This window comes from Frigidibacter sp. SD6-1 (genome assembly GCF_030143255.1).
Lineage (GTDB): Bacteria > Pseudomonadota > Alphaproteobacteria > Rhodobacterales > Rhodobacteraceae > TMP-24.
The window spans coordinates 1-45,103 of sequence record NZ_JARJNR010000015.1; the positions used below are offsets into that span (position 1 = coordinate 1).

Sequence of the window (45,103 nt, forward strand, 5' to 3'; positions counted from 1 at the left end):
CGTGCCCGATCGTGCCAACGTTAACGTGCGGTTTGTTCCGTTCAAACTTTGCCTTTGCCATAGCGCGGGAGCCTCATGGGTTATGGGGCCCGAAAGGACCCGATTTCATCTGCGCGCGCTGACTACCCACCGGGGCGCGAAAAATCAAGCGCCAGTTGGGAGGTGGAGGGCGGCGCGGCGGAGTGTGCCCCACATCCTTAATGATGGAAGGCGCGGGCGAAGCTTCCCATGGAAGAAGGACAGGGGCGCCGACAGATTGTAGGCTGGCTTCAGCAAGAGGGAGGACAAGATGAGTCTCATGGGAACGCTTGCGAAGGTCGCGATCGCTGTTCTGGTCGTGAAAGGTGTCGGCGGCTCGCTGAAAGGTGGCAATGCTCAAGCCGGTACCGGCGGCGGTTTCGGAACCGACGCCGACGGGCGTTTCGGCGGCCCGGCTTCGCCGGGGCGGCGGGCTGAACGATATTCTGGGCAAGCTTGGCGGCCCCGGCGGCGGCGGCCTTGGCGATCTTCTGGGCGGCATCCTCGGCGGCGCCGCTGCGGGACCGGCGAGCAGGGGATTTGGCGAGACCTTGAACGATGCTTTCCGCAACGGCGGCGAGCCTACCATCCAGCCCTCGCGCAGTCAGGAAGCGGCAGCGGCGCTCATGCTGAAGGCGATGATTCAGGCAGCGAAGGCAGATGGCCGGATCGACGAGGCGGAAAAGAAGCGGCTGATGGACAATCTCGGTGGAGCGACCGCCGAAGAGATGGCCTTCGTCAAACGCGAACTTGCGGCGCCGGTCGATGTCAGGGGCCTTGTGGCGCAAGTGCCAGACGGGCTTCAGGCGCAGGTCTATACGATGTCGCTCATGGCGATCGACCTCGATAGCCGGGCCGAGGGCCGCTATCTGATGGAACTCGCGAATGCGCTCGGCCTGACGCAGCGCGAGGTGACGGCGATCCACAGCCATGTCGGGGCGGCGATCGGCGCGCGCTGACGGCTTGCTGCCCGCGATGCCCTGTATGGCGTCACGGGCAGGACTGTGGCGTCAGTTGGCGGGCGCCGGTGCAGGTGCGGGCTTTGCAGGCTTCGCAGGCTGTGCTGGCTGTGCTGGCTGGACGGCCGCAAGTGCCGCCCGCGCCGCGACCGCCTCGGGCGTGAACCAGGCGCGGTTCTCGTAGAGCCATTCCTCGATCTTCAGGGCGAGATTGTCGGCCAGCGTCTGCATCTGCTCCTCGCGCGATTTCGTCAGGCCCGAGCCGATCACCGTGGAGCCCGATAGACCTTCGAACACGGTGAATTCCTTAGGTTCGGCATTGATCACCTTTGAAATCGCGTCATCCCAGACATCGACCTTGGCGACGATCACCGATTTCGGGCTGAGGACGAGCGGCACGCCCGGCACGGCCAGCGCATAGGCGGTGATGCCCGCGCCGATATGGTAAAGCTTCTCGCCCTCGTAGCGGTCGAGGCGCTTGTGCAGCGAGGCTTTCACCACCTCTTCCCACTCATCCGCCGTCGCCTTGCGCGAGGGGCCGACGGCCTGGGCATTGTCGGCAACCACGATCCCGTAGCCGAGGCGGAAATCGCCAAGCGGTTTCGCAGGTTTCGTCATGTCGGGGCCGGCGCAGGCGGCGAGCGCCGCGATGGCGGCAAGAAGGAGCGGACGCAGCAAGTTCGACATGAAGTCCCCCGGTAACTTTCCCGACGGGCATAGCCGCTTGGCCGTCGCCGGGCAATGGTGTCGCATTGACCGCGGGCGATTGCCGCCTAAGGTTAGGCGTGAAGGACGAGGTTCGATATGGCTCGACGGACGGCGGACGGCACCTCGCACCTGCCGGTGCAGGTGCCGCTTCACACCCGGCCCAAGGGTGTGTGGGAAAGCTTCACCACCGCGCGCCGCAACGTGCTGGAACTGATCCCCGAGATCGCCACCCGCCAGCCGATCGTTTCGGGGCGCACGGTGAAGCGCTGGCATATGGTGATGGACCCGGGCGCCAACCGGCGCATCCTGAAGGACCGGCTGGAGATCTATCCGAAATCCGACGTGACCAAGATGATCCTCGGCCCGGCGATCGGCCAAAGCCTTTTCATCGCCGAGGGTGCGCACTGGCTCTGGCAGCGGCGGGCGGCGGCGCCCGCCTTCTCGCCCCGCCATGTCGAGGCTCTGGCGCCGGTGATGACGGCCGCCGCCGAACGCGCTGCCGAACGGGTCTCGCGTGTTTCGGGCGGCCCGGCCGATCTGAACGCCGAGATGGTCGCGACCACCTTCGAGGTGATCGCCGATGTCACCTTTTCGGGTGACGATGCCTTCGACCGCGCCGCCGTCCACCGGGCGATCGACGGCTATATCGCCTCGACCGCGCGGGTGTCTTTCCTTGATATCGTCGGCGCGCCGCCCTGGGTGCCGCGCCCTTCGCGGCTGTTCAGCGGCGGGGCGATGCGGCAGATGAAGACGATGGCGGACCGGGCGATCGAGCATCGCCGCGGCGCCGGGGCGCGGCCGGTGCCGGACCTTCTTGACCTTCTCCTGGATGCCGCCGATCCCGAAACCGGGCGCAAGATGACGACCGAGGAGTTGCGCGACAATCTTCTCACCTTCATCGTCGCGGGGCATGAAACCACGGCGCTGACGCTTTCCTGGGCCCTCTATCTCTGTGCCTTCGACCCCGCAGTGCAGGACCGCGCCGCTGTCGAGGCGCGTGCAGCGCTTGATCGGCGGGCGGCGCGTGTGACGGACCTGCCCGCGCTGCCCTATTGCCGCCAGATCATCGACGAGACCCTGAGACTCTATCCGCCCGCGGCCTTCCTGTCGCGGACGGCAGTGGCGGCGGACGAGCTTTGTGGTCGCGAGGTGCGACCGGGCGACACGATCATGCTGCCGATCTACGCGCTGCACCGAAATCATCTGCTTTGGCCCGATCCCCACCGGTTCGCTCCGGGCCGGTTTGCGGACATCAAGGCGGTCGACCGCTTTGCCTATCTGCCCTTTGGCGGCGGGCCGCGCATCTGCATCGGCGCGTCCTTCGCGCTGCAGGAAGCCGTGATCGTGCTGGCGACGCTGCTTGCCCGCTTCCGCTTCACGCCGGTCGGGGATCGTCGGCCCGAACCCGTCCTTATTCTCACGCTTCGGCCGCAGGGCGGTGTCTGGCTTCACGTGGCGGGGCGCGGCCAATAACGCAGGCAGGTCGGTTTTTCGCGGTCTACCGTCGTTTCAAGACCGCTGCCGCAATGCAGCATGAAACTTTTGCCGATATTCGGTGCACGCACCAAATTTTGCACATTTTCCTCGCAATGCAACCATATTTCGGCTGCAGGAGGCCGCCGCACCACAGAAAGCGGCCCGGTCGCCGCGCCATGTTTTTCCTTGCGTGGCGCCGCCGCGCCGCCCGTACGATACCAAAGGTACAGATAGCCATGATCATCACGACTGCCCGTTCGGCCCGCCCGAATTCTCTGACCGTCACCCGGATGCTCGCGTTCGTCGCCAGCACCGCAATACTCGCATCTGCCGCAGAGGCCGGGACATCGGTGCAGGGCAAGGCACAACCCGACGCACAACTCTGGCTTGCCCAGGCAGTCATCTTTGGCAGCGGCGACGAGGTTGTGGACATGCTCGTGGGTCTCGCGCATATCGGTGCGCGCCTGGACGTCGGGATGGACCTCTTCAATCAGGGAAATGAAGAAGCGGCGCGCGGTCACTTCCAGGCGGTTGCAGAAACGACTTATCCGGAGTTCGCCGCGCAATTTGCCGACCGCCAGATGCCCGCGATGGCAGATGCGCTCGCCGACCTTGCCACTCTTGGCGAACCCGTTGAAATGTCTAAGAAATATCTGGAGGTTCGCAAGGCTCTGTCTGACGCTGCCATCGGGTTGGGTGCGACCTCCGATCAGCAGTTCGCCGCTCTCGCGATGGAGGTGGAGGCCGTGGCCGATGCGCTGGACAAGAGCGTTTCGGGCGGCCGTGTGACCGACCCCGTGGCCTTCCAGGGCGCTTGGGGGCTGCTTCTGGCTGCCTCGGCCAGCGCCAGCCAACTCGCGAGCGCGAGCGAGCCGTCGCTGAGGAAGTCTGGTACGAAGGCGTCCCTGCTTATCGACGACCTGGTCGTCGCCTTGCCAGAGGCAAATCCCTCCGCGCCGGTCGAACTCAGCAGCGTCACCGTGCGCGAAGTAGCCATGGAGATCAAACAGATGGCGTCGGCCGTTGCAGGTCAGCAGGGTGTCGCGACCAACTAAGGCGTGTGAGACCCCACAGAACGCCGCCTGAAACGGGGCGGCGTTCCGACGTCTGACGAGCTGGGCTGTTGGCGTTGGAAGGCCAAACGCAGACCCCAAAGAAAACACATTTTCCAGTGAAGAGAGGCAATCCGTCGATTCGACCCTGATTGATCCGTGTTGGTGGATCGGGGCGTTGAGGCGGCAAGGCGTGTCACACGCTGCTACCCGAAACACTGGAGCAAAACGCAGATGAAACAGGACGAACAGATCCGGTCCACCCGGCCGGCTGTATGGATCGCCTTCGCGCTCGCAGGTGCGGTGTCTGGACTGGGGACGACATCGGCCATCGCGGGCTCGGCCAAGGGTCTGCCGCCGCAGGGGTCCGACGAGCTGGTGCTTGCGGCCGCGACGGCAACCCAGGCGACCACCGGCGACGAGATCGTCGACCTCCTGATCGCGCTCGGTTCGATTGATGCCCGCCTGCAGGCCGGCATGACGCTTTATCAGTACAAGGATCGCAAGGGCGCGATCGAACATTTCCGCATCGCGCGGAAGGATGTCTACTCGCCGATGGCCCCGCAACTGCAGGCCAAGAACCTGCCCGCCTTCGACGAGGGCATCCGTGCGCTGGAGATGGCCAGCTCGCCCGGTCAGGTGGCAGGTGCCTATCTGAACGTGGTGCGCGGCCTGGCCATGGCTCGCAACGGCCTGGCGCCCTCGCCAAAGCAGGTCATGTCGGCGGTCGAGATGCAGACCTCGCTTGCCGCGCAGTCGCTGGGCAAGGGCCTGAAGGAAGGCCAGGTCAAGAACATGGTCCATTACCAGAACGCCTGGGGCCAGATCCTGTCCGCGCGTGCGGTCATCAGCACGCTGGAAACCTCCAGCGATCCGGCGGTGAAACCGGCCGTGACGGCGGCGGCCTCGGCACTTGACGATCTGATCATCGCCATGCCCGATCCGGTGCCGGAAGGCCCGATCGATGCGACCGAAGAGATGGCGGTCGCCGCGGTGGAGCAGATCAAGACCGCCGCCGCCGCGCTGCAGTAAGCACGGACGATCGACAAAATGTTTGACGCCGCCTGTTCGCACAGGCGGCGTTTTCCGTTCCGGCCAGGAAAAGCTGCCTCAGCCGAACCTGTTGTCGCGCGGGAAGCCGTGAGGGGGCGTCTTGCCGACGCCTGCGCGCTTGGCCAGCCAGTCGCGCATGTCCTCGGTCCGGGTATTGCCGTTCGACATCGGCCAGGACAGACCCTTGGCCAGATCGAAGGTCGTCACGTCCGACAGCCCACCGTCGAGCTCCAGCACGCCCTGACGACCGCGCGCCATATTGTACTTCTGCAGGCGGACGCCCTTGCCACGGCCCATTTCCGGAAGTTCTGAAATCGGGAAAACCAGAAGCTTGCGGTTCTTCGAGACGATCGCCACGTGATCGCCCGCGACGGGCTTGACTGCCGCCATGACCGCGCCGTCGGAAAGGTTCATCACCTGCTTGCCCGCGCGGGTCTGGGCGATCACTTCGTCCATCGCTACGACGAACCCGTCGCCCGCGTCCGAGGCGACGATCAGCTTCTCGCCCGGCCGGTAGACCAGAAGATCGACGATCTCGGCATCGTTCGGCAGATCGACCATCAGGCGGACCGGTTCCCCCATGCCGCGCGCGCCGGGCAGGTTCGCGCCCAGTAGCGTGAAGAACCGCCCGTTCGCCGCCGCAAGAAGGATGCGGTCGGTGGTCTCGGCATGAAAGAAGAACCGCCCCTCGTCGCCGTCCTTGAACTTCACCTCGGTGCCGGGCGGCTGGTGACCCTTCATCGCGCGGATCCAGCCCATCTTCGAACAGATGACGGTGATCGGCTCGCGCTCGATCATCGCCTCGATCGGCACTTCCTCGACTTCGGCGGCATCGGCGAAGGTGGTGCGGCGCGCGCCGAAGGGGCGGTCCTTGCCGAAGGTCTTCTGCACCTCGGCCAGTTCCTGGCCGATCTTCTTCCACTGACGGGCCTCGGAGGCGAGCATATCCTCCAGATCGGCGCGTTCCTTCAAAAGCGCGTCATATTCGCGGCGAAGCTCCATCTCCTCAAGCTTGCGCAACGACCGCAGGCGCATGTTGAGGATCGCCTCGGCCTGAACCTCGGTCAGCTCGCCGTCGCCGTCGACAGGCGAGACATAATCCTTCTCGGACGTGGCGCGCACATGCGTCTTGCCCCAGTCCTCGGCCATCAGCGCGCGCTTGGGGTCGGCGTCATAGCGGATGATGTCGATCACCCGGTCGAGGTTCAGGAAGGCGATGATGAAGCCTTCCAGCACCTCAAGCCGCGCGTCGATCTTCGCCATCCGGTGCTGCGCGCGGCGCTGTAGAACGTCGCGCCGATGGTCGAGGAAGGCACGCAGTACTTCCTTCAGCGAACAGACCTTGGGCGTCTTGCCGTCGATCAGCACGTTCATGTTGAGCGAGAAGCGCACTTCCAGTTCCGAATTGCGGAACAGCATGCCCATCAGCATCTCGGGATCGACATTCTTCGATTTCGGCTCCAGGACGATACGTACATCGTCGGCGCTCTCATCCCGCACGTCGGCCAGCGCCGGAACCTTCTTCAGCTGGATCACTTCGGCAAGCCGTTCGATCAGCTTCGATTTCTGCACCTGATAGGGGATCTCGGTGACAACGATCTGCCATGTACCGCGCCCCTGATCCTCGACCGACCAGCGGGCGCGGAGGCGGAAGGCGCCACGGCCGGTACGGTAGGCGTCGAGGATATTCTCGCGCGGTTCGACGATGACGCCGCCCGTCGGGAAATCGGGGCCGGGGATCAGGGCCACCAGCGCCTCGTCAGTGACCTGCCGGTCGCGGATCATCAGCTGGCAGGCGTCTATCAGCTCATGCAGGTTATGCGGCGGAATGTTGGTGGCCATGCCGACCGCGATTCCGCTCGCGCCGTTGGCCAGCAGGTTCGGGAAGGCGGCGGGCAGGACGACCGGCTCTTCCAGCGTGCCGTCGTAGTTCGGGCGGAAATCGACGGCATTCTCTGCGAGCCCCTCCATCAGGGCCTCTGACGCCGCCGTCAGCCGCGCCTCGGTGTAGCGCGAGGCGGCCGGGTTGTCGCCGTCGATATTGCCGAAGTTGCCCTGCCCGTCGACCAGCGGATAGCGCATGACGAAAGGCTGGGCGAGGCGGGCCATCGCGTCATAGATCGCCGCATCGCCATGGGGGTGATAGTTGCCCATCACATCGCCCGAAATCTTCGCCGATTTCCGGAACCCTCCGGTCGGCGACAGTTTCAGCTCGCGCATCGCATACAGGATGCGGCGGTGGACGGGCTTCAGACCGTCGCGCGCGTCCGGCAGCGCCCGGTGCATGATGGTCGAGAGGGCATAGGTCAGATAACGCTCGCCGATCGCCCGGCTCAGCGGTTCGGAGGTGGTCGCGGAAAGCGGGATATCGTCGTCGCCGGGTTCGCTCATGCCCCCCGTGTAATTCGCGCGAGCGGGGCGGTCCAGCGGGTTTTCGTGGCTCGACCGCCGCCGCCCCGGCGGTTTTCGCATCGACAGCGAGGATGTTCATGCACAGTCACGCGCGGGATGCATGAATGTGCCCGATCCTCAGCGCTGCGGCGCCCCGGAGCCATGGCACATGCGCATTTTCCTTGCCTGCCTTGCCGGATCGGTGGTTGGCTACGCGCCGGGAAAGCTGTTGGTTGCGTCGGTGGTGATATGGTCCGGTCAGGGCTGTACTGGGTTTGGTGTGCCTGTCTTGTGCTTTTTCTCGTTCCGGTCCTCATGGAGGTCGGCCCCGAACGGGCGCGTGACCCGCTGCCGCCGGCTGATCCCTTTCGCATGGCAATGGTCGCGGGGCCGCCGGACGACCGTCAGGTCGGCGGCGATCTTTGGCTGCGCACGCTGCCCGAACCGGCCGACACCCGTCTTCATGCAGAGCCGATCATGCCGCCCGCCCGCCCGGTCGAGCGCGCCGACCGGCGCGCGCTGTCGATGGCGGCGGGTTTCGGGTCGATGGGGCTTGGCATGTTTGGCGGTGGCATCAAGCTCTCGGGCGTCTTTGCGGCGCGGCGCGCGCATGGTGGTCGAGGCGCCGCGCGCCAGCCTTCGGTCTGGCCCCTCGACCGTCGCGCCCGAACTGGCGGTGCTGAGCTACGGGTCCGAGGTTGCCGTGGTCACCCGTGCGGGTGAAGGCTGGCTGAAGGTGCGCTGTCCCGAGACTGGCGCCGAGGGCTATGTGGCCGAAGTCTTTCTGGGCGATGCCATCGGCAGCGGCGGCTGACGGCGGGTTGCCTTGGCCCGCGATTGCCCCTAGCGAGGGGCAGGCGCGCGCGAGGCAGACATGACGACCATCAGATCCATTCTCATCACCGGCTGCTCCTCGGGCATCGGCCACGACGCGGCCCACGGGCTGAAGCGCGCGGGATGGCGCGTTTTCGCCACCTGCCGGAAGGAGGAGGATTGCGAGCGGCTTCGCGCCGAAGGGCTGGAAAGCTTCCGGCTCGATTACACCGACGAGGTCTCCATCGATGCGGCTCTCGAGGAGGTGCTGGCGCGCACCGGCGGCACGCTGGGCGCGGTCTTCAACAACGGCGCGTTCGCCTGCCCGGGCGCGGTGGAGGATCTACCGACCGGCGCGCTTCGCGAAATCTTCGAGACGAACCTCTTCGGCTATCACGAGCTGACCCGCCGGGTGATCCCGGTGATGCGGCGGCAGGCCTATGGGCGGATCGTCAATTGTTCCTCCGTCCTCGGCCTCGTCGGCATCCGCTGGCGCGGCGCCTATGTCGCCACCAAATTCGCGATGGAGGGTCTGACGGACGTGCTGCGGCTCGAGATGTCCGACACGCCGATCCGCGCGGTGCTGATCGAGCCGGGGCCAGTGACGTCGAGGATCAGGGTGAACGCGATCCCGCATTTCGAACGCTGGATCGACTGGCGGGCAAGTCCGCGCCGCGCCCAGTACGAGGCGGGGCTGCTGAAACGCCTCTATGAACATTCCGGCCAGCCCGACCGGTTCGAACTGCCGGCCGGGGCGGTGACGGCGAAGCTTCTGAAGGCGCTCGAGGCGCGCAATCCCAGGCCGCGCTATTATGTCACGACACCGACCTACCTGATGGGCGCGGCGCGGCGCATCCTGCCGGGCCGGGCGCTCGACTGGGTGCTCGGCAAGTCGTGAGGGGCGCCGGATTTCGATGCGAAATCCGGTCCGAAATCTCTGAAAGATTTCGGATTGCGGCCGATCCGGTGCTTGCGGATTGCAGCGGTGTCAGTGCAGGCGAAATCCCTCGGGGATCGCGTCACGCCCGTCGAGCATCAGGTCGGCCATCACCCCGGCCACTTTCGGGGCCATGCCGAAGCCGATCTTGAAGCCGCCGTTGGCGACATAATGCCCTTCGCGCCCCGGCCAGGGGCCGAGAAGGGGCGCGCGGGTCGAGGCGCGCGGCCGGACGCCGGCCCAACGGTCGATCACCGGCGCGTCGGCCAACATCGGGCAAGCGGCGCGCGCCTTGCCGATCAGCCGGTCGAGCTGATCGTCGGTCGCGCTGTCGTCCTGCCAGTCCCGTTCCGACGTCGATCCCACCGCGACCGTACCGTCGCCATGCGGCACGATATGCAGCCCGTCGATGAAGAGCTGAGGCCGTTTCGCTGCCGAACAGGCGAAGAGCGCCGCCTGTCCCTTCACGCCGGTCCCGACCGGGCGGCAGAGATCGGCCGAGAGAGCGGCGAGGCCCTGGACGCCAGTTGCCCAGAGGACTTTCCCGACCGGCTCCGGCGGTCGATCCTCAAGCCCCTGCTGTTCGATGACCTCGCCTCCCGCCTCGCGGATTGCCGCCACAAGCGCCGCCGCCGCATGGCGGGGATGCAGGCGCGCCGAGAGGGTATCGCGGACCCAGAGACCGGTCGGGCTTTGCCCCCGCCAGGAGTCCGCGCCCCGCTCCACCCGCCACTCAGCTGCGCCACGCCATAGCGTGCTGGCACTCTCCACCCGCCGTTCGGCCTGGGCGACGGCATCCGCGTCGGCAAGGGGCTGCAGGCGGCCTAGGCGCGCATAGCCCGGGTCGATCCCCGACCGCGCCTTCACCTCGGCCCAGAAGCTTTCGGCCGTCAGTAGGCTCGCAAGCTGGAACGCCTTCTTCTCGTTCCAGGCCTCCGGCACATGCGGGGCGAGCGCGCCGACAAGCCCACCCGACGATCCCGCGCCGATCCGGTCACGCTCGATCAGCCGGACCCTTGCGCCCCGGCGCGTGCATTCCCATGCGGTGGCGAGGCCGAAGATGCCGCCCCCCATCACGGTGATGTCCGCCGTTGCCAATCCTGCCGCCCTTCGCCATGGTCGCGGCCGGAAGGTCTAGGGCAGATGGCAGCGGAAAACCAGAGCGAGCGGGTCGGCTGGACTGACGATGGTGTGCCGGTCTCGGCCCTCTTCGACGATCCCTATTTCTCCAAGGCCGACGGGCTGGCAGAGACGCGGCATGTCTTCCTTGGCGGCAATCACCTGCCGGAGAGATTCCGCGACGGCTTCCGCATTGCCGAACTGGGCTTCGGCACCGGGCTCAATCTGCTCGCGACGCTCATCGCCTGGCAGGCTACCGGGGTCGCGGGGCAGCTTCATTTCACCAGCTTCGAAGCCTTCCCGATGCCCGCGGGCGACATGGCGCGCGCGCTGGGGGCCTTTCCGGAGGCGCGTGCGGTGGCCGGCCCGCTGCTGGACCACTGGGCGGCACGGCGCCGGCAGTTCGACCTTGGGCCGGTGACGGTCGAAGTGATCGTCGGCGACGCGCGCGAGTCGCTGCCGCAGTGGCGGGCGAAGGCGGACGCCTGGTTCCTCGACGGCTTTTCGCCCGCCAAGAACCCCGAGCTTTGGGGCGAGGGCCTACTGGCAGAGGTCGCCCGCCACACCGCGCCGGGCGGCACATTCGCCACCTATACCGCGGCGGGTTTCGTGCGCAGGGCCTTGCAGGCGGCGGGGTTTCAGGTAGAGCGGCGGGCGGGATACGGACGCAAGCGGCACATGTCGGTGGGCCGGTATCCGGACGGGGGCGAACGGGGCCAATGACCGAACAGAATACCCGCCTCGGCATCCTGCTGATGTCGCTCACCAGCCTGGTCTTCGCGTTGCAGGACGGGATATCGCGCCATCTAGGCACGGATTATTCGGTCTTCATGGTGGTGACGATCCGCTTCTGGGCCTTCGCGGCCTTCGTGCTTTTCCTCGCCGCGCGCCAGCCGGGCGGGATCAGGGCGGCGGTCCGGTCGCGCTATCCTTTGTTGCAGATCGCGCGCGGCGTCCTGCTGGCGCTGGAAATCTGCGTGGTCGTCGCGGCCTTCGTGCGGCTCGGACTGGTCGAGACCCATGCGATCTTCACCTGCTACCCGTTGCTTGTCGCCGCCCTCTCCGGCCCGCTTCTGGGCGAAAAGGTCGGTTGGCGGCGCTGGACGGCGATCGGCATGGGCTTTCTCGGCATCATCATCATTCTCGAACCGGGCGGGCGGGTGATCTCGCCCTATGCGCTGATCCCGCTGCTCGGCGCCTTCATGTTCGCGCTCTATGGGCTTCTGACCCGCTATGTCGCGCGGGGCGATGCGCCGTCGGTCACCTTCTTCTGGGCCGGGATCGCCGGGGCGGTGACGATCACGCCCTTCGGCCTCATGCACTGGTCGCCGATGACGCCGGGCGATTGGGTCTGGATGGCGACGCTGTGCTGTTCCTCGATCCTTGGGCATTTCCTGATGATCCGGGCGCTTGCGGTCGCCGAGGCGTCCGCCGTGCAGCCCTTCGCCTATCTGCAACTTGCCTTCATTGCCATTCTCGGTGTCACCTTTTTCGGCGAAACGCTGCGCCCGAACCTGGTCGTTGGCGCGGCCATTGTCGTTGGCGCGGGGCTCTTCACGCTGTGGCGTGAGCGGATCAGGGCGCGGCAGGAAAGGTCAGCCTGAGCGCCAACCGCTCGGCAATCAGCGCCTGCATGCGCCAGAGCATCGGGTCGTGGATGCCCGCCTCTTCCAGATGTTCGATCGTGTTCAGCACATATTCCGCCATCGTGCCGCGCATGCCGACGCAGCAAGAGAGCCGGTCGGCGATCTCGTCGTCTGACAGACCGCTGACATAGCCCGCATAGTCGCGCGGGCAGGCGAAGGCCCAGGCCGCGACCGGCCCGTTGGCGGTATGGGCGGTCACCGGATGCGGTGGCGGCGGCGGTTCGGACTGCACGAGGTCGAGAAGCTCCGCCTCGCCCACATCGTCCTTCAGCCGGATCACCATCCCCTTGCACGACCCGCCCCGGTCAAGCGACAGCATCAGGCCGGGGGCGTCGGGGTTGCCGCGATAGCGGGTGTCCGGGCCCAGGCAGAAGGCGCGGTGCCAGCCATGGACGCGGGCGGGCTCCATCCCGGCGAAATAGGGGCGGGGCTTCCAGATGAGCGATCCGATGGCGAAGAACCGTGTCGCGCCGGTCCGGCGGTGGGCCTCGAAAAGTTTCCGGGCGATCGTGGGGTAATGATCCTCCGGCACCTGCCCGCGCGCGATCGGGCCGGGGTCGGGCACGCTTTCGGGCAGCCGCCCGATCAGGTCGCGTGTAAGGCGCTGGGTCATCGGTTCATCCTTCCGCCGCCCCTTATCGGACGGGGGGCGGGGCCGGGCAATGGGGTAAACTGTGCGGCTGGGTGGGTATGCCTGTGCCCGACGATTCAGCCAGAGCGGAGGCAGCTTGACCCGTCGGTGTCGAGGTGCCCCTCGGGCCGGTGGTTGGCGATGGCGGTGCGGGCGGCCAGCGCGATCAGGCGCCGCATGGGCTCAGACCCGGAGCGTGAAGGAGATGGAGGTCGGCCGGTCATAGCCCGGATGCGCGGACCGGCCGGTCTCGGTGAAGCCCATCGCCCCGAAGGCGCGATGATTTTCCTGCAGTTCGACCCGTGTCTGCAGCCGCAGTTCCGGCAGGGCGAGCGCTTTCGCCCGCGTCGCCGCATGCCGGACGAGTTGCCGCGCCAGTCCTTGACCTCGATAGTCCTGCGCGACCGCCAGCTTGCCGAGATAGAGGTGATCGGCCTTCGGCGTCAGGATAATGGAAGCGACCGGTTGACCGAGGTCCTCCAGCACCCAGATCTCTTCGGTCGCCGCGCGCAGGGCCATCGCGTCCGCCGTCAGACGGTGGACCGAGGAGGGCGGGTCGATCCGCACGTCCATATAGGCGAATGCCGACCGGATCAGCGCCAGAACCGGCCCGAAATCCTCGTCCGGCCGCATCCGGCGCGGCGTCCGCATCCGCTTCAGCCCGTCGTCGAGCTTCACCCAGGGCAGATGTTCGTTCCAGTTCACATGCAGACTGGGTTCGAAGACCGACGGATCGTCCAGGCTTGCGGCATAGAAATGGATCTCATGCGCCCAGGCCTCGCCTTCGAAGGCCATCGGCGTGCCGCAGGTCGCGCAGAAATGCCGCCGGACGCCGGGCGAGGAGGCGTAGACCTGCGGCACGGTCCCCGTCCAGCGCCACTTGCCGTGGTTCACGCCGAAATAGCTGGTGAAGGGCGCGGAGCAGTTGCGTCGGCAGCTTTCGCAGTGGCAATGAGCCTGCCAGTTCGGCGGCCCCTCGAACCGGTAGCTGACCGCTCCGCACAGACAATGACCCGCGCCGCCGTCCATCGCCGCCTCCCCGATCTGACTGCGAGATTTGGCGACGGCCGGGCGGCGCGGTCAAGGGCTCAGACGATGTCGATGTAGTTCTGCAAGCCCGAGGTGGAGGTCAGCCCGGCGAGCAGCAGTTCGTCCTGACCGAAGTCGAACAGAACGCCGCCCGCAACCACATGTGCGAAGGTCGACACGACCTGCGACGCAGTCATGGCCACATTCCCCCAGAGCGCATCGTCGAATTGCAGCCGGTCGCCCTGTGCAGCCGAGAAATCCATGACCGTGTCGTGATAGTCGCGCGCATTGAAGATGAAGCGATCCGCATCCGCGCCGCCGACCAATCGATCAGTGCCCCACCCGCCGCCGAGCGTGTCATTGCCACGATCGCCGCTAAGATAGTCATCACCCATATTGCCGCGCAGTTTGTCCGCGCCGTAGCCGCCCGTCAGGATGTCATTTCCCAGTTTGCCATCGAGATAGTCGTTCGATTGCCCGCCGTGCAGACGGTTATCGCCGCGGTTGCCGATCAGTACATTGGCAGCGCTGTTGCCGGTGGCATTCAGATCATCGATACCCAAAAGCTCGACCTTCTGGATCCCCGCCCCCAGGGTGATGTTGCCCGAGGTGCGGAACAGGTCGCCATTCACTACGTCGAGCTTCACGTTGCCATGGTCCATATCCACCTTTGCCGAGAAGCTGGTTCCGCCGACTGTACCGCTGACGCCGACGCCCTTCGCGCCGGTCAAGCCGATCGCATAGCCCCCGGCGTTTGCGGTCGTCGTAGTTGATCCGCTCGCGCTGAAGCGCACGCCAGCCTGGCCCTCGCCGATCGAATAGAACTGGTCCTTCTCGGCATCGTTATAGGCGACGCCGGTCAGGAAGGTCTTGCTGCCGGAGGTGCCGAAATTCTCGGTGGCCATCATCGCGTTGTAGGTGGTGCCGCGAGAGGTGAACTGGCCCGTCTCCACGCCGAGGCCGAGCTCGCGGTAACCGTCGCCGAGCGTGTTGGTGCGGTGCCCGGCGCTGCGAAAGAGGCCCTCGTAGATCGAATCGATCGTTGCTTGGGTGTTCAGCGTTCCGGTCGTGCCGCGCCAGGCGATGTTCTCGCCAAGGCGCGCCCAGCTGTAACCTTCGGACGTTGCCCGGGCGCCGGGCGACGATCCGCCCGATCCGGTATGCGAAAATATGTCCGTCGCCAGCATCCATTGCGAATGTTTGGTTGCCGCGGCTTCCAGCAGCGCATTCGGGGCAAGGACCTGCTTGGCCGCGCTGCTGATCGTTCCCGCACTCAGCCCGCTGTTCAGCGATATGCCGAAGCGCGCCGCCTCGGCATCGGGAGCAAGCCGCCCGCGGTTGATCAGTTCCAGAAGATATTGCTCGGTTGCCGATAGGGTCATGTCTGTCTCCTCGGGTCATGCAGGTGGGGCCGGAGTTGCGGCCGAATTATGGCTTTCCGGTCGATTTGGCGGGCCCGCACAGCCCGGCGATTGGCGATAGTTCTGGGAGACTGCGTCGGGATGACAGGCCGCGTCGAGCCCACAATCGGCAGGTCGGTGGCGCGAGGGCGAAACGTCGCCGGAACGCGCCCTGCGCCCGGCGGAGTGCCGCCAGCGCGTACCCGTCACCGGCTTGACCGGCGGGCTTTCGCCCGCGCAAGCTGCGCGAAACGGCGGAGATCTGCAGGATGGCAGAGACGGAGGTGCGGCCGATGCAGGCGGCCGATCTGAGCGCGGTATTGGCAATGATCCGGTCGCTGGCAGCGCATCACGGCGATAGGGCTGAAGCGACCGAAGGGATGCTCATCCGTGATTCGCTGGGCGACTCGCCCTGGTGCCGGATATTGGTCGCCGGCGCACCCGGCGGTCCGGTTGGCTATGCGGCCTTCCTGCCCTTGCATCTTCTGCAATATGCGCGCCGCGGGCTCGACATGCATCACTTATATGTCGAGCCGGCCTGGCGCGGGCAGGGCGTTGGCGCTCGGCTGATCGACGCCGGGGTCGGGCTCGCCCGTTCGCTTGGCTGCTCCTACCTCTCGGTCGGGACCGCGCCGGGCAATGATGCGGCGGCGGCCTTCTATCTGAAGCGCGGATTCGAGGCGCGGCCGGTCGCGGGCGGGCGTTTTGGCCTCAGCCTCGACGCGCCCGACGGCTGATCCGTCACACCGGCAGGTCGCGCCCGTTCACGATTGCCTCCATCGTGATGCAGGAGGTGACCGTATCCAGTTCCACCTTTTCGATCAGCCGCTGATAGACCCGGTCGAAATCGTTCATGTCACGCGCCACGACCTTCAGCATGTAGTCATAGTCCCCCGCGATCCGGAAAAAGTCGATCACGTTCGCGATGGCAGAGACCTCGCGACGGAAGAGATCCAGCCACTCTTTCCCGTGATGTTTCGTGCGGATCATCATGAAGACCGTCAGCCCGAGCCCGAGCGCTTGCGGGTCGAGCCTCAGCGTCTCGCCCGTGATCAGTCCACTGTCCTTCAGCGCCTTCAATCGCCGCCAGCAGGCATTCTGCGACAGGCCGACCCTTTCGGCCAGATCGCGTTGCGACAGGCTGGCGTCCTTTTGCAAGACCCTGAGGATCGCCCGATCAATCTGATCTATTTTTTCCGGCATGTTCGATCATTTGACCCGATAATGAAGAAAACCATGCAAATAATGATAATGAAATCGCGACTAACTTCAATCATCATTGCCTTGATCCATTCCAGCGTCCGCCAGAGGCCCCGATGACCATCGCTTCCAAGACCAGCTTCTTCAGCGACTTCGCCACCAGCCTTCGGGGGCGGAACCATATCCAGCGCCTGCGCGACGGCCTGATTGGCGAAGGCGCCGAGATCGAGGGGCCGTTCGGGGCAAAGAAACTTGTTTATGCAGACTATGTCGCCTCGGGCCGCGCGCTCCGGCAGGTCGAGCGCTTCATGATGGAAGAGGTTCTGCCCTTCTATGCCAACAGCCATACCGAAGCCTCCTGGTGCGGCGAGCGGATGACGAAGATGCGCCGCGAGGCGCGTGCGCTTGTCGCGCGTGCCTGCGGCGCGGATGAAAGTTTCGCCACGGTCTTCACCGGCTCTGGTGCGACCGCCGGTCTCAACCGGCTGGTCGGTCTTCTCGGTGTGCGCGAAGCTGCGGCAGGGCCGGGGGCTGTGGTCTTCATCGGGCCTTACGAGCATCATTCGAACATCCTGCCCTGGCGCGAGAGCGGGGCTGAGGTCATCGAGATCCCCGAGGCGGAAACCGGCGGTCCCGACCTCATGGCACTGGCCATGGCGCTGTCCGCGGCTGAGAAGGGCGCGCTGAAGATCGGCGCCTTTTCGGCCGCTTCGAACGTTACCGGCATCGTGACAGACCCCGATCCGGTCACGCGCCTTCTGAAACTCTTCGGCGCGCTTGCGGTCTGGGATTATGCGGGCGGCGGGCCTTACCTGCCCATCGACATGCGGGCGGGAACGGATGCCGAGAAGGACGCCGTGGTCCTGTCGCCCCACAAGTTCATCGGCGGCCCCGGCGCCTCGGGCGTGATGATCGTCCGCCGCGCCGCCGTTGCCCGCACGACGCCCACCGCGACCGGCGGCGGCACCGTCCGCTTCGTCTCGCCCTGGGCGCATGACTACTCCGCTGATGTCGCCGTCCGCGAAGAGGCAGGCACGCCCAATGTCGTGGGCGACATCCGCGCGGGCCTCGCCTTTCTGGTCAAGGAGGCCATCGGGCAGGCCTTCATGGACGCGCGCCATGAGGAGTTGCGCCAGCGCGCGCTGAGCGTCTGGTCCGCCAACCCGAACATCGAGATCATCGGCGATCCGAATGCAGCCCGCCGCCTGCCGATCTTCTCGCTGCGCATCCGTGATCCGCGCGCTGGCGGCTATGTCCATCAGCAGCTTTTCACCCGCATGCTGTCGGACTGCCACGGCGTGCAGGCGCGTGGCGGCTGCGCCTGTGCGGGGCCCTATGCCCATCGCCTGCTCGGCATCGACGAAGCGCAGTCCGAGGCGCTGCGCGCCGCGATCCTGTCGGGCGAGGAGATGGAGAAACCGGGCTGGACGCGGCTCAACCTGTCGGCGTTGGCCGACGATGCCAAGGCAGACCTGATCATCGGCGCGGTCGATCAGCTTGCCCGCGATCCCTATCCGATGATCGAGGCCTATGCCTGCGACCGGTCCACTGCCCGCTTCAAGCCCGCGCAGGCCGCCTGAGCCCGACATATTGGGGATAACTGCCAATCTATCCCCATATCCTGTGGAACGCCGTTGACTCACGGGCCCATCCGTCCAAGGATTCCTGAGCCCAAGGGAATCAGACCGGACCCGCCCATTGCGTTTCACGCGCCTCAGACTGAACGGCTTCAAGAGCTTCGTCGATCCGACGGACTTGCTGATCCATGAAGGGTTGACAGGTGTCGTCGGCCCGAACGGCTGCGGCAAGTCGAACCTTCTGGAGGCGCTGCGCTGGGTCATGGGTGAAAACCGCCCGACCGCGATGCGCGGCGACGGGATGGAGGATGTGATCTTCGCCGGCGCCGCCACCCGGCCCGCCCGCAATTTCGCCGAAGTCGTCATCACCATCGACAATACCGAACGGCTGGCGCCCTCTGGCTTCAACGATCAGGACCAGCTGGAGATCGTCCGCCGTATTACCCGCGATGCCGGTTCCGCCTACAAGGCCAATACCAAGGATGTCCGCGCCCGCGACGTGCAGATGCTGTTTGCCGACGCCTCGACCGGCTCGCATTCGCCCGCGCTCGTCCGGCAGGGCCAGATCGCCGAACTGATCAACGCAAAGCCAAAGAACCGCCGCCGCATCCTTGAAGAGGCGGCTGGCATCTCCGGCCTTTACCAGCGCCGCCACGAGGCGGAATTGAAGCTGAACGGGACGGAGCAAAACCTGCTGCGCGTCGACGATGTGATTGAACAACTCGCCCAGCAGCTTGCGCAATTGGCGCGTCAGGCCCGTCAGGCCGCCCGCTACCGCGAGATCGGCGAGGAACTGCGCCGCGCCGAAGGCATGCTTCTCTATCGTCGCTGGCGCGAGGCCGATCAGGCGCGGCTTGCGGCCGAAACCGATCTGAAGGCGCGCACCACCGCCGCGGCGCAGGCGGAAACTGCCGCCCGCGCCGGGACGAAAGCCCGCGAAGCGGCCGAGGACCGGCTGCCGCCCCTGCGCGAGGAAGAAGCGGTCGCGGGTGCGATCCTGCAGCGCCTGATGGTCAGCCGCGACACGCTGAAGGATCAGGAAGCCCAGGCGCTCCAGATGATCGAGACGCTGAAGGGCCGGATTGAACAACTTTCCCGCGATCTCGACCGCGAGGCGGGTCTAAACCGCGACGCGGGCGAGACGATCCAGCGCCTGGAGTGGGAGCAGGGCCAGATCGCCAAGGCGACCGAGGGCCACGAGGGCCGACTGGAAGGGGCGGCGACCGAGGCGGCGGAGGCCGCGCAGGTCCTGCAGAACCGTGAAGCGACGCTTTCCGAATTGACCGAGGATGTTGCGCGCCTGTCCGCCCGCCATCAGTCGGCGCACCGGCTTCTTTCCGACAGCCGCTCCACCGTGGAGAAGAACGAAGCCGAAGCCACCCGCGCCCGGGCACAGGCGGGCGAGGCAGAGGCGGCACTGGCGCGCGCCAGCACCGACCATCAGGCGGCGGAGGCCGCCCAGGCCGGAGCAATCGCGGCGGCAGAGGCCGCCGAAGAGGCGCTGAAAGCGGCCGATGAGGCGCGTACCGAGGCCCAGGCGCGCGAAACTGACGCCCGCGCTGCGCGGTCCGAGGCGGAAGGCGAGGCCGGGGCGCTGCGCGCCGAGGTGGCGGCGCTTGCCAAGCTCGTCGAACGCGAGGCTCAGACCGGCAAGCAGATGCTCGACCGTCTGCGCGTCCAGCCCGGCTATGAAAAGGCGTTGGGCGCGGCGCTTGCCGACGATCTGCGTGCGCCGGAAGTCCAGGGAGACAAGGGCAGCGGCTGGGCGGTCCTGCCCGCCTACCGCGAGGCGCAAGCCCTGCCGCCGGGCGCGAAAGCCCTGTCCGATCTCGTGACCGTGCCCGAGGCGCTCGTTCGGCGCATCGGCCAGATCGGCCTCGTCGCGCGCGCCGACGGGCCGCGCCTGCAGGCCGCGTTGAAGCCCGGCCAGCGCCTCGTCTCGGTCGAGGGCGATGTCTGGCGCTGGGACGGGTTCCGCGCGGCGGCAGAAGATGCGCCGTCGGCGGCGGCGCTGCGGCTCCAGCAGCTCAACCGGCTTGTCGAACTGAAACGCGACCTCGAAGAGGTCGCGGCCCGCGCCGAAGGCGCCCGGCAGGCGCATGAGCATTTGACCCGCACGCTTGCCGAAGCCACTCGCGCCGATGCGGCTGCGCGCGAAGCGCGCCGCGAGGCCGACCGCCGCATGGCGGATGCGAGCCGGGCGCTCTCCCGCGCCGAGGCGGACAGGTCGATCGCGGGCGGCAAGCTGGAAAGCGCGCGCCTGGCGGTCAGCCGCCATGAGGAAGAGGCGATGGGCGCCCGGACCCGGCTGAAAGAGGCAGAGGCCGGGGTTGCGGCGCTGCCCAACCTCGACGCCGCCCGCGCGCAGGTCGAGGATGTGAAGCTGACGGTCGAGGCCGCGCGCGTCACCATGCTGACCAAGCGCTCCGCCCATGACGAACTCCGCCGCGAGGGCGAGGCGCGGCTGCGGCGCCGACAGGAGATCACCAAGGAAATCTCGGGCTGGAAACTGCGGCTTGAGAATGCCGAAAAACGCACCGCCGAACTGACCGAACGCCGCGACGCCACCGAGGCGGAGCTGAAGGCCGCCTCCTCCGCCCCCGCCGAAATCGCCGCCAAACGGGCCGAACTCAGCGATGCGATCGACAGGGCCGAGGCCCGCCGCAAGGCCGCCGCCGACCGGCTGGCCGAGGGCGAGACCGCCATGCGACAAGCGGCCGACGCGGAGCGGGAGGCCGAACGCGGAGCATCGGAGGCGCGCGAGGCCCGCGCCCGGGCAGAGGCCCGCGCCGACGCCGCGCGCGAGACGGTCACCTATGCCGCCGAGCGCATCCGCGAGGAAACCGACAATACGCCGGGCACGCTTCTGCAATCGCTGAACGCCGATCCCGAAAAGATGCCCGACGCCGAGGTGCTCGACGCCGATGTGAACCGCCTGAAACGCCAGCGCGACGCGCTGGGCGCCGTGAACCTGCGCGCCGAGGAGGATGCAAAGGAAGTCCAGGCCGAACATGACACGCTGGTCAAGGAAAAGGCCGACCTCGAGGAGGCGATCAAGAAGCTGCGCGCCGGGATCGCGGGCCTCAACCGCGAGGGCCGCGAAAGGCTGCTGACCGCCTTCGAGCAGGTGAACGAAAACTTCCGCCTGCTTTTCACCCATCTCTTCGGCGGTGGCGAGGCGAACCTCGTGCTGGTCGAATCGGACGATCCGCTGGAAGCGGGGCTCGAGATCATGTGCCAGCCGCCCGGCAAGAAGCTCGCGACTCTGTCGCTTCTCTCGGGTGGCGAACAGACCCTGACCGCGCTCGCGCTCATCTTCGCCGTCTTCCTCGCGAACCCCGCGCCGATCTGCGTGCTCGACGAGGTCGATGCGCCCTTGGACGATGCCAATGTCACGCGCTTCTGCGACCTTCTGGACGAGATGACGCGGCGCACCGACACCCGCTTCCTGATCATCACCCACCATGCGGTGACGATGAGCCGCATGGACCGGCTTTTCGGCGTGACCATGCAGGAACAGGGCGTCAGCCAGCTGGTCAGTGTCGATCTGAAGCGCGCCGAACAGCTGGTGGCATGAACCCATGACAGGGCGGAACGACAGCCTGACCGGCCGCTGGCTTGGCCGCTACGACTATCAGGGCGCAGCCGAGCCGGTGCCGTTCGAGGTCGACCTCCATGATACGGGCGGCAGCCTGACCGGCGATGTGACCGAACCGAACAGTTTCCGCCCCGATCAGGGCACGATCCTGAGTGCGGTCCTGAACGGCGACCACAACGGCCTGCGCGTCAGTTTCATCAAGCGCTATGTCGGTTTCGATCAGGGCGATCATCCCCGCTATCAGGGAGAGCTGAACCCGGCGCGTACCCGGATCGAGGGGCGTTGGCACTTCCCGAAATCGCCCGCGCAGTCGGGACGTTTCGTGATGATGCGCAAACCGCGCGCCGCCGCCGAAGAAAGGGCGAGCGAGGCGGCTGAACGACCTGAAAGCGCAACGCTTCACATCGAATAAGGTGTTTCCGTACAGCAGGTTGCCTGCGCAATCGCCGCGCGCCCGATTAATGTTCCGGTAATGTTCCGGTAACCGCGATTTAATGGTTAACGGCTAGAACGATCCATGAACAACGGATCGGAGCCCATCATGCAGGAAGCCACACTCATCGCCACGCTTTTCGCCCTTCTCGCCTTCGCCGGCGTCGAAACCGGTCATGCCCAGCCGATGAAGGTCTGCCGGGTGGGCGTGGTCTCGCAGGTGCTGGGCGGCTGCTGAAAGGTCCGGCGGGGCGACCCGCCGGATGCCTCAGTTGATCAGGCCCGCGTGCCGCATGGCGGCATCGATCTTTGCCTTGGTCGTGTCGAGGAGACCGGTCAGCGGCAGGCGCACCTCCTCGGAGCAAAGCCCCAGCCGCGACAGGCCGTATTTGGCGCCGCAGAGGCCCGGCTCGATGAAGATCGCCTCGTGCAGCGGCATCAGCCGGTCCTGATAGTCCAGCGCCTTGGCGAAATCGCCGCGCAGCGTGGCTTCCTGAAACTCGGCGCAGAGGCGCGGCGCGACGTTCGCGGTGACCGAGATGCAGCCCACCCCGCCATGGGCGTTGAAGCCAAGCGCGGTGGCATCCTCGCCCGACAGCTGGATGAAATCGCGCCCGCAAGCGGCACGCTGCTGGCTTACGCGCTCGATCTTGCCGGTGGCATCCTTGACGCCCACGATGCGCGGCAGCTTCGCCAGCTCGCCCATGGTCTCGGGCGTCATGTCGATGACCGAGCGGCCGGGGATGTTGTAGATGATGATCGGCAGCGACGATGCGTCGTGCATCGCCTTGTAGTGGGCGTAGAGGCCGCGCTGGGTGGGCTTGTTGTAATAGGGCGTCACGACGAGCGCCGCGTCGGCGCCAGCCTCTTCCGCGCCTTTGATAAGGCCGATGCCTTCCACCGTCGAATTGGACCCCGCCCCGGCGATCACCGGAATGCGCCCGGCTGCGGCCTTCACCACCTCGCGGATCACGATCACATGTTCCTCGTGGGACAGCGTCGGGCTTTCGCCCGTGGTGCCTACCGGCACCAGCCCGTGCGAGCCCTCGGCCACATGCCAGTCCACGAGTTTCTTCAGCGTGTCCAGATCCAGCTCGCCGTTCTTGAACGGCGTGACGAGGGCTGGGAAGGACCCTTTGAACATGACACGCTCCTTGAGGATGGGGCAGGACGCCCGGGATGAAAATCGCGGCGGAACCTAGCCCTATCTGCGCGCCTTGCCAAGTTTGTGTGTTGCGCGGCGCCGCCGCCGCGGTAAATTTGCCGAAACAAGAACGAAGCAGTCGACGAGGCAGCATGATCCGGGTCCTTTTCGCCACCGCGCTGGCCGCGGCCCTTGCGCTTTGCGGCGCGGCGCGCGCCGACGAGGCAGCATCGCTGCGCGCGGCCATCGCCGCAGCCGACGCCGGTGACTGGAACACGGCACTGTCCGAGGCGGGCGGCGGCGGGGCGCTCGCCGCCGATGTGATCGAATGGCGATATTTGCGCGAGCAGTCCGCCTCTTTCGCGGCCTATGTCGATTTTCTGCGCCGCCGCCCCGACTGGCCGGGCCTGAAACTTCTGCGCAAGAAGGGCGAAGCGGCGATCACCGACGGGCTGAGCCCGGTGCTGATTATCTCCTATTTCTCCGAAGAGCCACCGCAGTCCGGGCAGGGTTGCCTAGCGCTCGCCCTCGCCTTGCGGGCACAGGGCGACGGGGCGGCGGCGGCGAAAGAAGTGATCAGGGGCTGGCGCACCCTTCCGATCCGGCCCGAGGATCAGGCGACATTCCTTGCCGAGTTCGGCGAGGTGCTGGCCGATCATCATGATGGTCGGGTGGCGGCGATGCTGAAGGCAGGGCTTACCGGTGATGCCAAACGCGTGCTGCCGCTTGCCAGTGCGGGCACCCGCGCGGTCGCCGAGGCGCGGATCGCCTTGCAGGAACGCGCGAATGGCGTGGATGCGCTGATCAAGGCGGTGCCGGAACGCATGAAAGGCTCGGCCGGCCTCGCCTATGACCGGTTCCGCTGGCGGATCGGCAAGGATCTTTATGCCGATGCCGGGACGTTGATGCTGGAACGGTCGGGAAGTGCCGAGGACCTCGGCGATCCGGAAGCGTGGGCCGACTGGCGGCGCAAGCTGGCGCGGAAGGAAATGCGCGAAGGCGACCCGCGCCGCGCCTACCGGATGGCGGCGAACCATCATCTGGCGAGTGGTGACGATTACGCCGACCTCGAATGGCTGTCGGGCTATATCGCGCTCAGGAAGCTTTCCGACGCCGATACGGCGCTGAAACACTTCGCCCGCTACAGGGCCGCGGTGAACGGGCCGATCAGCCTCGCCCGCGCCGGTTACTGGCTGGGCCGCGCCTACGAGGCCGCAGGCCGCGCGGGCGACGCCCAGGCCGCCTATGCCGAGGCGGCGCGCTATCAGACCGCCTTCTACGGGCTTCTTGCGGCCGAAAAGGCGGGCCTGCCGCTGTCGGCCGCCCTTGTCGGCGGCGAGGCCTATCCCGGCTGGCAGGACGCGTCTTTCGCCGGATCGTCGGTCTTCAAGGCCGGGCGGCTGCTGATGCAGGCGGGCGAACATCAGCTGGCCGCGCGCTTCTTCCTGCATCTCGCCGAAAGCCTCTCGGGCGAGGATATCGGCCGGATCGCCGGCATGGCGCTTGAGGCGAACGAGCCCTATATCGGCGTGGTGCTGGCCAAGGCCGCCGCCGACAAGGGCGTGATCTGGCCCTCGGCCTATTTTCCGCTCGTAGGCCTCGATCACCTGAACCTGCCGGTGCCGACCGAGCTGACACTTTCGATCGCGCGCCGGGAAAGCGAGTTCAACCCCGAAGCCGTGTCGTCCGTGGGCGCGCTTGGCCTCATGCAGGTGATGCCCGAGACCGGCAAGATGATGGCGGCCAAAGTGGGCGTGGGCTTTGACCGCGGCAAGCTTGGCAGCGACTTCGATTATAACGCCACGCTCGGTTCGGCCTATCTGGCGGGGCTTGTCGAGGAGTTCGGCACCTCGCCGCTTCTGGTCGCGACCGGCTACAATGCCGGGCCGGGACGGTCGCGCAAATGGATCGCGAGCCTTGGAGATCCCCGTGCCAAGGGCGTCGATCCGGTCGACTGGATCGAGGCCATCCCCTTCCGTGAGACCCAGACCTACGTGATGCGCGTGGCCGAAAGCCTGCCGATCTATCGGGCGCGGCTGACCGGGCAGGCGGGTCCGGTGGATTTCACCGGCCTGCTGAAGGGGCGCTGGTAAAGCGGGACCGAACGGCCTAAAGCAGGGGCAAAGCCCCAGGAGGCACCATGACCAGAGACCCGCTTTTCATCGTTGCGGCCATCGCCTGCTTCGTGGTGCTGGCCATCCTGATGACCGGCATCGGCGGCTTCGCCAAGGGTGGCGACTTCAACCGCAAGCACGCCAACCGCATCATGCGCTACCGGATCATCGCCCAGGCGGCGGCGGTGGTGCTGATCCTCGCGTTCGTGCTGATCCGGGGGCGCTGATGGTCGTCCTGAACAAGATCTACACCAAGACCGGCGACAAGGGCGAAACTGCGCTCGGCAACGGCGCGCGGGTCGCGAAACATTCGGCGCGCGTCTCGGCCTATGGCACGGTCGACGAGGTGAATGCCACGGTGGGCCTTGCCCGCCTGCATGCGGCCGGGACCGAGATGGACGCAGGCCTTGCCCGCATCCAGAACGACCTTTTCGACCTCGGCGCCGACCTCTGCCGTCCCGAGATGACCAAGGACGCGGAGGCGGGCTATCCGGTCCTGCGCATGCTGCCCGGCCAGTCTGAGCGGTTGGAGCGAGAGATCGACGCGATGAACGCGCCGCTTGCCCCTCTGCGCAGCTTCATCCTGCCGGGCGGCACGCCGCTTGCCGCGTATCTGCACCTCTGCCGTACGGTCAGCCGTCGGGCCGAAAGGCTGGCGGTCGAACTGGCCGAGAGCGAAGAAGTCAATCCCGCCGCGATCACCTATCTGAACCGGCTGTCGGACTGGTTCTTCGTGGCGGCCCGGGTCGCGAACGGCGGCACGGATGTGCTCTGGGTGCCGGGCGCCCACCGCTAGACCGCTCCTCGCGCCCTTGCGTGCGCTCCTCGCGAAGAAAGGCCGCGAGCGCAGGGTGAGCGGCTCGGCTCAACCGCTGTCCGTCGCTAACAGGCCAAAACGTGGCGTCCCAGCGTCAACTCCTGTCGATTTTGCACTGTCCTAGGCGTTGCAGACTCGCTAGGAACCGGACGGGAGTTATTCAGCCGCCCGCAAGGGTGGCCTGTCTTGAGGAGATACACGCCGATGAAGGTCCTCGTGCCTGTGAAGCGCGTGATCGACTATAACGTGAAGGTCCGCGTGAAGGCGGACGGATCGGGGGTCGATCTCGCCAACGTCAAAATGTCGATGAACCCGTTCGACGAGATCGCCGTGGAAGAGGCGATCCGGCTGAAGGAAAAGGGCATCGCGACCGAGATCGTCGTGGTTTCCATCGGCGTGAAGCAGGCGCAGGAAACGCTGCGGACCGCACTTGCCATGGGAGCCGACCGCGCGATCCTGATCGAGGCTGCTGCCGACGTGCATACCGACATCGAACCGCTCGCGGTCGCGAAGCTGCTTGCGGGCGTGGTGAAGGAAGAGGCTCCGGGCATCGTTCTTTGCGGCAAGCAGGCGATCGACAATGACATGAACGCCACCGGCCAGATGCTGGCCGCACTTCTGGGCTGGGCGCAGGCAACCTTCATTTCGGAACTGGCGATCGAGGGCGACAAGGCCACAGTGACCCGCGAGGTCGATGGCGGCCTGCAGTCGATCTCGGTCAAGCTGCCGGCGATCGTCTCGGTCGACCTGCGCCTGAACGAACCGCGCTATGCCTCGCTGCCGAACATCATGAAGGCGAAGGCGAAACCCTTGGCCACCAAGACGCCCGCCGACTACGGCGTTGACGTCGCCCCCCGCCTCTCGGTCGTCAAGACGACCGAGCCCGCGGGCCGCAAGGCGGGCGTCAAGGTCGGCTCGGTCGACGAGCTGATCGCGAAACTCAAAGACGAAGCGGGGGTGATCTGAGATGGCCGTTCTTCTGATTGCCGATGTGAATGACGGGCATCTTGCAACCGACGCGGTCGCCAAGACCCTGACCGCCGTCAAGGCCCTGGGCGATGTGCATGTGCTGGTCGCGGGCACGGGCGGCGATGCCGCCGCCGCCGATGCGGCCAAGCTTGCGGGCGTCTCGAAGGTGCTGTTCGCGGACGACAAGTCGCTTTGCCACGGCATGGCGGAGCCGACCGCAGCGCTGGTCGCAGGTCTGGCGGGTGGCTACAGCCATATCGTCGGCGCGTCGACCGCCTTCAACAAGAACGTGCTGCCGCGCGTGGCAGCACTTCTGGATGTGATGGTCATCTCGGACGTGACCGCCGTGATCGACGCCGACACGTTCGAACGCCCGATCTATGCGGGTAACGCGATCCAGACGGTGAAATCCTCCGACAAGGTCAAGGTCGCCTCGATCCGCACCGCTTCGTTCGACGCGGCCGGGCAGGGCGGCTCGGCTTCGGTCGAGAAGATCGGCGCCGCTGCCGATCCGGGCCTGTCGTCCTGGGTCGAAGACCGTGTCGCGGCCTCCGACCGGCCGGAACTGACGTCGGCCAAGGTGGTGGTCTCTGGCGGCCGTGGCGTCGGCTCGAAGGAAAGCTTCGACCTGATCGAGGCGCTCGCCGACAAGCTCGGCGCAGCTGTCGGTGCCAGCCGCGCGGCGGTCGACAGCGGCTATGCCCCGAACGACTGGCAGGTCGGCCAGACCGGCAAGGTCGTGGCGCCGGATCTCTATGTCGCGGTCGGCATCTCGGGCGCGATCCAGCATCTTGCGGGGATGAAGGATTCGAAAGTCATCGTCGCGATCAACAAGGATGAAGAGGCGCCGATCTTCCAGGTCGCCGATTACGGTCTTGTCGCCGACCTCTTCGCCGCCGTGCCGGAATTGACCGGCAAGCTCTGACCGGCAAGCTCTGACCGTCAGAGCGACCCCGGACGATCAGGAGAGGCCCGCCACCGGCGGGCCTTTTCCTTTCAGCGCCCTTTCAGATGCCGGGCGATGACCGGCGTCAGCGCCTCGGTCACTTCCTCATGGACCTTTGGCCCGGGCAGTTCCGCCGCCGAGGGCGCGTCGAGCGGCGCGAAGACCATGCCGAGCGTCCCGGCCGAGCGTGCCGCCGCGCTCGGTGCGACGCGGACGAAGTCGGTGGCGAAGGGGCGGACGGTCTCAATCATCTTCTCGTCAATCAGCAGGGGCTCCGGCCCCAGCTCATCCCCCGGCCGACCGGCCGCGCGATGATCGCCGATCGCCAGAAGCACGGTCTTGGTCGTCATCTTCTGAAGGAACAGCCGCATGCGCGCCACCCAGGCCGCCTTCAGCTCGGTCTCGACCAGCCCGAACTTTTCCGGCGCCACGCGCTTCAACGTCAGGAGCATGTGACGAGTGAAGTGAAACTCGTTGAAATCGACCTCGCCGAAGATGGTCTTCATCAGCGCCGAGGCGCGCAGGAAGCGGTCGTTGCGGCGGGGATGGACGGCATAGAAGCGGTTCGACATGTTCTGCGCGCCAAGGATCTGGATCACCGCGACCCGCGCCTGATTGGCCGCGTCGATGATCGCCGGTTCGTTCAGGAAGACATCCGCGCCCGCGTTCATGTAGCCGAAATTCACCATCGGCAGGCCGAGTGCCGCCTCTGCCAGCGCCGGATAGGGGTCGCGCACATATTTTCCGTAGGTTTCCGACCCGCCAAGGAAGGCGCAATAGCGCCCCTCCAGCTTGCGCCTCGGTCCACGGAACAGAAGCTTTGACGCGCCATAGCGGCATGGAAGATAGTCGAGCGCCCCCGCGCCCGGAAATTCATAGGCCATTGATCCCACCATCAGTTCCGATTCACCCAAGGCCAAGGGTTGCACGGAAGGCATTGCCAAATGCCTAATGCGAAAGGGGCCTGCCGCCGGTAAGGCTTGCGCAGGCCGGGGCGCGGTGCATAAGGTCGCGCGGACAAGCGGGAAAGGACGGCAGATGGCGATCCAGTCGGTGGGTATCGTGGGCGCGGGCCAGATGGGCAACGGTATTGCCCATGTCTTCGCGGCGGCGGGCTACGATGTCCTGATGACCGATGTGAGCCAGGAGGCGCTCGACAAGGCCATCGCCACGATCACGAAGAACTTCGACCGCCAGATTTCCCGTGGCAAGTTGGCGGAGGCCGACAAGGTTGCTGCCCTCGGTCGCATAAGCACGACGCTCAGGCTCGCCGACCTCGGCCAGACCGATCTGGTGATCGAGGCCGCGACCGAACGCGAGATGGTCAAGCAGGCGATCTTCGAGGATCTGGTCCCGCATCTGAAGCCCGAGACGATCCTGACCTCGAACACCTCGTCCATCTCGATCACAAGGCTCGCCTCGCGCACCGACCGGCCGGAAAAGTTCATGGGGTTCCATTTCATGAACCCGGTGCCGGTGATGCAGCTTGTCGAGCTGATCCGCGGCATCGCGACGGACGAGCCGACCTACAAGGCGCTGGTCGAAGTGGTGGAGCGGCTGGGCAAGACCGCGGCAAGTGCGGAGGATTTCCCGGCCTTCATCGTCAACCGGATCCTGATGCCGATGATCAACGAGGCGGTCTATACGCTTTACGAGGGGGTCGGCTCGGTGAAGTCGATCGACCAGTCGCTGAAGCTCGGCGCCAACCATCCGATGGGGCCGCTGGAACTGGCCGATTTCATCGGGCTGGATACGTGCCTTGCGATCATGAACGTCCTGCACGAGGGGCTGGCGGACACCAAGTACCGGCCCTGTCCGCTTCTGACGAAATATGTCGAGGCGGGCTGGCTCGGCCGCAAGACCCAGCGGGGGTTCTACGACTATCGGGGAGAAGTGCCGGTGCCGACGCGGTGACCTCCGCGCGAAGGCTGGGGGCTGTCTGCCCCCAGACCCCCGAGGATATTTGATCCACAGTGAAAGCGTATCTTCATTCTGGCCGCAGTATCCCGGGGGTTCGGGGGCTGGCCCCCGATAGCCGTCACCTGCCGAGGCTAAGCGTATGTTCCCTGAGCCATGCGAGGAACCCCCGCGGGTTGCCTTCCCAGTCCTTCAGCACCGTCGCCGGGATCGGCTCGCCGATCACCGGGCGCTGCGGCTTGAAAAGCGCGCGCTTGATCTCGTGCAGCAGCAGGCCCTGCCGGATCGTGTCGGACAGTTTGTTGGCGATCAGAAAGGCGCGGCTGTTCTGGCCGGGGAAAAAGATGGGAAGGATGGTCGCACCGGTCGACCGGACGATCTTGTGGGTGAAGACGTTCCATTCGCTTTCGACCGCCGGGCCCCACCAGCCGTCCGACATCGCCACCTTGCCGGCCGGGAACAGGATCACCACGCCCCCCGCCTTCAGGTGCTTCATCGTATCGTCGCGCATGACCAGGCCAAGCTCGCGGGCGTTTTCCTCATGCGGGAAGGGCACGGGGATCATGAACTCCTCGACTTCCGGAATGCCGGTCAGCAGCGAGCGGGTGAGGATCTTGAAATCCGACCGCACGCGGTTGACCATCTCGGCCATGATCATCCCGTCGACAAGGCCCGACGGGTGGTTCGCCACGACGACGACCGGACCGGTCTTCGGGATACGCGCGATTTCCTCGGGCGGGGTCAGGATATCGATCCCCATATGGCGGATCGCCTTCGGCCAGAAGGGAGAGCCGACGGGAGCGCCGGATTTCTCGAACGACCGGATCAGGCGGATGAGCGTAACCTTGCCCGTCAGCCATTCGATGGCGCGAATCGCACCGGCCTTGAACGGGTTGGAAAAGGTGCCCGCATAGGACAGGCGCCGCATCTCGTAGCGCTTGTTCTTCGGCGCCGGGGCGGGCCGGGTTTCGGTTGCGCTCACCATGCGCGCACCCCGGTCATGGTCAACGCTCCTCGCCGAAGCGGTTGGCGACGAGTGCGCGCAGCGCTTCGAGGAGCTTTTCCGCCTCCGGACCGCTGGTCACCACGCTGATCTGGGTCCCGCGCGAGGCGGCGAGCATCAGAAGCCCCATGATCGAATCGCCTGACACGCTCATCCCGTCCTTCTCGACGGTCGCGGCGGCATCATGCGCCTCGACCACTTCGACGAATTTCGCCGAGGCGCGGGCATGAAGCCCCTTTTCGTTCACGATATCGAGGAGAATGGGGGTCATTGGCTGCCCTGCCCGGAACCGACGTAACTGTTGATGTACTTCCTGCCGGCGTCCAGCGCCGAGGCAACCGCATCCGGCACCGGCAGCGCGCGGGATTTCGCCAGCTTGATCAGCATCGGCAGGTTGGCGCCGTAGATGATCTGGCGATCTTGCGACACGCAGGCCTTGAGCGACAGGTTCGACGGCGATCCGCCGAACATGTCGGTCACCACCACCACGCCATCGCCCTCGTCGACGGCATCGGCGGCGGCCATGATCTCGGCCTGCTTTCCGGCCCGGTCGTGATCTTCCTCAATGGCAATCGCGCGGATGCCCCGCTGGGGCCCCACCACATGTTCGACGGCGGAAAGATATTCCTTCGCCAGCCCGCCATGCGCGACGATCACGATCCCGATCAAGCCCCGCCACCTGCCATTCGTCTGGGCGAACCACCCGTCCGCCGTTCCAGTTCACGATGCCTTATAGACACCTGCCAGCCAGCGGCTGCAAGCGCCTTGGCCACCCGTTCCGCCATCATCACCGACCGGTGCTGACCACCGGTGCAGCCGAAGCCGACGGCGAGGTGGCTCTTGCCCTCATCCACCTGCGCAGGCAACAGGAAAAGCAGAAGGTCGCGGGTTTTTTCAAAGAACGTTGGGTAAAGCGGGTCATTGGCCACGAAGTCCGCAACGCGGTCATCGCGCCCGTCAAGCGGGCGCAGCGCCGCCTCCCAATGCGGGTTTTTCAGGAACCGGCAGTCGAACATCATGTCGAGCCCGCGCGGCACGCCGCGCTTGTAGGAAAAGGAATGGATCGAGACCGCCAGCCGTTCCGCCGCGCCCGCATCGACCCAGCGCGCGATTTCGGCCTTCAGGTCGTGCGGCGACATGTCGGTCGTGTCGATCAGGATATCGGCGCGCGCGCGGATCGGTGTCAGCAGCTCGATCTCGCGCTCGACCGCATCCTCTGGCGTCGGGGCGAGCACGAACGGATGGCGCCTGCGCGTCTCGGAATAGCGGCGCAGAAGCTCGCTCGGGTCGCAGTCGAGGAACATCAGTTCGGCATCGACCTCGGGCCGTTCGGTCAGATCGTCGATCAGGTCGATGAGCGCCGCGACCGAGAAGTCACGGTTCCTCACATCGATGCCAAGCGCAACCGGCCGCCCGATGGGAGGGCCGTCGAAAAGCCGCGGCACGAGGCTGAGCGGCAGGTTGTCGATCGGTTCGTGGCCCAGGTCTTCCAGCGCCCGGATCGCCGTGCCCCGGCCCGCACCGGACGGGCCCGTCACCATCATCAGCCGGTGGCGGTTGTTCGCGGTCGGGGCCTGGTCCTTGCCCGTCATCTGGGCGGTCCTCCGATAGCTAGTCCAGACGTTCCGACCTCAGCACATGCAGGATGGCCGCTGGAAAATGCGCTCCCTCGATCCGATGAAGGCAAGGGATGGAGATGCCAAGATAGGTGCGGACATGGCGCGGGGGAAGGCGCTCGCGTTCATCTATCGAAAGATCGACGGTGAGTGTGACCGGTATGCGGCCTGCCGCTTCGGCTGCGAATATCCCCGCGCCGCGAATCTCGATCCGGCCGCTGATCGTTGCGGGCGCCGCGGCATGGAGGAGGCCGGAGCGGACCGACAGAAGTGTCTGGTCATCGGCGACCAGTGTGCAACCGAAGGCCATCAGCTGCAGCGCCAGCGCCGACTTGCCCGAACCGGAAGGACCTGCGATCACCACTGCCCGCCGCTGCCAGGCAACGGTCGTGGCGTGGATGATCTCAGAACGGCTGTCCGTCACACCGGCAGGCCGACGACGAAACGGGCGCCGAGCGGTTCGGACGTGATGTCGGCATCGGTGGGCCGGATGTTCTCGGCCCAGATCACGCCGCCGTGCGCCTCGACGATCTGCTTGGAGATCGCGAGGCCAAGGCCGGAATGTTCGCCGAACTGGCCGGGCGGGCGTTCGGAATAGAAACGCTTGAAGATCTTGGTCAGCGCCTGATCGGGGATGCCGGGGCCGGTATCTTCGACCACGACCAGCACGCGCCCCTCGCGCTGCCGCGCCCAGATGCGCACCGCGTCGCCTTCCGTGCAAAAGGAAATGGCATTGGTGATCAGGTTGACGAAGACCTGCGCCAGCCGCGCCTCGAGCCCGGTGATGGTGATCGGTTCGGCGGGAAGATCGGCGATGAACTCGACGCCCTTCGACCGTGCCTCCTGACCCAGATAATCGCTGAGGTTGGTCAGCATCTTCAGAAGGTTGAATGCCTCTTCCTCTTCCTTCACCAGTTCGCTGTCGAGCCGCGAGGCGTTGGAAATATCGCTGACCAGCCGGTCGAGGCGGCGGACGTCATGGTCGATCACGTCAAGAAGCTTGTCGCGCTGATCCTCCCGTTTGGCCACGCGCAGCGTGCCGACGGCGGACCGCAGTGAGGCGAGCGGGTTCTTGATCTCGTGCGCCACGTCGGCGGCGAACTGTTCGTTCGCCTCGATCCGTTCGTACAAAGCCGAAACCATCCCGCGCATCGCGCCCGAAAGCCGCCCGATCTCGTCTGGCCTTGCGGTCAGGTCGGGGATGCGAACGCGGTTGGGCGAGATCTTGCGGGCGTTCTTGTCGCGCCCGATCTCGGCCGCCGCCGCGAGGTCCGACAGCGGGTTGGCAATGGTCGAGGCCAGAACCAGCGACAGGCCGACCGAGACGATGATCGCCACGACGAACATCTGCAGCACCTGCTCGCGCTCGACCCGGACCAGCTGGTTTATCTCGCCCGCGAAAGAGGTGACGGCGGCAACGCCCACCACGCTGCCGTTCTGGCGGATCGGCGTCGCCACGGTGAAGGTCGCGTCACCCAATTCATCCTTTCCGGTATGGGCTTGGGTCGCGCCGGCCAGGGCCGCGTCAACCAGCCCCGCCGCAAGTTTCTCGGGATGGCGGGTCACGTCATGGCTGTCGCCGGGGCCGAGCAGCGCCTCGATCGTGTCCCACACGCGATTGAGGATGTCGGTGATGATGGTCGACCGATTGTCGCGCTGCAGACCGCTGATCAGCTCCTGCTCGGGTCGGGCCATGCCGACCGACGAGGTCACGAGCTGCCCGGTCGCATCGTAGATGAAAAGCTCCACGCCCTCAGGCAGCTCGATGCCGCCGGTGGTCGCCACCACGTCGATCCCGTCGCCAGTGACGAAATTCACCGGACCTGCTGTATCGAGCTGCGCCTCGAACACATCGGCGATCAGCTGCGCCTCGGCGACCAGGCCGGCTTCGCGCTGCAGGACAAGGCTGTTGCGGAACGGGTTGAGGTAAAGGACACCGGCAACCAGCACGACCATCGCCATGAGGTTGAACGTAATGATCTTGCGGGCCAACGGCGAGCGGTTGAGCGAGATGATGCCTCGCCGTTCCCGCCCTTCCCTCAGCTCGGAATCGACGACCCCTTCAGGTCCGACCCAATCCTCGCCGAGTACGACGTCTGCCCTGTCAGAGGTCCTGCCACCCACCACAAACCTCTACCTGGGGTCATTCTTCGTTGTAACGGTACCCAATCCCATAGAGGGTTTCGATCGCGCCGAAATCGTCGTCCACCATGCGCATCTTCTTGCGCAGGCGCTTGATATGGCTGTCGATCGTGCGGTCATCCACATAGACCTGATCGTCATAGGCCACATCCATCAGCTGATCGCGGCTTTTGACAAAGCCGGGGCGTTGGGCGAGCGCCTGCAGAAGCAGGAACTCGGTCACTGTCAGCGCCACATCCCGGCCTTTCCAGCTTACGGAATGGCGCAAGGGGTCCATCGTCAGATGGCCGCGCGTCATGATCTTGGTCTCTTCGGTCGTCGCGACCTCGCCGGTGGCGATCGCGTCCTGGCGGCGCAGAAGCGCGCGGATACGTTCGACCAGCAGGCGCTGCGAGAAGGGCTTCTTGACGTAGTCGTCCGCGCCCATGCGCAGACCCAGGACCTCGTCGATCTCGTCATCCTTCGAGGTCAGGAAGATCACCGGCATCGAGGTCTTCTGGCGCAGCCGCTGAAGCAGGTCCATCCCGTCCATGCGGGGCATCTTGATGTCCAGCACCGCCATGTCGGGCAGGCGTTTGTTGAACGCGTCGAGTGCCGATTGGCCGTCATTGTAGGTTTCGACCTCGAACCCTTCGGCTTCGAGCGTCATGGACACCGATGTCAGGATGTTCCTGTCATCGTCCACCAGTGCGATCCGCGACATTTCTGCCTTCCCTATTCTGCTCATGCCTTGTTTTGATCACAGTTTCCGTTTTTCGCCCCGCGGAATCAACTGGTAAGTACGAATCACCATGAAACGAGGGCCTTAGACCGTCGTGAAAGTTCGCGCGCATGACGAATTTGTCGCAGTCGGGGTGGTTTTGTTTCCGAATGTGATCACCGATTCACCTTGGTTGCGCTAAACCGCCCATGGTGGCGCTAACGCCCGCAAAGCCTTCTGGTTCAATGTGATAGGCTGGGTTATAGGCGGCCCAACGGCCAAGCCGTGACCGCCGGTTCCGATGGCCCGGGACCCCGAAGACCTGAGAAAGCAACCGATAGGCCGCGCGAGCGGCGCCAGGAGCGAGCAGATGAGCACAGGACGAGTGAACCCCGCCAACCGTCTGGAGGACCAGGGCATCACGGGGCTCGGCCATGTCTATTACAACCTTCGCGAACCGGCGCTGATCGAGGCAGCGCTTGGCCGCAAGGAAGGCACGCTGGGCAAGGGCGGTTCGTTCCTTGTCACGACCGGCAAGCACACCGGACGTTCGCCCAAGGACAAGTTCGTGGTCCGCACCCCGTCGGTCGAAGACACGATCTGGTGGGACAACAACAAACCGATGGACCCCGCCGCCTTCGACCGTCTGTACGAGGATATGGTCGCGCACATGCAGGGGCGCGACTTTTTCGTCCAGGACCTGTTCGCCGGCGCCGACCCCGAGCATCGGCTCGATGTGCGGGTGGTAGCGGAACTTGCCTGGCACGGGCTTTTCATCCGCCACCTGTTGCGCCGTCCCTCGGTCGAGGAGCTGGATGAATTCGCGCCCGAATTCACCATCATCAACTGCCCGTCGTTCAAGGCCGATCCGGCCCGCCATGGCTGCCGGTCGGAAACGGTGATCGCGCTCAACTTCGACCGGAAGCTGATCTTGATCGCCAACACCCAATATGCGGGCGAGAACAAGAAGTCGGTGTTCACGCTTCTCAACTACATCCTGCCCGGCAAGGGCGTGATGGCGATGCATTGCTCGGCCAACCATGCGATCGGCAACGAGGCGGAAACGGCCGTCTTCTTCGGCCTCTCGGGCACCGGCAAGACCACTCTATCGGCCGATCCCTCGCGCACGCTGATCGGTGACGATGAACATGGCTGGTCCGACAAGGGCACCTTCAACTTCGAAGGCGGCTGCTATGCCAAGACCATCAACCTCTCCCGCGAGGCCGAGCCCGAGATCCATGCCACGACCGAGAAATTCGGCACGGTGGTCGAGAACATGATCTTCGATCCAGAGACCTTCGATCTGGATTTCGAGGATAATTCGATCACCGACAACATGCGCTGCGCCTATCCTCTGGACTATATTTCCAACGCGTCGGAGAGTTCGCGCGGCGGTCATCCGAAGAACGTGATCATGCTGACCTGCGACGCCTATGGCGTCCTGCCGCCCATCGCGCGGCTGACGCCCGCGCAGGCGATGTATCATTTCCTGTCCGGCTTCACCTCGAAGACGCCGGGCACCGAGGTGGGCGTGACCGAGCCGATCCCGACCTTCTCGACCTGCTTCGGCGCCCCCTTCATGCCGCGCCGGCCCGAGGTCTACGGGCGGCTGTTGCAGGACAAGATCGCCAAGCATGGCGCGACCTGCTGGCTCGTCAACACCGGCTGGACCGGCGGCGCCTATGGTACCGGCAAGCGCATGCCGATCAGGGCGACGCGCGCGCTTCTGACGGCGGCGCTTGACGGATCGCTGAATGGCGTGTCCTTCCGCAAGGATCAAAATTTCGGCTTCGAAGTGCCGGTCGCGGTACCGGGGGTGGATGCGATGTTGCTAGACCCGCGCGCGACCTGGGCCGACAAGGCGGCCTATGACGCGCAGGCCAGGAAGCTTGTCCAGATGTTTTCGGACAATTTCGCCCAGTATGTGCCCTACATCGATGCCGATGTGAAAGCCGCGGCGATCGGCTGAGGCTGATTTCGTCCGGGCTGCGCCCGGCCGACCCGCGCGAGGGGGCAGCGCCCCCTCGCGCTCCCCCCCGTGCGAGGGGGCGCTGCCCCCTCGCGCTCCCCCGGAGTATTTTCGGACAGAAAGTGAGCAGGTCTAGAAAAGGGCCTGTCTTGTCAGGTTCGCGCCGGTCACGGCGAGAAGGATCAGCGTCCAGCGGCGGAACCTCTCTTGGTCGAGCCGGTCCTGGATCGCGAGGCCGAGCCGGTTGCCGAGAAGGGCGGGAATGACGAGGAGGGCCGAGACGGGCAGGGTTTCGGCGTTCAGCACGCCCGAGGTCAGGTGCGCGGCGCAGAGGGCTGCCGATCCGATCAGGAAGACGACGCCCTGGACACGCATCATCTCCTGCTTTTCCGTCCTGAGCGACAGGAGGAGGACGATCAGCGGTGGCCCCCAGATGCCGGAGATGCCGCCGTAAAGCCCGCCGATCACCCCGAGCGCGAGTTCGGCCCGGGCGCGATGCTCGACCTTCAGCGCCATCGGGCGGCCGGAGAGCTGCCAGAGCGCGAAGGCGAGGATCGGCAGGCCAAGCGCGGCCTCCATCGGAGCCTTGGGGATGAAGGTCACGAATTGCGCCGAGAGGAAGAGAAAGACGAGGACGGCGGCGATATGCAGGCGAAAGGCACGGGCGCTCTCGATGGCCGCGCGGCGTCCCTGCCGGAAGGCCTGCGTCAGGTTGGTGACGAAGGTCGGCAGGATCAGGAAGGCGAGCGCCACCGGCGGCGGCAGGAAGGCGGTGAAGGCCGACATCATGATCATCGGCATCGCAAAGCCGATCGCGCCCTTCACGAAGCCCGCGAACAGCGTGACGGCCAGGGCCAGTGCGATCTGGTAATGCTCGAACCCGGTCATCGTCCCTTCCTGGGTGGGTCTTAGCGGCTTTTCGCGGCAAGAGGGAAAGGAAATCTTCCGCGACACAAAAGCTCGCGAGGTGACAACGTTGCGAATTATTATTGCGCTGCGAATGCGAAATAGCTAGGACAGTGCAGATGCAGAAACGGAGCCTACCCATGGCGCATGACGGGGTTCAGATGCCGACGACCGCCCTTCTTCCCGATCTTCTCGACCTGACCGCGGCGGCGCTGCCCGAGGTCGAGGCGCTTCTTGCGCAGGCGCAGGCCGGGGTGAGGGCGCGGGTCAGCCGCGAAGGCAAGGTTTCGGCGGCGCTGCTGGAAGAACACCAGTTCGCGGCTCATGCACTCTCGTGGCTGGCGACCTATGTCGAGGCGCTGAGGCAGATGCGCGCCTGGGCGGGACGTGTCAGCGAGGCGGGCGGCTTCGGCGAGATGGAGGCGCTTCTTCTCCAGATCGGGTCCGGCGAATATCTGGCCCAGATCGCGGGCGGTATTCCGATGAGCCAGGGCGAGGTTGCGCGGCTTGCCGACATGGGTGTCAGCTGGACACCCGGCGCGGCGGCGGCGCGGCTGATTGCCGAAGGCAACGGCCCAGAGGCACGGGCGCGGCTTGTCAGGCTCATGCGCGACAATCATGGCCGCGCGACCTTCGGGGCCTCTGGTCTGGACGAGGATCTCGAGATGATCCGCGACCAGTTCCGCCGCTTCGCCGACGAGCGGGTTGTGCCCTTCGCGCATGACTGGCACTTGCGCGACGAGTTGATCCCCATGGGGATCATCGAGGAGCTTGCGGGCCTTGGGGTCTTTGGCCTGACGATTCCCGAGGAGTTTGGCGGGCTTGGCCTGTCCAAGGCATCGATGGTCGTGGTCAGCGAGGAACTGTCGCGCGGCTATATCGGGGTGGGTTCGCTTGGCACGCGCAGCGAGATCGCGGCCGAGCTGATCCTGTGCGGCGGCACACCCGAGCAGAAGGCCGCGTGGCTGCCGAAGCTTGCCTCCGGCGAGATCCTGCCTACCGCTGTTTTCACCGAACCGAACACCGGGTCCGATCTCGGATCCTTGCGTACCCGCGCGGTGAAGGATGGCGATGACTGGAAGGTCACCGGCAACAAGACCTGGATCACCCATGCGGCGCGCACCCATGTGATGACGCTTCTGGCGCGGACCGATCCCGACACGACCGATTATCGCGGCCTGTCGATGTTCCTGGCCGAAAAGACGCCGGGCACCGACGAAAACCCCTTCCCGACGCCCGGCATGACCGGTGGCGAGATCGAGGTTCTGGGCTATCGCGGCATGAAGGAATACGAACTTGGCTTCGACGGGTTCCATGTCAAGGGCGGGAACCTTCTGGGCGGCGTGCCCGGTCAGGGCTTCAAGCAGCTGATGCAGACGTTCGAGAGCGCCCGCATCCAGACCGCCGCACGGGCGATCGGCGTTGCACAGTCGGCGCTGGAAGCGGGCATGAAATATGCCGAGGACCGCAAGCAGTTCGGCAAGGCGCTGATCGAATTTCCCCGCGTTGCGGGCAAGCTGGCCATGATGGCGGTCGAGATCATGATCGCCCGGCAGCTGACCTATTTCTCTGCCTGGCAGAAGGATCATGACAAGCGCTGCGACCTGGAGGCCGGGATGGCCAAGCTTCTGGGCGCGCGCGTCGCCTGGGCGGCGGCGGACAATGCGCTGCAGATCCACGGCGGCAACGGCTTCGCGCTGGAATATCAGATCAGCCGCATCCTGTGCGACGCGCGCATCCTGAATATCTTCGAAGGTGCTGCCGAGATTCAGGCCCAGGTGATCGCGCGGCGGCTTCTGGACTGAGGCGCAAAAATCTTCGAAGATTTTTGCCAAGATTTTTTGAAAAATCTTGGGCGTCGCGCCGGATCAGCCGACGGCATCCACCGTGCCGCCGCGTGACGGACGCTGTACCCCCAGTCTCGGGTGCAGCCGCCCGGCGATCAGATGCGCCGCGCCCATCGCCGCGCCGCAGGCGGCAAAGATCGCGGCGGTTGGCGCGACCGCCAGCACCGCCCAGGCCGCGCCGGGGGTGAGGATCGAAGAGACATCGCGGAAGCTGGAATAGACTGCGGACATCTCGGTCCGCTCGGACGGTTTGACCGACATCAGGAAGGGCAGGCCGCCGACCACATCAAGCATGACGAGGAAGATCGAGGCCCCCATGCAGGCGGCGACCGTCAGCCAGGGCAGGGGCGACAGGAGCGCGGCGGCGAGGAAGAGCCCGCCGCAGAGGCCGAAGGCGGTGCGGACGGAGAGGCGCACCGAGGCGCGGCGGGCAAGCCGCAGCATCAGGGGCGAGATGAAGAGAAGCGCGTTAGAGATGGAAAGCGCGATGCCGCCCACCGTGTCGCCAAGCCCCGCCTCGATACAGAAATAGGGCAGGTACACCACATAGACCCACCAGCCGCAGGAGCGGATCACGGCAAAGAGCCATCCTGCGATCAGCCGGGGCTGGGCGAAGAAACGGGCAAGATAGGCGAGAGGGTTGACCGCCGGACCCTTCGCACGGGCGATCTGCTTGCCGTTGCCGAGCCTCAAGATCCAGAAGGCCGTCAGCAGCGCCAGTGCGAAGCCGCCTGCCATCAGGAAGGGCAGCGGGCGCCAGTAGCCGTAGAGCCAGACGCCCAGCATCGGCCCGACCGCCCAGGGGGTGGCGGCATAGACCATCTGCATTGACTGGCCGCGACCCAGTTCCGCCCGGTCGACGTAATCGAGCACATAGGCGTTGAAACAGACGAAGGTCGTGGCCGTAGCCATCGCATTGACGAGAAGCGCGAGCGGCACGGTGACGGAGGTATCGGCGAGCGCCAGCGTCATGCCCGCGAGATAGAGGCAGGCCCCCGCCGTATACATCCAGCGGCGTGGCAGGCGGCGGGTGAACCAGGGCACCATCAGCCCCCACAGAAGCGAGATGATCCCGGCGAAGAAATAGATGCGCGAGGCGCCGAGCGTGCCGCCCATCGCCTCGTGCACCGCAAGCGGCATGACGGAGATGAGCGTGCCGCGCACCGCGGCCTCGAGACCTGCGAGCAGGGCGAAATGCTGTATCTTCGGCTTCGGCGGATGCTTCAGCGCGAGCGGGACGTAACGCAGGGCCATGGGTCAGTGATGGTTCGCCAAGGACTGCCGGTCTGCGCCAAGCGCGACAGAAACCGCCTGCTCGCGACCAGAGATGTCGTTATTTTGCCCGGCGCCGAAGAAGATCGACGAACCTCCGACGGGCCTCCGGCAGCGGGGACGGTCCAAGATCGCGCGCGAGGCGCTCCTCAAGGAAGAAGCCGGTGGTTCCGAGGGCGGTGACAAGCTCGTCCTCATCCGCCGGTGAGGCGCCCAGAAGGCAGGGCGGCAGGGGCAGGAGCCGCGCCGCCCAGTCGCCCGCGCCCCGGCGAGAGACGGCGCGCCCGCTCTTCGGGCTGACAAAGGCGAGATCGTCCGTCGCGCCGGTGACGGCGCAGGAGGCAAGGTCGAGGCCGAAGCCCAGTTCCTCGAGCAGGAGAAGCTCCCAGTGCAGGTAGTCGGCTGGCCATTCGCCGCCTCGTGCCATTTCCGACAGAAGCGCCTGTGTTGCCGCATAGAGCGCGGGATGGGGATCGCGTTCGGGCAAGGCGAAGGCCAGAAGCGAAAGGATGGCCGACAGCCCGGCGAGCGTCAGCCGGTCTTGCCACAGGAAAGCGCGGGAGTGGAGCGGTTCTGCGGTGAAATGGCCCAGATGCTCCTCAAGCCGCGCCGACCAGGCGACAGCGATCTGGCTGCCCGGCTGCAGGACCGGCGCCAGACGCCGCGAGGCGCCGCCGCGTACCACGCCCGCATGCCGACCTTTCGACGGCGTGAACACCTCGATGATCGCCGCGCTTTCGCCGTGCGGACGGACCGATAAGAGCAGGGCTTCGTCGCGCCAGTCCATGGGTTCTTTCCGAGCCGAAGGCCGGGGGCTCTGCCCCCGGACCCCCGAGGTACTTTGGCCAAGATGAAAGTGGATCAGGTAGAAAGTCCATCCTGATCGAGAAGCGTCGTCCCGTCGCGGCTTTCGATCTCGATGACCCAGAGGTCGGGGTCGTTCTTGCGTTGGCGGGCGAGTGTCGCATCGACCTCCGCCTCCGGCCCCTCGGCAAGCACGACCCAAATGCGGCTGCCGCTTGTCAGGTCGAAGGAACGCTGGAAGGCGCGCGCCTGACCGTCCAGCGTGGCAAGCTTGACGAGCACAGCCCCGGCGGTCGGGTCGCCCCTTTTGGTGACATAGGCCGGGATGTTGGCCATCTCGAGCCGCCTCAGATAGGCCCGCACCCAGAAATCGGCCGTGAGGCGCGGTTCAGTTGCCATCTTTCCAGTCGAGGCCCATTTCGGTGAACCGTTCCTTTTCCTCCAGCCAGTTCGGTCGGACCTTGACCTGCAGGAACAGATGCACGGGTCGTTCGAGGAATTCCATGAGGTCGGCGCGGGCCTGGCTGCCCACCGCCTTCAGGGTTTCGCCGCCCTTGCCGAGGATGATGCCCTTGTGGCCGTCGCGGGCGACATAGATGATCTGGTCGATGCGGGCGGAGCCGTCCTTGCGTTCCTCCCATTTCTCCGTCTCGACGGTCAGCTGGTAGGGCAGTTCCTCATGCAGGCGCAGCGTCAGCTTCTCGCGCGTGACTTCCGCCGCGATCATGCGCAGGGGCAGGTCGGCGATCTGATCCTCGGGGTAAAGCCATGGGCTTTGCGGCAGTTCGCCCGCGAGCCAGGCTTTCAGATCCTCGCAGCCATAGCCCTTTTCGGCGGAAATCATGAAGGTGCGCGCGAACGGGTAGGCCTCGTTCAGTTTCTGCGACAGGGCAAGCAATTCCTCGGCCTTGACCCGGTCGATCTTGTTGATGGCCAGCGCCACGCGCGGGCTGCCGCGTTCCTTCAAGGCGTCAAGGATCGCCTGCACGCCCTCGGTCAGGCCGCGATGCGCCTCGATCAGAAGGACGGTGATATCGGCGTCCGCCGCCCCGCCCCAGGCGGCCGCGACCATGGCGCGGTCAAGGCGGCGGCGGGGGCGGAAGAGGCCGGGCGTGTCGACGAAGACGATCTGCGCCTGCCCCGCCATCGCGATGCCGCGGATGCGGGCGCGGGTCGTCTGCACCTTGTGCGTGACGATCGAGACCTTTGCGCCGACCATGCGATTGAGAAGCGTCGATTTCCCGGCGTTCGGTTCGCCGATCAGGGCGACAAAGCCCGCGCGGGTGGGTTCATCCGTCATTCTTCTTCTCCATCCGCGCCAGAAGGTCGCGGGCTGCGGCCTGTTCGGCCTGGCGTTTGGCGCCGGCCTGCGCGCGTTCCGCCTCGCCGGTCGCAAGTTTCACCTCGACGGTGAACAGGGGCTGGTGGTCCGGTCCGTCGCGGCTGATTTCTGTATAGGTCGGCGGGGGCAGGCCGCGCGCCTGTGCCCATTCCTGAAGGCTGGTCTTGGGGTCGCGCGCGTCGGCCTCGACGCCCTCGATCCGCTTGCCCCAGAGCCGCAGGATCATCGCCCGCGCGGCTTCGAAACCGGCATCGAGATGGACGGCGGCGATCACCGCCTCCATCGCGTCGCCGAGGAGCGCCTCCTTGCGGCGGCCGCCCGACATCATCTCGGACCGGCCGAGTTTCAGGACCGAGCCGAGGTCGATCTCGCGCGCCACTTCGGCGCACATTTCCTTGCGGACCAAAGCGTTATAGCGCGGCGCAAGCAGGCCTTCGCTGGCTGTCTTGTCAGCGGCAAGCAGCGCCTCGGCCATCACGAGGCCAAGAACCCGGTCACCAAGGAATTCCAGCCGCTGGTTGTCGGGCCGCGTGGGCGTGGCGATCGAGGCATGGGTCAGCGCCCGCGCCAGAAGCTCCGGCCGGGCGAATGCATGGCCGATCCGGGCCGAAAAGGCCTGAAGGTCGCCGCCCAGTTTCACTCCACCGCCTTGAAGAAACGGTCGGGGCGCCAGGTCCAGAAGTAGAAGAGCGAGCGGCCGGCGGAGGAGAACATGATGCGGTCGGCGCGGCCGATGAGATACTCGGCAGGCAGCATGCCCACGCCGCCAGCGGCGGTGGGGAAGCGGCTGTCCTGCGAGTTGTCGCGGTTGTCGCCCATGAAGAAATAATTGCCCGGCGGCACGGTGAAGATCGCCGTATCGTCGCCCGGGCCGGTGCCGATGTTCAGCACGTCATGCTTCACGCCGTTCGGAAGCGTCTCGATGAACCGTTCCTTCTGGCAAAGGCCGCCCTCGCCGACCGGGCCATTGGCGCAGCGCGGCCAGTTGCCCTGCGAGCCCTGGCGGGCATAGATCTCGTCGAAGGTGCCCGCGGGTTCCTGCGGTGCAGCCTCGCCGTTGATATAAACGACCCCGCCCTTGACCTGGATCTTGTCGCCGGGAAGGCCGATCAGGCGCTTGATGAAATCCGCACCCGTCGTCGGATGGCGGAAGACCACGACATCGCCGCGTTCGGGTTCGCCCGCGAGGATGCGACCCGAAATCGGGCAGAGCGCGAAGGGGCAGGAATAGCGCGAATAACCATAGGCCATCTTGTTGACGAAGAGGAAATCGCCAATGAGCAGCGTGCTTTTCATCGAGCCCGACGGGATCCAGAACGGCTGGTAGAAGAGGGTCCGGAACACACCGGCGATCACCAGCGCCCAGATCACCGTGCGGATCGTTTCGGCGATCCCTTCCTTGGCCTTCGTCGACATGATCGGTCCTGTTCTGCCGGTTCGGGCGCTACATGAGCGCGGAGGGGCAAAGAGTCAAGCAAACTGGCCCTTTGGCGCAGGGCTATCGCATTTGGCCGATGATGGACCTTGCGAAGTCGTCGGACCATGCTGATCGCTTT

44 protein-coding genes are annotated in these 45,103 nt (G+C 65.9%); 21 read left to right on the forward strand and 23 right to left on the reverse strand.

What is annotated here, in order from left to right:
• Nucleotides 1-371 precede the first annotated feature (371 nt).
• Nucleotides 372-977, forward strand: a complete 606-nt coding sequence (locus P0645_RS18265; protein ID WP_284165987.1) for a tellurite resistance TerB family protein — start codon at nucleotides 372-374, stop codon at nucleotides 975-977.
• Between the two features lie 51 nt (nucleotides 978-1,028).
• Here P0645_RS18265 and P0645_RS18270 read toward each other — a convergent pair whose 3' ends face one another.
• Nucleotides 1,029-1,664, reverse strand: a complete 636-nt coding sequence (locus P0645_RS18270; RefSeq protein ID WP_284165988.1) for a hypothetical protein — start codon at nucleotides 1,662-1,664, stop codon at nucleotides 1,029-1,031.
• 117 nt (nucleotides 1,665-1,781) lie between these two features.
• Between P0645_RS18270 and P0645_RS18275 the strand changes: the two genes are divergently transcribed.
• The 3 genes from P0645_RS18275 (at nucleotide 1,782) to P0645_RS18285 (ending at nucleotide 5,245) form a co-directional block, all read left to right on the forward strand.
• Nucleotides 1,782-3,158 (forward strand): cytochrome P450, encoded by a 1,377-nt coding sequence (locus tag P0645_RS18275; RefSeq protein WP_284165989.1) that lies wholly within the window; start codon nucleotides 1,782-1,784, stop codon nucleotides 3,156-3,158.
• A 239-nt stretch (nucleotides 3,159-3,397) separates the two neighbouring features.
• Nucleotides 3,398-4,216 carry a hypothetical protein gene (locus P0645_RS18280; RefSeq protein ID WP_284165990.1) on the forward strand — a complete coding sequence of 273 codons (819 nt, stop codon included), beginning with the start codon at nucleotides 3,398-3,400 and terminating at the stop codon, nucleotides 4,214-4,216.
• 231 nt (nucleotides 4,217-4,447) lie between these two features.
• Complete coding sequence (locus P0645_RS18285) at nucleotides 4,448-5,245, forward strand: hypothetical protein (RefSeq protein WP_284165991.1); 798 nt, start codon at nucleotides 4,448-4,450, stop codon at nucleotides 5,243-5,245.
• A 78-nt stretch (nucleotides 5,246-5,323) separates the two neighbouring features.
• On the opposite strand, the gene parC is transcribed toward P0645_RS18285, so the two are convergent.
• Nucleotides 5,324-7,657 carry a DNA topoisomerase IV subunit A gene (parC, locus tag P0645_RS18290; RefSeq protein WP_284165992.1) on the reverse strand — a complete coding sequence of 778 codons (2,334 nt, stop codon included), beginning with the start codon at nucleotides 7,655-7,657 and terminating at the stop codon, nucleotides 5,324-5,326.
• 610 nt (nucleotides 7,658-8,267) lie between these two features.
• Between parC and P0645_RS18295 the strand changes: the two genes are divergently transcribed.
• Nucleotides 8,268-8,471, forward strand: a complete 204-nt coding sequence (locus P0645_RS18295; protein ID WP_284165993.1) for an SH3 domain-containing protein — start codon at nucleotides 8,268-8,270, stop codon at nucleotides 8,469-8,471.
• Between the two features lie 60 nt (nucleotides 8,472-8,531).
• The gene (locus tag P0645_RS18300; RefSeq protein ID WP_284165994.1) at nucleotides 8,532-9,368 is read left to right on the forward strand and encodes an SDR family NAD(P)-dependent oxidoreductase; all 837 of its coding nucleotides are present in this window, start codon (nucleotides 8,532-8,534) and stop codon (nucleotides 9,366-9,368) included.
• A 90-nt stretch (nucleotides 9,369-9,458) separates the two neighbouring features.
• Here the strand turns inward: P0645_RS18300 and P0645_RS18305 are convergent, their stop codons facing one another.
• A complete protein-coding gene (locus P0645_RS18305) occupies nucleotides 9,459-10,505 on the reverse strand; it encodes an NAD(P)/FAD-dependent oxidoreductase (protein ID WP_284165995.1) in 1,047 nt (348 codons plus the stop codon).
• Between the two features lie 45 nt (nucleotides 10,506-10,550).
• Between P0645_RS18305 and mnmC2 the strand changes: the two genes are divergently transcribed.
• Complete coding sequence (gene mnmC2, locus P0645_RS18310) at nucleotides 10,551-11,249, forward strand: tRNA (5-methylaminomethyl-2-thiouridine)(34)-methyltransferase MnmC2 (RefSeq protein WP_284165996.1); 699 nt, start codon at nucleotides 10,551-10,553, stop codon at nucleotides 11,247-11,249.
• Complete coding sequence (locus P0645_RS18315; RefSeq protein WP_284165997.1) at nucleotides 11,246-12,130, forward strand: DMT family transporter; 885 nt, start codon at nucleotides 11,246-11,248, stop codon at nucleotides 12,128-12,130. Before mnmC2 ends, P0645_RS18315 begins: the two co-directional genes overlap by 4 nt.
• Here the strand turns inward: P0645_RS18315 and P0645_RS18320 are convergent.
• The 3 genes from P0645_RS18320 to P0645_RS18335 form a co-directional block, all read right to left on the reverse strand.
• Entirely contained in the window at nucleotides 12,102-12,785 is a 684-nt protein-coding gene (locus P0645_RS18320; RefSeq protein WP_284165998.1) for a gamma-glutamylcyclotransferase, read from the reverse strand. The genes P0645_RS18315 and P0645_RS18320 overlap by 29 nt on opposite strands.
• Before the next feature lie 201 nt (nucleotides 12,786-12,986).
• Nucleotides 12,987-13,832, reverse strand: a complete 846-nt coding sequence (locus tag P0645_RS19330) for a GNAT family N-acetyltransferase (RefSeq protein WP_349775097.1) — start codon at nucleotides 13,830-13,832, stop codon at nucleotides 12,987-12,989.
• Nucleotides 13,833-13,891: 59 nt separating this feature from the next.
• Nucleotides 13,892-15,214 carry a CAP domain-containing protein gene (locus P0645_RS18335; protein WP_284165999.1) on the reverse strand — a complete coding sequence of 441 codons (1,323 nt, stop codon included), beginning with the start codon at nucleotides 15,212-15,214 and terminating at the stop codon, nucleotides 13,892-13,894.
• A gap of 287 nt (nucleotides 15,215-15,501) precedes the next feature.
• On the opposite strand from P0645_RS18335, the gene P0645_RS18340 reads away from it, so the two are divergent.
• Nucleotides 15,502-15,969: a GNAT family N-acetyltransferase gene (locus P0645_RS18340; protein WP_284166000.1), complete on the forward strand. Its 468-nt coding sequence runs from the start codon at nucleotides 15,502-15,504 to the stop codon at nucleotides 15,967-15,969.
• A 4-nt stretch (nucleotides 15,970-15,973) separates the two neighbouring features.
• On the opposite strand, the gene P0645_RS18345 is transcribed toward P0645_RS18340, so the two are convergent.
• Nucleotides 15,974-16,435 (reverse strand): Lrp/AsnC family transcriptional regulator, encoded by a 462-nt coding sequence (locus P0645_RS18345; RefSeq protein WP_284166001.1) that lies wholly within the window; start codon nucleotides 16,433-16,435, stop codon nucleotides 15,974-15,976.
• A 113-nt stretch (nucleotides 16,436-16,548) separates the two neighbouring features.
• Between P0645_RS18345 and P0645_RS18350 the strand changes: the two genes are divergently transcribed.
• The 4 genes from P0645_RS18350 to P0645_RS18365 all read left to right on the forward strand — a co-directional run bounded on the left by P0645_RS18350 (nucleotide 16,549) and on the right by P0645_RS18365 (nucleotide 22,277).
• Nucleotides 16,549-18,012 (forward strand): aminotransferase class V-fold PLP-dependent enzyme, encoded by a 1,464-nt coding sequence (locus P0645_RS18350; RefSeq protein ID WP_284166002.1) that lies wholly within the window; start codon nucleotides 16,549-16,551, stop codon nucleotides 18,010-18,012.
• A 118-nt stretch (nucleotides 18,013-18,130) separates the two neighbouring features.
• A complete protein-coding gene (gene smc / locus P0645_RS18355) occupies nucleotides 18,131-21,586 on the forward strand; it encodes a chromosome segregation protein SMC (protein WP_284166003.1) in 3,456 nt (1,151 codons plus the stop codon).
• Nucleotides 21,587-21,590: 4 nt separating this feature from the next.
• Nucleotides 21,591-22,019 (forward strand): hypothetical protein, encoded by a 429-nt coding sequence (locus P0645_RS18360; RefSeq protein WP_284166004.1) that lies wholly within the window; start codon nucleotides 21,591-21,593, stop codon nucleotides 22,017-22,019.
• Between the two features lie 105 nt (nucleotides 22,020-22,124).
• Complete coding sequence (locus P0645_RS18365) at nucleotides 22,125-22,277, forward strand: hypothetical protein (RefSeq protein ID WP_284166005.1); 153 nt, start codon at nucleotides 22,125-22,127, stop codon at nucleotides 22,275-22,277.
• Nucleotides 22,278-22,307: 30 nt separating this feature from the next.
• On the opposite strand, the gene dapA is transcribed toward P0645_RS18365, so the two are convergent.
• Entirely contained in the window at nucleotides 22,308-23,183 is an 876-nt protein-coding gene (dapA, locus tag P0645_RS18370; RefSeq protein ID WP_284166006.1) for a 4-hydroxy-tetrahydrodipicolinate synthase, read from the reverse strand.
• 152 nt (nucleotides 23,184-23,335) lie between these two features.
• Between dapA and P0645_RS18375 the strand changes: the two genes are divergently transcribed.
• The 5 genes from P0645_RS18375 to P0645_RS18395 all read left to right on the forward strand — a co-directional run bounded on the left by P0645_RS18375 (nucleotide 23,336) and on the right by P0645_RS18395 (nucleotide 28,008).
• Nucleotides 23,336-25,276 carry a lytic transglycosylase domain-containing protein gene (locus P0645_RS18375; protein ID WP_284166007.1) on the forward strand — a complete coding sequence of 647 codons (1,941 nt, stop codon included), beginning with the start codon at nucleotides 23,336-23,338 and terminating at the stop codon, nucleotides 25,274-25,276.
• A 47-nt stretch (nucleotides 25,277-25,323) separates the two neighbouring features.
• Nucleotides 25,324-25,524: a twin transmembrane helix small protein gene (locus P0645_RS18380; protein ID WP_267634300.1), complete on the forward strand. Its 201-nt coding sequence runs from the start codon at nucleotides 25,324-25,326 to the stop codon at nucleotides 25,522-25,524.
• Nucleotides 25,524-26,093, forward strand: coding sequence for a cob(I)yrinic acid a,c-diamide adenosyltransferase (locus P0645_RS18385; protein WP_284166008.1), 570 nt, complete (start codon nucleotides 25,524-25,526; stop codon nucleotides 26,091-26,093). The genes P0645_RS18380 and P0645_RS18385 overlap by 1 nt, the downstream gene beginning before the upstream one ends.
• A 225-nt stretch (nucleotides 26,094-26,318) precedes the next feature.
• Entirely contained in the window at nucleotides 26,319-27,080 is a 762-nt protein-coding gene (locus P0645_RS18390; protein ID WP_284166009.1) for an electron transfer flavoprotein subunit beta/FixA family protein, read from the forward strand.
• A gap of 1 nt (nucleotide 27,081) precedes the next feature.
• Nucleotides 27,082-28,008 (forward strand): electron transfer flavoprotein subunit alpha/FixB family protein, encoded by a 927-nt coding sequence (locus P0645_RS18395; RefSeq protein ID WP_284166010.1) that lies wholly within the window; start codon nucleotides 27,082-27,084, stop codon nucleotides 28,006-28,008.
• A 71-nt stretch (nucleotides 28,009-28,079) separates the two neighbouring features.
• Here P0645_RS18395 and P0645_RS18400 read toward each other — a convergent pair whose 3' ends face one another.
• Nucleotides 28,080-28,913, reverse strand: a complete 834-nt coding sequence (locus P0645_RS18400; RefSeq protein WP_284166011.1) for a DUF6473 family protein — start codon at nucleotides 28,911-28,913, stop codon at nucleotides 28,080-28,082.
• A 154-nt stretch (nucleotides 28,914-29,067) separates the two neighbouring features.
• Here P0645_RS18400 and P0645_RS18405 point away from each other — a divergent pair, with 154 nt between their 5' ends.
• Nucleotides 29,068-29,943, forward strand: a complete 876-nt coding sequence (locus P0645_RS18405; protein WP_284166012.1) for a 3-hydroxybutyryl-CoA dehydrogenase — start codon at nucleotides 29,068-29,070, stop codon at nucleotides 29,941-29,943.
• A gap of 124 nt (nucleotides 29,944-30,067) precedes the next feature.
• Here the strand turns inward: P0645_RS18405 and P0645_RS18410 are convergent, their stop codons facing one another.
• The 7 genes from P0645_RS18410 to P0645_RS18440 are packed head-to-tail and all read right to left on the reverse strand — an operon-like array spanning nucleotide 30,068 to nucleotide 35,410.
• Nucleotides 30,068-30,931, reverse strand: a complete 864-nt coding sequence (locus tag P0645_RS18410) for a lysophospholipid acyltransferase family protein (RefSeq protein ID WP_284166013.1) — start codon at nucleotides 30,929-30,931, stop codon at nucleotides 30,068-30,070.
• Nucleotides 30,932-30,950: 19 nt separating this feature from the next.
• Nucleotides 30,951-31,220 (reverse strand): HPr family phosphocarrier protein, encoded by a 270-nt coding sequence (locus P0645_RS18415; RefSeq protein WP_284166014.1) that lies wholly within the window; start codon nucleotides 31,218-31,220, stop codon nucleotides 30,951-30,953.
• Complete coding sequence (locus P0645_RS18420; RefSeq protein WP_284166015.1) at nucleotides 31,217-31,618, reverse strand: PTS sugar transporter subunit IIA; 402 nt, start codon at nucleotides 31,616-31,618, stop codon at nucleotides 31,217-31,219. The genes P0645_RS18415 and P0645_RS18420 overlap by 4 nt, the downstream gene beginning before the upstream one ends.
• Complete coding sequence (gene rapZ, locus P0645_RS18425) at nucleotides 31,615-32,541, reverse strand: RNase adapter RapZ (protein WP_284166016.1); 927 nt, start codon at nucleotides 32,539-32,541, stop codon at nucleotides 31,615-31,617. The genes P0645_RS18420 and rapZ overlap by 4 nt, the downstream gene beginning before the upstream one ends.
• A gap of 19 nt (nucleotides 32,542-32,560) precedes the next feature.
• The gene (locus tag P0645_RS18430) at nucleotides 32,561-32,989 is read right to left on the reverse strand and encodes an HPr kinase/phosphorylase (protein ID WP_284166017.1); all 429 of its coding nucleotides are present in this window, start codon (nucleotides 32,987-32,989) and stop codon (nucleotides 32,561-32,563) included.
• Complete coding sequence (locus P0645_RS18435; RefSeq protein ID WP_284166018.1) at nucleotides 32,986-34,689, reverse strand: sensor histidine kinase; 1,704 nt, start codon at nucleotides 34,687-34,689, stop codon at nucleotides 32,986-32,988. The genes P0645_RS18430 and P0645_RS18435 overlap by 4 nt, the downstream gene beginning before the upstream one ends.
• Before the next feature lie 19 nt (nucleotides 34,690-34,708).
• The gene (locus tag P0645_RS18440; protein WP_284166019.1) at nucleotides 34,709-35,410 is read right to left on the reverse strand and encodes a response regulator transcription factor; all 702 of its coding nucleotides are present in this window, start codon (nucleotides 35,408-35,410) and stop codon (nucleotides 34,709-34,711) included.
• Between the two features lie 367 nt (nucleotides 35,411-35,777).
• Between P0645_RS18440 and P0645_RS18445 the strand changes: the two genes are divergently transcribed.
• Complete coding sequence (locus P0645_RS18445) at nucleotides 35,778-37,376, forward strand: phosphoenolpyruvate carboxykinase (protein ID WP_284166020.1); 1,599 nt, start codon at nucleotides 35,778-35,780, stop codon at nucleotides 37,374-37,376.
• 132 nt (nucleotides 37,377-37,508) lie between these two features.
• On the opposite strand, the gene P0645_RS18450 is transcribed toward P0645_RS18445, so the two are convergent.
• Nucleotides 37,509-38,264, reverse strand: coding sequence for a sulfite exporter TauE/SafE family protein (locus P0645_RS18450; protein WP_284166021.1), 756 nt, complete (start codon nucleotides 38,262-38,264; stop codon nucleotides 37,509-37,511).
• 158 nt (nucleotides 38,265-38,422) lie between these two features.
• On the opposite strand from P0645_RS18450, the gene P0645_RS18455 reads away from it, so the two are divergent.
• A complete protein-coding gene (locus tag P0645_RS18455; RefSeq protein WP_502855283.1) occupies nucleotides 38,423-40,087 on the forward strand; it encodes an acyl-CoA dehydrogenase family protein in 1,665 nt (554 codons plus the stop codon).
• 63 nt (nucleotides 40,088-40,150) lie between these two features.
• Here the strand turns inward: P0645_RS18455 and P0645_RS18460 are convergent, their stop codons facing one another.
• From P0645_RS18460 to lepB, 6 genes are all read right to left on the reverse strand, one after another.
• A complete protein-coding gene (locus tag P0645_RS18460) occupies nucleotides 40,151-41,383 on the reverse strand; it encodes an MFS transporter (RefSeq protein WP_284166022.1) in 1,233 nt (410 codons plus the stop codon).
• 79 nt (nucleotides 41,384-41,462) lie between these two features.
• A complete protein-coding gene (gene recO / locus P0645_RS18465) occupies nucleotides 41,463-42,188 on the reverse strand; it encodes a DNA repair protein RecO (RefSeq protein ID WP_284166023.1) in 726 nt (241 codons plus the stop codon).
• 74 nt (nucleotides 42,189-42,262) lie between these two features.
• Nucleotides 42,263-42,604 (reverse strand): DUF1491 family protein, encoded by a 342-nt coding sequence (locus P0645_RS18470; RefSeq protein ID WP_284166024.1) that lies wholly within the window; start codon nucleotides 42,602-42,604, stop codon nucleotides 42,263-42,265.
• Nucleotides 42,594-43,505, reverse strand: a complete 912-nt coding sequence (gene era / locus P0645_RS18475) for a GTPase Era (protein ID WP_284166025.1) — start codon at nucleotides 43,503-43,505, stop codon at nucleotides 42,594-42,596. The genes P0645_RS18470 and era overlap by 11 nt, the downstream gene beginning before the upstream one ends.
• Nucleotides 43,495-44,187 carry a ribonuclease III gene (rnc, locus tag P0645_RS18480; protein ID WP_284166026.1) on the reverse strand — a complete coding sequence of 231 codons (693 nt, stop codon included), beginning with the start codon at nucleotides 44,185-44,187 and terminating at the stop codon, nucleotides 43,495-43,497. Before rnc ends, era begins: the two co-directional genes overlap by 11 nt.
• Nucleotides 44,184-44,963: a signal peptidase I gene (gene lepB, locus P0645_RS18485; protein WP_284166027.1), complete on the reverse strand. Its 780-nt coding sequence runs from the start codon at nucleotides 44,961-44,963 to the stop codon at nucleotides 44,184-44,186. The genes rnc and lepB overlap by 4 nt, the downstream gene beginning before the upstream one ends.
• Nucleotides 44,964-45,103: the final 140 nt, after the last annotated feature.

Excerpts from the sequence above, each read along its gene's own strand:
- P0645_RS18265 (WP_284165987.1), top strand. The coding sequence starts at position 372 with ATGCTCAAGCCGGTACCGGCGGCGGTTTCGGAACCGACGCCGACGGGC.
- P0645_RS18270 (WP_284165988.1), bottom strand. The coding sequence starts at position 1,664 with ATGTCGAACTTGCTGCGTCCGCTCCTTCTTGCCGCCATCGCGGCGCTC.
- P0645_RS18275 (WP_284165989.1), top strand. The coding sequence starts at position 1,782 with ATGGCTCGACGGACGGCGGACGGCACCTCGCACCTGCCGGTGCAGGTG.
- P0645_RS18280 (WP_284165990.1), top strand. The coding sequence starts at position 3,398 with ATGATCATCACGACTGCCCGTTCGGCCCGCCCGAATTCTCTGACCGTC.
- P0645_RS18285 (WP_284165991.1), top strand. The coding sequence starts at position 4,448 with ATGAAACAGGACGAACAGATCCGGTCCACCCGGCCGGCTGTATGGATC.
- parC (WP_284165992.1), bottom strand. The coding sequence starts at position 7,657 with ATGAGCGAACCCGGCGACGACGATATCCCGCTTTCCGCGACCACCTCC.
- P0645_RS18295 (WP_284165993.1), top strand. The coding sequence starts at position 8,268 with ATGGTGGTCGAGGCGCCGCGCGCCAGCCTTCGGTCTGGCCCCTCGACC.
- P0645_RS18300 (WP_284165994.1), top strand. The coding sequence starts at position 8,532 with ATGACGACCATCAGATCCATTCTCATCACCGGCTGCTCCTCGGGCATC.
- mnmC2 (WP_284165996.1), top strand. The coding sequence starts at position 10,551 with ATGGCAGCGGAAAACCAGAGCGAGCGGGTCGGCTGGACTGACGATGGT.
- P0645_RS18315 (WP_284165997.1), top strand. The coding sequence starts at position 11,246 with ATGACCGAACAGAATACCCGCCTCGGCATCCTGCTGATGTCGCTCACC.
- P0645_RS18320 (WP_284165998.1), bottom strand. The coding sequence starts at position 12,785 with ATGACCCAGCGCCTTACACGCGACCTGATCGGGCGGCTGCCCGAAAGC.
- P0645_RS19330 (WP_349775097.1), bottom strand. The coding sequence starts at position 13,832 with ATGGACGGCGGCGCGGGTCATTGTCTGTGCGGAGCGGTCAGCTACCGG.
- P0645_RS18335 (WP_284165999.1), bottom strand. The coding sequence starts at position 15,214 with ATGACCCTATCGGCAACCGAGCAATATCTTCTGGAACTGATCAACCGC.
- P0645_RS18340 (WP_284166000.1), top strand. The coding sequence starts at position 15,502 with ATGGCAGAGACGGAGGTGCGGCCGATGCAGGCGGCCGATCTGAGCGCG.
- P0645_RS18345 (WP_284166001.1), bottom strand. The coding sequence starts at position 16,435 with ATGCCGGAAAAAATAGATCAGATTGATCGGGCGATCCTCAGGGTCTTG.
- P0645_RS18350 (WP_284166002.1), top strand. The coding sequence starts at position 16,549 with ATGACCATCGCTTCCAAGACCAGCTTCTTCAGCGACTTCGCCACCAGC.
- P0645_RS18360 (WP_284166004.1), top strand. The coding sequence starts at position 21,591 with ATGACAGGGCGGAACGACAGCCTGACCGGCCGCTGGCTTGGCCGCTAC.
- P0645_RS18365 (WP_284166005.1), top strand. The coding sequence starts at position 22,125 with ATGAACAACGGATCGGAGCCCATCATGCAGGAAGCCACACTCATCGCC.
- dapA (WP_284166006.1), bottom strand. The coding sequence starts at position 23,183 with ATGTTCAAAGGGTCCTTCCCAGCCCTCGTCACGCCGTTCAAGAACGGC.
- P0645_RS18375 (WP_284166007.1), top strand. The coding sequence starts at position 23,336 with ATGATCCGGGTCCTTTTCGCCACCGCGCTGGCCGCGGCCCTTGCGCTT.
- P0645_RS18380 (WP_267634300.1), top strand. The coding sequence starts at position 25,324 with ATGACCAGAGACCCGCTTTTCATCGTTGCGGCCATCGCCTGCTTCGTG.
- P0645_RS18385 (WP_284166008.1), top strand. The coding sequence starts at position 25,524 with ATGGTCGTCCTGAACAAGATCTACACCAAGACCGGCGACAAGGGCGAA.
- P0645_RS18390 (WP_284166009.1), top strand. The coding sequence starts at position 26,319 with ATGAAGGTCCTCGTGCCTGTGAAGCGCGTGATCGACTATAACGTGAAG.
- P0645_RS18395 (WP_284166010.1), top strand. The coding sequence starts at position 27,082 with ATGGCCGTTCTTCTGATTGCCGATGTGAATGACGGGCATCTTGCAACC.
- P0645_RS18400 (WP_284166011.1), bottom strand. The coding sequence starts at position 28,913 with ATGGCCTATGAATTTCCGGGCGCGGGGGCGCTCGACTATCTTCCATGC.
- P0645_RS18405 (WP_284166012.1), top strand. The coding sequence starts at position 29,068 with ATGGCGATCCAGTCGGTGGGTATCGTGGGCGCGGGCCAGATGGGCAAC.
- P0645_RS18410 (WP_284166013.1), bottom strand. The coding sequence starts at position 30,931 with ATGGTGAGCGCAACCGAAACCCGGCCCGCCCCGGCGCCGAAGAACAAG.
- P0645_RS18415 (WP_284166014.1), bottom strand. The coding sequence starts at position 31,220 with ATGACCCCCATTCTCCTCGATATCGTGAACGAAAAGGGGCTTCATGCC.
- rapZ (WP_284166016.1), bottom strand. The coding sequence starts at position 32,541 with ATGACGGGCAAGGACCAGGCCCCGACCGCGAACAACCGCCACCGGCTG.
- P0645_RS18440 (WP_284166019.1), bottom strand. The coding sequence starts at position 35,410 with ATGTCGCGGATCGCACTGGTGGACGATGACAGGAACATCCTGACATCG.
- P0645_RS18445 (WP_284166020.1), top strand. The coding sequence starts at position 35,778 with ATGAGCACAGGACGAGTGAACCCCGCCAACCGTCTGGAGGACCAGGGC.
- P0645_RS18450 (WP_284166021.1), bottom strand. The coding sequence starts at position 38,264 with ATGACCGGGTTCGAGCATTACCAGATCGCACTGGCCCTGGCCGTCACG.
- P0645_RS18455 (WP_502855283.1), top strand. The coding sequence starts at position 38,423 with ATGGCGCATGACGGGGTTCAGATGCCGACGACCGCCCTTCTTCCCGAT.
- P0645_RS18460 (WP_284166022.1), bottom strand. The coding sequence starts at position 41,383 with ATGGCCCTGCGTTACGTCCCGCTCGCGCTGAAGCATCCGCCGAAGCCG.
- recO (WP_284166023.1), bottom strand. The coding sequence starts at position 42,188 with ATGGACTGGCGCGACGAAGCCCTGCTCTTATCGGTCCGTCCGCACGGC.
- P0645_RS18470 (WP_284166024.1), bottom strand. The coding sequence starts at position 42,604 with ATGGCAACTGAACCGCGCCTCACGGCCGATTTCTGGGTGCGGGCCTAT.
- era (WP_284166025.1), bottom strand. The coding sequence starts at position 43,505 with ATGACGGATGAACCCACCCGCGCGGGCTTTGTCGCCCTGATCGGCGAA.
- lepB (WP_284166027.1), bottom strand. The coding sequence starts at position 44,963 with ATGTCGACGAAGGCCAAGGAAGGGATCGCCGAAACGATCCGCACGGTG.